This window comes from Clostridium sp. (assembly GCF_036781005.1).
GTDB lineage: Bacteria > Bacillota > Clostridia > Clostridiales > Clostridiaceae > Clostridium_B.
In genome coordinates this window covers 4,567-62,237 of the sequence record NZ_DAIQBT010000004.1, presented here as the reverse complement: position 1 = coordinate 62,237, position 57,671 = coordinate 4,567, and the positions used below count along the sequence as shown (strand labels likewise).

Below are 57,671 nucleotides of genomic sequence, written 5' to 3'. Positions count from 1 at the left end.
TTTTTGAAACAAAACTACGACAATTTTTTTGTGAATTTAACAATGGGTAAAAGTAATCTAACTTTACTAAAATCAAATCAACTAAGCCAAGAATACTATAAAAAAATTAAATTTATACTAACTTTTAGTACTATATTGTTGATAATTTTATATTTATTAATGATATATATTTTTAAATTAGATTATGATATTTTTAAGATAGGCATACTTATTTTAATATATCTAGTTATATTTATTTCAAATAAAGGTATTAAAAAGAATATACATAGGCATTAATATAAGACTCAGAAGGTATAAGTATGGAATTTTTAATACCCTTTTGTTGTGCTTCTGCCAGAGGAAATAAACAAACCTTATCGTGAATACCATGAAGAATCAAGGTAGGAACAGTTATTTTTTTCATATCGGAAAATAATCCTTCCTCACCTAGCCAAGTCTCTGCCACCTTGGCCGTTGCCCATCCCGTTGCCTGAAGCCCCAGTTGAAAAAACAGTCTGAAAAAGGCTCTGTAATATACTTGAAAAAAATATATTCCCAAATCCTCTCAGCATTTTAGGCAGATCATTATATGTCCCTTTAATTATTTCTTCTACAGTTTGCTTGGTTAAGCCATGTGGGAAATACAGCCTCCTAATAAGACTGGACACCGCAGCTGCAAAAAGAGCAAGCTTTGACACTCCATATTCATTATGCCTTGCCATATACCTGACAGCTATAGCTCCTCCTGTGGAGTGACCTGCCAGAGTAAAATTTTTCAATTTAAGCACTTCTACTACATTAAATAGAACTTGTTATACTTTATCTTTAAGTTTATTGAGGTTTATATATGCTCTCCAGTTGACTTATATTATGATCCAGAGTTTCTTCATAGCTAAAATCCCCGTTATAAATTTCAAGCTTTACAGCAGGTATATTATATTTTTTTAATAACACTTCATTATTTTTAACAACAGAATCATCACTATAAAGAACTATTAAATTACCTCTATTTGATTTCTGTTGTAAATTTTCACGCTGAGATGAATTTAATGTAATTATATTATTTTCTCCCAATCCTACATCTACCATTTTCAAATTATTATATTTCACAAAATAATTCAACTCATCTTCAACTATGATAAACTCATAATTACTTAATTGATTATCCACTGATTTCAGTTTTTCTTTGTAAGTCTCCAATACTTTTAAAGTTTGTGAAAAATTTTTTTCATAGAAGTCTCTATTTTTTGGATCCTTATCCTGAACTGCATTTCTTATATTCATAAGAACTGTTACATAATTATCTATATTAGTAAAATAGTAGGGATTATCCCTTAATATGCTGTCATTATACTTTACTATTTTATTATAGGATAATAGTCCTACCCCCCTTGAAACATTTATAACACCAACTTTACTTTTATCTAATTTATCCACAAAAGTGTCTATCCATGGCTCAAATCCTGCTCCCACATAAAAAAACAAATCTTTTGTGGATACATTGTTCACACTATCTTCTGTAAATTTAAAGCTTATTTCACTTTGCCTATTGTTAAACATATATTCTACTATATGTCTATCCTCTGCTATGGATTTTATCATATTGTATAGAAGTTTATCTGTAGTTTCTATATTTAATTGGACATCCTTTCTTGCTTCCAATTTACTAGTATAAGTTGAATCTTTTTGTTCTTTGTTATATCCACAGGCAGTAAAAAATATTATAAAAGAAAGTATAACTAAAGTTAATATTTTCTTCAATCCTTCCACCTCCATATGTAAAATAATATATATTTATCACATTATGCTCACATTTATTACATATTAATTGATAACACATATATTTTACATAATGTAATTTAACAATGCAAACACTGATTTATTATATTTTTACATATACTTAAAATATAATAGTTTATCAGTTTATTTTATTGTGTTAAAATTAGGTATAAAGTATAAATACAAGGCGTTTTTGAAATAACTAATAAATTTTTCTTTTAAGATACACACCCAATATTAAAGGGAGGTTTAGCCATGAAAATTAGTATGGATAAAACTATAAGAGCTATGTCAATAGCTCTGGACTTAGCTCAGACAAGTTCCAGATACAACAATTGTAGTCATAATGATGTAATTGAGGATATAACTAATGTAAATTATTCAGACCATGCATTTATGCATCACTCACTACGAACTACCTATATAGCACTGGAGATTTCCAACCAACTAGACTTAAATGAAAATAGTAAAAAACAAATCTATATATCGGCTTTATTACATGATATAGGTGCTACAGCTTGTCTCTCTAAGAGTCATTCTGCCAATTCATTTATAAAAAGTCATTGTGAAACTGGTACTAATATAACTAAATCCTTTCCCTATTTTTGTGATTTATCAAATATAATATTATATCATCATGAAAATTTTGACGGCAGCGGTGCTATGAATTTAGAAAAAAATAATATTCCTATAGAAAGTCAAGTAATAAGAATAGCTGATTTAATAGAAGTATTATATGATGAAAATATACCAAACTTTAAACAAAGAGATAGAATTATAAAGTGGGTTAAACTCAACTGCAATAAAATTTTCTCTGAAAAAATTGTAACTGCTTTTTTAAAAAATGCTTCTAAAGATATTTTCTGGCTCAATATTGAAAATATCTCTTTTGCTGAATTTATACTAGATAAAATTCGGCCTGAATTGAATATATTTATGGATATAAAAGAATTTGAACAAATATCCGAGATATTTGCAAATATAATAGATAATAAAAGTAAATTTACTGCAATTCACTCTAAAGGTATAGCAAATCTAGCTTATACAGTTTCAAATTTTCGGGGATATACAGAGGAAAAATGCTATAAAATGAAAGTGGCAGGATTATTGCATGACATCGGAAAATTAGCCATTCCCCTCAATATACTTGATAAAAATGGTTCTTTGACTTCACAGGAATTTGGTATAATAAAATCCCATGCCTACTATACTAAAATTATTTTAGATAAAATAGAGGATATACCTGATATAAGTGAATGGGCATCCAATCATCATGAAAAATTAAATGGTCAAGGATATCCGCGGGGATTAAAAGCAAATACTCTCTCTGAAGAATCCCGAATTATGGCAGTATGTGATATATACCAGGCACTTACAGAAGATAGACCTTACCGCAAGGGATTGCATATTGATAATGTATTTAATATAATGGATGAGATGGTATCCGGCGGTTTTATATGTGCCGTTGCTTTTGGATATTTAAAGGAAACAATATATTCTTTAAATTCTCCAAAGGAATACACTACAGCTTCCAATACCCATAAAAATATAGTGTAATAATGTGTTTTACAGAAAATATTTCGAGGTGAATTAATGTGGAATTTACTTTAAACAGTGTTGAAGACACTGTGAAACTGGGTGAAAAATTAGGAAACCTATTAAATCCCGGTGATGTAATTTGTCTTGATGGTGATTTAGGTACAGGAAAGACTTATTTTACCAAAGGAATAGCAAAAGGACTTCATATAAAAGAACCTATAACAAGTCCTACTTTTACAATAGTAAATGAATATGAAGGCAGGCTAAAACTCTATCATTTTGATGTATATAGAGTTAATGATATAGAAGAACTCCTCTCTTTAGGATTTGACGAGTATATTTATAGTAACGCTGTAAGTATTATAGAATGGGCTAACTATATTCATGAACTAATACCTGATGAACATATATATATATATATACATAAATTACCCGGTCAAAATCTTAATGGGAGAAAAATAATCTTAGAGTATTATGGTAAAAGATATGATTATATAAAGGAGTTAAAATAAAAAATGAAAATATTAAGCTTAGATTCTTCCACTGAATCAGCAACTTGTGCCCTATTAGATGATTATAAATTGATAGGGGAAATCACTCTAAATTCTAAAAAACAACATTCAACCATTCTTATGCCTACAATAGACATACTTTTAAAGAACTCAAACATAAATATTAATTCTCTTGACGGTTTTGTAGTTTCTAAAGGGCCCGGTTCCTTTACCGGTCTCAGAATTGGAGCCGCTGTTATTAAAGGACTAAGCCAGGGTACTGGTAAACCTTTTGTGGGAGTCTCTTCTCTGGATGCTCTTGCATACAACTTATGCTATACTCCGGGAATTATATGTCCCATATTAGATGCATTGAGAGAAAATGTATATACTGCACTTTATAGATTTGTGGATAATAAATTGGATATTCTAACTGATTATATGGCTATATCCATCAATGATTTAATTGAACTTGTAAACGAGTATTCCCAGCCTGTATGCTTTATAGGAGATGCTGTTCCAAAGTTTAAGGAAATACTCCTATCAAAGGTAAAAAATCCAAGCTTTGCACCTGTAAGTCTAAATGTAGTAAAAGCTTCCTCACTTGGTGAACTGGGTCTAAATATGCTAAACTCGGGTATAGAAGATAACATATATAATTTTGCACCTTTCTACTTGAGAAAGTCACAAGCTGAAAGGGAATATGAAAAGAAATTGGAGTCTTGTAGAAATGAATGACATAGAAATATCCTCTTTAAAAACAGAACATATCGACACAATTCTCTTGATAGATACTCTATGTTTTCCTGTACCCTGGAGCCGGGAATCTTTTAAAAGAGAAATTGAAGGCAATACCCTTGCCAGATATGTTATAGCTAAAAGTTCTGAGACAATTGTGGGCTATGCAGGTATGTGGCTCATACTGGATGAAGCTCATATAACCACCATAGCTGTTCACCCTAAATACAGGAGAATAGGTGCGGGAAATCTTCTCCTTGAATCCCTAATAGAAATCTGTAAGATTGAATCTATAAACAGTATGACCCTAGAAGTCAGAAAATCCAATATAACGGCCCAAAAACTTTACAAAAAGCATGGCTTTATAGAATCTGGTATAAGAAAGGCATATTACGGTGATAACAAAGAAGATGCCATAATAATGTGGAAATATCATATTTAACCTGAACAATCACATAATTTATAAAAACATTTCATTAACTGTTCTAAGGTTCAAATGGAGTTTGATATAAAAAATATTTTTTCTCCACCTGAATCTTATTAACAGTATTATTAGTGTCTTTAGCACCTAACCCACATTATACCTTAGGGGAAAAACACATAAAGTGCTTACATGCCCCTAAAGGAGGAGATAGGTACATAAGCTAAACTCAACTTTAAAATTACCTTTACTTATTTAAGTACAATTCTTGTATAATTTTTCTTACCTCTTCTTACAAGCAATTCTCCATTTTTAAAATAATTCTCTGTAACTTTTAGTTCTGAATCCGTTATCTTTTCACCATTTATAGTAAGCCCATTCTGCTTTATAAGCCTTCTTGCCTCACTTTTTGACGGTAATATATGCATATCAGCCAATAACTCAATTACGGAGCAACCTAAGCTGCTTTTATTTAATTCCATGGTTGGTACATTATTTAGGTTTTCTCCTCCGGAAAACAAGGCTTCTGCGGCTTCTTTAGCTATTTTGGCCTCTTCCTCACCATGTATAATTTTAGTAACCTCATAGGCAAGTACTTTTTTAGCCTCATTTATTTTTTCCCCTGGAAGGGAGGATAACCTACTTACCTCATCCATAGGCAGAAAAGTTAAAAGCAAAAGACATTTTCTTACATCTGCATCATCTATATTTCTCCAGTACTGATAAAAATCATAAGGGGATGTTTTTTCCTTATCCAGCCATATGGCTCCTCCTTCAGTTTTTCCCATCTTTTTGCCATCACTTTTAGTTAAAAGAGTAAAAGTCATTCCAAAAGCAGATTTTCTCTCTTTTTTCCTAATTAGATTTACCCCTGCTATTATATTGGCCCATTGGTCGTCTCCTCCAAGTTGAAGGGTACATCCGTATTTTCTGTTTAATTCTAAAAAGTCATATCCCTGCATTAACATATAATTGAACTCAAGAAAAGTTAATCCTTTTTCCATCCTTTGCTTAAAGCACTCTGCTGTAAGCATTTTATTCACAGAAAAATGCACTCCTATTTCTCTCAAAAAATCAACATAATTTAAATTCATAAGCCAATCAGCATTGTTTACCATTATAGCTTTTTCATCTTCAAAATTTATGAACCTGGAGAACTGTTTTTTAAAGCACTCAGCATTGTGCTGTATTTGCTCTTTTGATAACATTTTTCTCATATCGGTTTTTCCTGTGGGATCACCAATCATTGCAGTACCGCCTCCAAGCAAAGCTATAGGTCTATGTCCTGCTTTTTGCATATAGGACATGACCATCATCTGAAGAAAATGTCCTATATGCAAACTGTCTGCTGTAGGATCGAATCCTATATAAAATGTTATCTTTTCTTTTCTCAATAATTCTCTCACTTCATCTTCATGAGTAATTTGCTTTATGTAACCACGTTCTAATAATATGTCATAAACGTTATCCAACTTGTATCCCTACCTTTCAAATAACCAGCAAAGTTGTTATACGTTATAGTATATATTTAAACCTTCTTTTTATCAACTATAATCGGCTTTACCAGAATCTCCTACTAAGTAAAATTTTAAGACTGGAAAGGTTTCCAGTCTTAAATATATAAAATCACCATTATTTTCTAATTAATAACATAACCAACTATGCCAGCATCAATTATGCTGCCACATACTTCATTATAAACTGAGGCATTTTTCCTTCATCTTCATTTACACTTATATAAAAATCTACATTATATTCCTCGGCCAATTTTTCAATATTATAAAACAAATGCGACACATTTTCAAGATTTTCATCTATAATATTGAGTAATCCATCCACAAAAATTGTATCAATATCATAATCTTTTGAAAGTATGCCACACAAAAAACCGTAAAAACTTTCCATTTTTCTCAATTTAAAATCACTTGTTACTATAAACCTAATTTCTCTGTTCAATTGACACATAGGTCCTTTATCATCGTCTATATATACAACATGCCCCCTCCCTATCATTGCCTTTTCATTGGCCAAATTAATTAACTCCTTGGTCTTTCCTGAGCCTCTTTTACTGCAGAATACATTAATCATTTTTACCACCCCTTTAATTTAATACAATAGGTGCCATTCTCATAATCAAATTATATTTAAATTATATAATGTTCAGAATATTTTTTCAATACATAAATGAGAAATTCTTTTTTAAAAAATTATATATTTTTACATTTTTTATAGTCCATCTCTTTATTCAAATTTTTTAATTCCAGGGTAAATAATTTTGAAGTCATTGTTTTTTATAGAGTTTATAAATTTAACTGTATTTTTGAAGACCTTTTTCATTTTATTGAATCCTGTGGGAGTTCTTACAAGCCTTTTTTTCGTATCCAATGCAATTATCTTTTCATATACCCACATATTTCTTTTAACATAATTATATTCATTTCTGTTCCTTTTATGCTCTAAAATACCTGGTCCTGTAACTATTATACTGTTAAAATCTATTATAACTTCTATAATTCTATAAAAGTCCGAATAATCTCTATATATTATGGCATCTCTTATTCCCTCCTTTACAAATTCTAAAGGATAGGATTTGGCAGTTACAATTTTTTCTATGATATTCTCCGTTTTATCCATTATAGATATAAGATCTCCTTGAATTATACTAATTGGAATAAAATTTTTATTAACCTTATTAACTATTTTTATCATATTATGAGGTATGTATACATTATTGTTCCTAGAAAAAATTAATAATCCCCCTAGCGTAGCCATATATTTTCCTGAATCCTTATCCAGATATATTATTGAAGTATTCTCCATCAATTCTAATTTATTTTCATCTGTAACATCTATTCCTTGAAAAGAAAAATATTTATTTACCAGTTCACTGTCTATGCAATTCAAATTACTGCGAGGTATTGGACATAATTCTATACTTATACTCAAATTTTTTTCAAGTGCAGAAACTATTTCCTGCTTACGCATAGTGTCATTTGTGGATCCTCTTCTTATATAAAAAGAACCATTATCCCTCATTTGATATGGCTTCTGAGGACCATCATATATAGTTATAATAGCTATTTTTTTACCTTCATATTTAAATGTTTCCAGTGAAATCGGTATGGGTGGATCTATTCTGGAACTTATTATCTGTTGTATTTTTTCCTCATCAAAATTCACTTCCCCTATGCCAAGTATTCTTTTAGTTTTATCTTCAACACCTATTATAAGGTAGCCTCTTCCTCCCCTAGAATTGGCTATAGCACATACATCTTTAGCCAGTTCCTTCTTTCCACTATCACTATCTATATTTATATATTGCTTAAAATCCAGCTTAGGTCCTTCTATCTTTTTTAATAAATTAAGAAATTTTTTAATATCCATGAAAATAACCTCAATATTTATATGTATATTTTTAATTATACTCTATAAAAGTTAATTTAATTATAATCTATTGTTATTATTTTATAGATTTTTCATAGAATTTTAATTTACATAGATAATATTATATTTATTTAAAGGCCTTTCAAAAGTCTTAAATTATGTAAACTAAAAATGTTCCAAATTCCTCCCTTACCAGCTATATCAGGCTATTGCAAAAAACAATATTTTTCTAAAACATTGTTTTTTTATTAGAATATGGTATAATGAGCATAGAGTTTTACTCTAACTATAAATATTTTTTATATAATGTTAGGTCAAATTTTTTCAAGGTACTATATTCTCCTTAATCCTGGAGGTAGATTATCAAGAATAAAATTAGTCCTAGGTTTAAGGAGGTTTTTATGACGGATAAAACAATTGTATGTAAAGATTGTGGAAAAGAATTTATATTTACAGAAGGTGAACAGGAATTCTACAAAGAAAAAGGATTTGAAAATGATCCTGTAAGATGTATAGATTGTAGAAGAAAAAGAAAAGCTGAAAAAAATAGAATGAGACCTAGGTAATAATTTTAGGAGGGCTGAAGTCCCTCCTACTTATTATTTGTAAACAAATCTAAATTAAATTTTCCCTTTTAATATCCTGCTTAAAGGCAATGCTATAGCCATACCCACTAAACTTTGAGCTATATTTCCAGGAATTTCTCCCGCAGATACTACAAATGCTTTGACTAAACTTAAATTAGCTACAAAATGCATCATTAAAGCACCCACCACATAATAAGCTGATATCATCCATATACATGCTATGATAAATGCAAATAAATTATTTAAAAACTTCTCTCCATTATTTCCTTTTCTATAGGCAATAGCTGCAGCAATCCACGCCATGATTCCTTTTATGAAAAAGGTAAACGGAGCCCAAACAACATAGGGTGAAAGAATATCAAATAAGCACATTCCCACCGCAGCTGAAAAAAATCCTTTTCTTTTTCCAAGTATTATGGCTCCCAAAAGTACCATGCTGTCTCCAAGATGTACAACTCCTTTAAATATAATGCCCGGTGTAGGTATATTGATTATAGCTGTAGAAATATAAACTATCGCAGCCATAAGTGCCACTTGTACCATATCTTTTACCTTAAGACTGTTAAGTTCTAATTTTTTTTGTTCTATCAAAATATATTCACCCTCTCTTTATAAACTAATACTATTATATTTTTTTTTATAAAAAAATCAAATGTACCCATACAATTTAAAAAACTAATTTTTACTTTAATAACTTTATAGATTAAAGGCAATAATATAATATATACAGTTTATTGAAAGAACTAATTCAAATACATTTGAATTATAGAATGTAAAATACTAAAACTATCAAGGAGTACTTAATATGACATTTTTCAAATGGCTCTGCAGCCTTATACTAATATTCCTATTTGTAGGCATAATACTAAAAATAGGAGCTATATTTATAAATATACTGCTTTTAATATGTACTTTCATTTTTACTATAGATATATTATTTATTAAAAAAAAGGGCTTTAAATAATTAAAAAATATACCCTTTTTACTTAAAATATTTTCATATACTTTCCTTTTTGCTAGTGATATAATTTATTCTGTGTATGAGAGGGAGGTATATTTTTATGTGCAAATTTATGGGAAAAGCATCCACTATAGCCATATATAAATTTCATAACTCACTAAACTGGATAAAAAATTATTATTTTATACTTATAGGTTCATGTCTTTTTTTATTATCCATATATGATACTTTTTGTCCGTCTATTGTTCATGGACAAACTATACATATGTTCATACTGGCACTAATATGTTTTTCTGCTTATTCAGATATACGAAGGGATATAAATAAAATTCCATTTTTAATACTATGTACCTTATTTTTTATGTTTATATTTTATATAAATAAAAATGGCTATAATTTTTGGGGAAAAATGCTAAAATGGCAAATAAGCAGAACTATAGTAGTAAATTTAAATCCTATATTTGCCTACATACCTTTTAATAATGGTAGTTTTACAAGAATTTATAAATCTGAAACTTTAACCTGGTTTTTCAGAATAGTCTATAATAACGGATTCGTACTGCCCGTATTACTTGCCCTATACAGATCTGCCATAATAATGGATTTAAAAAAGATGATAAGATATGTCTTATCCGCACATATACTGCAAGTATTTCTAATAACCCCTTTTTACCTTACTTTTCATCTCCAAGAGGTTTGGTATGTACTTAAACATCCTGATGGATTAGCCAGGCATTTGAGTGCTAATGCCGCTGCCGGCGTCACTCTTAACTGTTTTCCATCCATGCATACATCAATATCTTTTGCCATGTTTTTACTTGCACTAAGAGAAGAAAATAAATTATTTAAATTTTTATTTGGTTTTTTCTGCCTTAGTATAATATACTCAACTCTATACCTGGAAATCCACTGGGTACTGGATGTTATTGCTGGAATGGCATTAGGCTACATAGCTGTGAAACTGACAGATTTTATATTATACAAAATTAAAATTCTTCTAAAAAAGCCCTTAGATGTATTTTACTATAAAAATAAGGATTCTATATACATAGATAGTATTTATGTAAGTAATATTAAAGATTAAATAGATAGAACTTACACAAAAAAATTTCACTATAATTGCCAAACCTACTATAATGAATACGATTCATTGACATATTATTTATATATAAGTAATATGTAAAGTGAGGATACTTATATTTATGAAAGGATGATTGAAATGAGTAAGATTTTAGACAATACTCTTCCTGCTGAAGTTATAGATTTATTTAATAAAGAACTAACTACAGCTATAATATCAACAGTTACGGAAGATGGTTTTCCCCATGCTATGCCTGTACATTTAATGTTTGCACCAGATCATTCCACTATTAGACTTGCTTTAATGTGTGTACATAAAACCGTAGCAAATATTAAAAATAATTCAAAGGCATTTATAACAATTTTAGAAGGACATGATATAGCACTTGGAATAAAGGGAAGTGCCAAGGTAATAAGAGAGCCTATGAATAATAGTTCTGCTATGTGTATGGTTGAATTTAAGGTAGAAGAAATAAAAAGTGATACAACTCCTACAGTAATAGTTGTAGAAGGTATTCGCAACGTTCATAGAACTGAAAAGACTAAACCTTTCTTCAGGGGAATGTTTGATGAATTATACAAAGGTTAAAGTTTAATTGTAAAAACACCAGGTATTTAAAACAATACCTGGTGTTTTAAATTGAATCTTAAGGTATTTAAAATTCATAAGAACAACTTGATACTGCTTGGAATATCATAAGTTGACATTAACATATAATAAAGTTAAAATCAGTGATGAAACTAATAAAAAAAGGAGCGAAAAGGTAGTGGCAGACTTAAAGAAAGAGATAGAGAGAAGAAGAACATTTGCAATAATATCTCATCCTGATGCTGGTAAAACAACTCTTACTGAAAAATTGTTATTATACGGTGGTGCCATACGACTTGCCGGTTCAGTTAAAGCTAGAAGAGCATCCAAACATGCAGTATCAGATTGGATGGATATAGAAAAACAAAGAGGTATTTCCGTAACTTCATCAGTAATGCAATTTAACTATAACAATTATTGTATAAATATCTTGGATACACCAGGTCACCAGGATTTCAGTGAGGATACATATAGAACTTTAATGGCAGCAGATAGTGCTGTTATGGTAATAGATGCGGCAAAGGGAGTAGAATCACAAACAAAAAAACTTTTTAATGTATGCAGCCTAAGAGGAATTCCCATATTTACATTTATAAATAAAATGGATAGAGAAAGTAAAGATCCTTTTGAATTAATGGAAGATTTAGAGGACGTACTAGGCATAAAATCATACCCTATGAATTGGCCCATAGGCTCTGGAAAAGATTTCAAAGGAGTATATGACAGGAAAAAAAGTTTAATAGAAATATTTAATGGTGGCAATCATGGTCAAACAGCTGTAGAATCTATGGAAGGCAATGTAGAAGATACTGTATTTAAAGATCTACTTGGAGAAAATCTCCATAAAAAACTTATGGAGGACATAGAACTTTTAGATATAGCTGGAGACGAATTTGATTTGGATAAAGTTAAAAAAGGTTCTCTTACTCCTGTATTTTTCGGCAGCGCTCTAACTAACTTTGGAGTTGAACCCTTTCTTAAAGAGTTTTTGAACTTAACTACAGCTCCCCTGTCAAGAGAATCCGATAGTGGAGAAATCGATGCTTTTGATTCTAACTTTTCAGCTTTTGTATTTAAAATACAGGCTAATATGAATCCATCTCACAGAGACAGGATTGCATTTATGAGAATATGTTCTGGTAAGTTCAAAAAAGGAATGGAAGTATATCATGTACAGGGAGGAAACAAGGTTAAACTGTCTCAGCCTCAACAATTTTTAGCTCAGGACAGAGAGATTATTGAAGAAGCCTATGCAGGAGATATAATAGGTGTATTTGATCCTGGTATTTACAGCATAGGAGATACTTTATGTTCTCCCACTAAAAAATTTAAATTTGAGAGCATTCCTTCATTTGCTCCAGAGCACTTTGCAAGAGTTAAAACCATAGATACCATGCGCAGAAAACAATTTATAAAGGGTATCAGTGAGATCTCTCAGGAAGGTGCTATCCAAGTATTTAAAGAACTCCATATAGGCATTGAAGAAATTATTGTAGGGGTAGTTGGTATACTTCAACTGGAAGTACTGGAATACAGAATGAAAAATGAATACAATACAGATATAAAAATAGATATATTACCATATAGATTTATAAGGTGGATAGAACATTCTGACACAAATTTGGAAAATTTGATTTTAACAAGTGATACTAGAAAAGTAACCGATTTAAAAGATAGAAATATATTGATCTTTCAAAGCGAATGGTCCATCAGCTGGGCTTTAGAACACAATAAAGGTATAAAATTATCGGATATAGGTATAATGGAATAATAAATTGTCTTATTGCTTTGGAAAATGTTGCTGTAAATTAAAATTATCTTCCATATAGAACATTTACATCTTACATATAAATCACAGAAATTATATTTAAATATAATTTTCAATATAAATAAAAAATTTTTTAAAATATGTTTAGAAATATTTAAATACTACGATAAGATAACTAGAGTTTTTGTGAATTATTAGTGCAATTAATTGTAATGAGGTGAAACACGTGTTGTGGAAGAAAAAATTATTACAAGTTAGTGAATTGAAACCAGGAATGATATTGGCAAATGATGTAGTTTTTGAAAACAAGGTTCTTCTTGGAAAGGATATGACTATTACAGAATCCTCCTTAATCCATCTAAAACACAATTATATTATAGATAAAGTAGAAGTGTACTTGGAAGATGACTCTATTGAACCATTAACCTTCAAAACAAAAACCGTAGAAGAAATTGAAAATACCTTTAATGAATTTTCTTCTAATTTAGAGGATATATTCGATAAAATATCTCACTTAAAAGTTAGTGAAATAGACGAAATAAGAATTTTTTCAAAAAAAATACAAGATGAATTTAACTCCACAGGTATCGTTATTAGAAATATAATCTTCTATGGCAGCGGAAAAAATAATATTTACAGACATAGCGTAAATGTGGCAGCTATAAGCTTTATACTAGGTAAATGGCTTGGACTTAATGAAAGAGAAATAAATCTATTAACTTACTCTGCAGTACTGCATGACTTTGGCAAAATGAAATTGGATAAAAAAATATTGCTTAAAAAGACCAAACTTACCTCTTCAGAATGTGAGCTTTTAAAGACTCACTCTGTAATAGGTTATAATTTTGTTAAAGAAATACCTTATTTAGACAGTTCTGTATCAAGAGGGATATTGATGCACCATGAAAGAATGGATGGTTCTGGATATCCTCTAGGTATTAAAGGTGATAAAATCCACAAGTTTGCTAAGATAATAGCTATTGCAGATTTATTTGATAGAGTGAATTCAAATACCTACTCAAAAAAAATCAATGGTCCCTTTGATGCATTAAAAGTAATCCAGGAGGAGAGTTTTCAAAAATTTGACCATGCATATTGTAGTATGTTTTTAAATCATATAATAAATTACTTTATGGGTGAAAATGTGATGTTAAATAATAAGCATTCCTGCAAAGTTATCCAAGTTCATATAAACGATTTGACAAACCCCCTCTTACTTGGGAAAAATGGATTTTTAGATTTAAAAAAAGAGAAGGATCTATATGTTACAAAACTTACCCTATAATAAAATAAATAGAGTTAAAGAATAAATTTAATTATCTTTAACTCTATATTTTTACTTGAGACAAAATTACTGAAATTTTAAACTTATATCTAAAGCTCTTACAGAATGAGTAAGACTTCCCATAGATATTATATCCACTCCAGTAGATGCAATATGCTCTACATTGTCCTCATTTACATTTCCAGAAGCTTCTAAAAGCACCCTTTTATCTACAAATTCTACTGCCTTTCTCATATGATTTATATCCATGTTATCCAGCATAATTACATCCACTTTGGCATCAAGAGCTTCTTGAAGCTGGTCAAAATTTTCTACTTCCACTTCAATTTTAGTAGTAAAAGGAATGTTACTTTTTACTCTTTCTACTGCTTCTTTTATAGAACCTGCTGCTTTTATATGATTATCCTTAATCATTACAAAATCCGATAAATTCATTCTATGGTTGTATCCTCCACCCATCCTCACAGAATATTTATCTAAAATTCTGAATCCAGGAAGAGTTTTTCTTGTATCTACTATCTTAACGTTATAACCTTTTACCAGTTGAACTATTTTAAAAGTTTTAGTAGCAATGCCGCACATTCTCTGCATTATATTCAAAGCAACTCTTTCTCCCTTTAATATATTACTAGAACTGCCTTCTATATAAGCTATAGTATCTCCCTTTTTCACTTCATGTCCATCTTTTAGATATTTTTCAAATACTATACTCTTGTCTAAAATTTGGAATACCCTCTCCGCTACCTCTATACCAGCTACAATTCCATTTTCTTTTGCAATGAACTTTCCTTTTGAAATCTCCTGTCCACAGAATAAATTATCCGTAGTAACATCTCCATAATTTATATCTTCTATAAGACTATTTTTAATTAATTTATCAATTACCAAATAATTCAAATATATCACCTCAAATTTGCCCTGCTAGACTGCGTTTAGAATACTCCTGAACATAATTGCTCCCTATAGACGCTTTACTGTCTAAGATGGACTTCACAATAGCACCTGATACCTGATACATATTATAGACCTCCATAGAATATACATCATTAAAATTACAATTGTCAATTTCATATAAAACACTATTTATATACTTTAACACTTTTTTAAGTTTATCTACACTTCTAACTATACCTGCGGTATCTTCCATAAAATTTTTCAAATTTCCTCTTAATGTAGAAAAATCGAATTTCGTATGTTCAGATTTTACCCCATTAAAAGAAGATCTTATACTGATATTATTTATATCCTCATAATCTAAATACTTTTTCTGTGTAATTCTGTAGGAAATATCCATTGCTGCTCTCTTTCCAAAAACCAGTGCTTCCATAAGAGAATTACTCGCCAGACGATTAGCTCCATGTACTCCTGTACAGGCACATTCTCCTACTGCATAAAAATTTTCAATATTAGTTCTTCCACATAAGTCTGCTTTTATTCCTCCCATAAAATAATGTGCTGCAGGAGTTACAGGTATATAATCCTTATTCATTTCTATTCCTTTACTTTCACACTCAGAATAAATAGTGTTAAATCTACCTTTGAGAAAATTCTTATCGTACATGGTTATATCCAGATAAACATATTCAGTTTTAGTTTTATCCATCTGATCTTTAATAGCTCTGGCCACAACATCTCTAGGTGCCAATTCCATTCTGTCATCATATTCGCTCATAAATCTTTCCTTATTTACATTTCTAAGTACAGCTCCTTCTCCCCTTACTGCTTCTGATATTAAAAACAATTTATCTTTTACATCCTTAGAATAAAAAGCTGTTGGATGGAACTGTATGTACTCCATATTGTCCAAATTTACACCTGCTCTAAGTGCCATAGCAATTCCATCCCCTGTAAGTATATCTACATTTGTAGTTTTTGAAAATAATTGTCCAATTCCTCCTGATGCCACTACACAAAACTTAGTATTAAAATAAAAGAATTTGTTATTATAGTAGGCAGTTATACCTTTATATACTTTTTTACTATCAACCATATCTATAGCAAAAATATCAGTTATAACAGTTATATTGGAAGCCTCTTTCACGTTTTTTATAAGTACATCCATTACTCCTTTTCCTGTAGAATCTCCATGAACATGAAGTATTCTCGGTATAGAATGATTTCCTTCTAAAGATCTATAGAAATCGCCTAATGAATTTCTGTCAAAATCCACTCCCAACTCCACTAGACTGTCAATTGCCTCCTGGGACTCATTTATAAGCACATTAACTGCATCTAAATTATTTACATAACACCCTGCATTTATGGTATCTTTTACATGAAGTTCCCTATTGTCATTTTTTATACTGGCAGCAATTCCTCCCTGCGCCAAATAAGAATCACAATCCTCCATATTTTTCTTACTTAAAACTACTATTTTTAAATCCTTTGGCAGCATCAATGCCGTATATAATCCTGCTATTCCTGCCCCAATTATTGCTACATCAAAACTTTGGTCAATAACAAAATTTTCATTATAATCAACTAGATATCTTTTCAATTTATATCCCTACCTTATTAATATAAATTTATTCAATACTTATCATTTTTTCAAGAGAACCTAGTGCCTTTATTCTTACATTTTCAGGAACAGAAACTTCATACTGCATATTCATCAAAGAATTATATACATCCACAAGTCTTGTCATTTTCATATTCTCACATACAAGTCTTGGACTGAGCAAATAAAATTGCTTCCCAGGATTATCCTTTTTCATCTTGTGCAACACGCCTACTTCAGTACCTATAATAAATTCCTTTCCATCAGAATTTTTTGCATAATTTATTATAGCGGAAGTACTTCCCACAAAATCTGCATTTTCCCTTATTTCCTCTGAGACCTCTGGATGTACCAGCATTTCAGCCTCTGGATGTTCTTCCTGTGCTTTTATCACATCATCTATAGTTATTCTGGCATGGGTAATACAATGTCCTGCCCAAGGTATAATCTCTTTATCAGGAACCTGTTCCGATACATATCCTGCTAGATTTTCATCTGGTACAAATAATATTTTATTGGATTTTGAATTCTCAACTACTTTCACTGCATTTGAGGAAGTACAGCTCACATCACTTACAGACTTAACCTCTGCAGAAGAATTTACATAACATACAACCTCTGCATCTGGATATTTTTTCTTTTCCACTTCCAACTGTTCCTTGGTTATAGAATCTGCCAAAGGGCATCCTGCATATTTTGAAGGAATTAAAACTGTTTTATCTGGTGACAAAATTTTAGCACTTTCTGCCATAAATTTTACCCCGCAAAAAACTATAACCTTATTGTTAGTGTTTGCTGCCGCTCTGCTAAGTGCAAGAGAATCTCCAACAATATCTGCTATATCCTGAACTTCTGGAAGTTGATAATTATGTGCCAATATACAGGCATCTCTTTCTATTTTTAGTCTGTTTATTTCCTTTACCAAAAATAAATCATCCATAGTTTACACCTCTGAATCCATATTTTATACATGTAACTAAGTAGCGAGCTCTTAAAATAATTAAACATTTTAATTATAAGATTTACCGCTTCTCTGTATATACATCAGTATATACTATTTTTTCTCTTTTAACAATACATACGTCAAACATAAAAATGATAATATTATTATCCCTTGTATTCTCATATGTATACGAAAAAATTATGCTGGATTCAATTGTAGATTCAGCCATTTAGAAGAGCTACTTTATGAATAAAAAATAAGCACCTAAATAAAGGTACTCATTTTTAATATATACAATAATTTTGGGATTAGGTATTGTACTAAAATTATATCATACTTTTGTAACATTTTCCATAAACTTTAGAATAGAGTCTATTTTTAAGCCATTTTGTAAAAACTTAACTAATTATTTTTATTTCTTGCTTTGTATATTATATTCTTTTTAAGAATTTCAAGGGAATCAAAATATCTGTTAGACTTAATATGAGGAAATGCCTTAATAAGTCTTGTATAGAATTTATTCTTTTTTATAAGATTTATATACCTTTTTTTAAGTTCAATTGTCCCTCTGGAAAAATTTTCATATTTCTTTTTAAGTTCAAGAGCCTCTTCTGATATATCCTCTCCTAATTCATCTGAGGTTTCCCTTATTTTAATCCCCAGCTCTTGAATTTTTCTTAATGTGATATTAAATTTTAGTATGGTATTCACAGAAGCTATTAAATCAATAATAAATAAAATTATAATAATTACAGCACAAATTTGCACTAGAATATATGGAAGCAAGTTAACAACACCTGAAATAACAGGATGAACGATTCTAATAAGAAAGATACATGCAACACCCCAAGCAAGTGAAAATTTCAAACATATATAACCTTTAATATTAAAAGGCATATGAGAATAATCCCACCATTTATTATAAAATACCTTTTCAAGTACAAGTCCTGTTATATATTCAAGCAAGGAGGTTATAAAAACAGACCCTACAAATAACAAAAATAAATTATTTTTAAAAGGAGCAAAACAAACTATAATTATTACGGCTCCAAAGCCATATATGGGACACACAGGTCCATTAACAAACCCTCTATTTACAAATTTTCCTGCGTTTACTGCTGCATAAACTACTTCAAGACACCATCCTAAAAATCCATATATAGCAATATAAAGTACTATATCATAAAATAAAAATCCAAAAATCATGCATAAATACTCCTTAAATATGATAGATTAAAATATACTATAGTAAATATTATCTATAGTATATTTTAAATTAATTTTTATAGATTATACGCACTCTCAAATCCCGTTTCCATGGCATTTCGTATTCTTCCAGGATTTCTGGCATCTCCTATTACTCTCACTGTATAAAATTTTGACTTTATCTCATCTATAAGTTCTTTATTAGACCTTGTACCTAATGATATGACTATATAATCAAAATTATATTCTTTCAATTCTCCATAAGGAAGTACCTTAAATACAGCTGTATTATTTTTTATACTGATTAATTTGTGTGTAGTACTCATTTCTACATTATATTCTTTTAGCCTTCCTTGAATATCCATTAAATTTTGAAAGAATACACCGGCTCCTATGGTATCTCCCATCTCAAATACAGTTACATTATTATTCTTTGATGCTAAAAATTCCGCAGTTTCAAGACCTGTCATTCCAGAACCTATTACTGCAACTTTTTTATTATAAATTTCTATTTTCCCAGATAATACATCCACAATAGTAAATACATTTTCCCCACGAATGCCGCTTATTGACTCTGGTATTATAGGACTTGAGCCCTCTGCTATAAATACTGCATAAGGATTTAATTTTTTAATTTCATCAATATTAGGTGCTTTGTTAAGTCTTATTTCTACCCCTAACTTATGGACTTGTGATTGTAAATAATTTATAAGCCATGATATTTTTTCTTTTTTAGGAGGTTTATTTGCCAAATTAAGTTGGCCTCCTACCCTATCTGATTTTTCAAATATTACAGGTTTAAAATTTCTCATGGCAAGCACTCTTGCAGCTTCAAGTCCTGAAGGACCAGCTCCTAATATAACTACCACTCTTCCATCACCATTTTTCTTCATATTACAATATTGAAGTTCTTTTCCTGCTTGAATGTTTATACTGCATTCTATAGGATTTCCTGTATCCATTCCACTAAATAAAGTTTCTATACAATGAAGACAAGATATACAAAGTCTTGATTCATAAGCCCTGTTTTCTTTTGCTTTGTTGGCCCAATTTGGATCTGCAAAATGAAGTCTCGCAGACCCTACAAAATCTGTACGACCTTCCCCTATTATCTTATCTGCATAGGCTGCTTCTCTTATCACTGCCGCTGATATTACAGGAATATTAATTGATTTTTTTATTTCTTCTGCAAGATATAACTTCCATCCTTGAGGAAAAGATATAGGCTCCCAGGATACATTCATGGTTTCATAAATACCAGCGCTTACATCTATTGCATCAACCCCTATTTTCTCTAAATATTTTGCAATTTCAACCCCATCTTTCAAAAGTATTCCATCTCCAAGTCCATTTCTCCTTAAAAATTCGTCTACAGACAACCTAGCTATAACCGGATAGTCTTGTCCACATTTTTCTCTTATTCCTATAATTATTTCTTCAATAAATTTCATTCTGTTTTCAAAATTTCCGCCATATTTATCAGTTCTTTTATTTGTATAAGGACTTAAAAATTGATTAATCAAATATCCATGAGCACCATGTATTTCAACCCCATCAATACCTGCTGCTTTCACCCTACAGGCAGCATTTATAAAATTCTGTACTAATTCCTCCACCTCTTTTGTAGTCATTTCCCTTGTTTCTTGATGTACTACATCACATTCAGTTCTGCTTGGTGCCATCATAGGTTTGTTACCGTTTACTTGACAAAAACCCTGCCTCCCTGGATGATGGAGTTGAATAAATATTCTACCCCCATTTTTATGTACAGCATCAGCTAACTTCTTAAGACCAAGGATATATTTGTCATCAGCAGCAGATAATTGCTGTCTGTCAGCTACTCCATTTTCATCATTTACTCTTGTTACCTCTGTAATTATAAGACCAATACCACCCTTTGCCCTCTCTGCATAAAAAGCAATCATCTCATCTGATACAGTGGCATCTTTATTATTTAAACAATTCTCCATGGGAGTCATTACTATTCTGTTCTTTAATTCCAAATTCCCAATTTTTCCTTTAGAAAATAAATTTTTATATATACTTTTTTCTTGAGAATTTTCCATATCTTTCATTATGTTTTTTACCATATCCTGAATTTTATTCATATAAAAATTACCCATAAAAATATCTCCTTTATTTAAATTAAATGATTTAATTTAAAAAATATTTTAACTAATTACATTCTACTATTTTGTCACGCTTCTGTCTATATACAGACTTTATATAAAAAATTATAAAATACTATTTTAATTAAAATAAGAATATTAATAAAAAAGCAAGTATTTATGAAGAGGAGTTTATGAGAAAAAATAATTTTTATAGGATTCCACTCAATAAACACTTAAAATCCAGAATAATTATAACAATAATTATGATTATTGTTATATGGTTTCTAATAACAATTCTTCCACACTTTTTTAGAAACACCTATGTAGTAACCATCGCAAGTAAACAAATAAAAAATCAGAATACCAAAGATATAAAATATATTATATACACTCAAATGGAAGATGGCACTATCAAGGCCTTTAAAAATGATAACAGCATACTGGAATTTAAATTTAATTCCGAAGATATATATAGGGGACTTATGATAAGAAGAAAATATGAAATTAAAACTTATGGATTTAGAATAATCCCTTTAGCATCTTACGAAAATATTACAACAGTCAAACGAATCAATTAATTCTAACTTTATTATATGATTCATAGAAAAAAGACGCCTCCAAGGGCACCTTTTTTCTTGTCTAAATTTAATACCTAAATACATATCATATATCATTTATAGGAGATTCATATTTTTATAGGTTTATTTAAAACCATCTCTTGCACATATTATATTACTATTTTGATAAAAAATCAATATATTTTATAATAATTTAATAAAAATATTATATTAAAATTTAAAAATTAGAATAAGCTGTGTTTTTAGGGTATACTTATAATTATTCGTGTGAATTTATCCTATCCAAATTCTCTTATATTTTAACAATTAAGGGCAACTTCATTTGCACTCCAAATTGCATTCATTATATCTGCGCTCTCATTTGCATCACCTACAAGATACAAGTCTGCTGTTTTATCTCTCAGTTTATTATAAAGTTCTCTGTCTGCTTTAAATCCAATGGCAATTACAATGGTATCTGCATCTATATTTTGCTTTTTAAATTTATTATCAATTACAATAGCTCCTCTGTCAGTTACTTCAAGTAAAGAAGTTTCTGTAATAACTTTTACTCCACTATTTTTAAGGAGATCAATAAGCATAATCTTATTCATATGTGGAACTGGTTTGCCAGCATTTAATATGGTACCTCTTGCTTCAATAATTGTAACCTTTTTGCCCTGTTTTGCAAGATAAAGAGCCGTTTCACATCCTGCCAGTCCGCCACCTACCATAAGTACATTTTCTCCTACTTGCTTACTGCCCTTTAAGACCTCAACCACTGTTGCAACCTTATCTTTTTCTATTCCAGGCAAATTCAATTTGATTTCCTTGGCACCTGTGGCTATAATAACTACATCTGGTTTTTCTTTTTCTACCACTTCTTCTGTTACCTTTATATCTAAAACCAGCTTAACCTCAAGTTCCTTCATTTCATTTCTATACCAATCAAGCAATCTTCTATCGTCTATCTTGAAATCAGGAACTGAAGCTGGAATAACCTGCCCTCCAAGTTCCTTTGTACCTTCATATAATGTAACTTTATGCCCTCTTATAGCTGTAATCCTTGCAGCCTCCATTCCTGCAACTCCTCCACCTATAATCATGACTTTTTTAGATACAGCTGCTGGTTTTACTTCATAATATCTCTCTCTTCCTGCTGCAGGGTTTACTGCACAACTCAGTGGTCTTCCTTCAAATCCTCTTCCCATACATCCAGTATGGCATCCAATACAAGGCCTTATTCTATCAGTCTGCCCTGTAAAGACTTTCTTAGGCCAATAAGCATCGCATAAGAGAGGCCTTCCAAGTGTTACCATATCTGCAGCTTCATCCTCAAGAGCTCCTTTTGCAATGTCAGGCATACCCATTTTCCCTGCAACCATAACAGGTATTTTCACAACTTTTTTAAGTTCTTTGGTATATGGAAGATATAATCCATCTTTTTGGTAAAGAGGTGGATGTGCCCAATACCATGCATCATAGGTTCCTAAATCCGCATTAAAGGCATCATATCCTGCTGCTTCAAGAATTTTTGCCGCTTCAAGACCTTCTTCCAAATCACGTCCCTTTTCTACATAGTCTTCTTCCGCAAGTCCCCCCTGTCCCCAGTCTTTTATACAACTTTTAACACTATATCTAAGTCCTACAGGAAAATCACTTCCTACTTCGTCTTTTATTGCCTGAACTATTTCTATAGGAAGTTGAAGTCTTCCCCTTAAATCTCCTCCATATTTATCTGTTCTTCTATTAAATATTGACAATGTAAATTGATCAAGAAGATATCCTTCATGTACCGCATGTATTTCGACACCATCAAACCCTGCCTTATGGGCAATCTTAGCACCCTGAGCAAACTTTTCAACTATCCATTCTACCTCTGAAGTTGTAAGTTCTCTGCAGGTAACAGTTGGATCCCAATAATTTGGAACAGCCGATGCTGAAACAGGTTGTGAAGTTAGAAGTCCTCCTGGAGCACCACTTCTCCCGAATCCCATTGACAATTGAAGAAATATCTTTGAACCATAAGCATGAACTCTCTCCGTCATTTCAGAGGATGTCATAATAAATTTTGCGGGATTTATTGAAGTAATAGGCAGTACTCCTGTGATAACCTTATCTAATTCATTTTCAACTTTCACTACACTAGTTATAATAAGTCCTGTGCCACCTTTAGCCCTTTCCACATAATAGTCAACGGCCCTTTGATTGAAACAACATTCATTATCTACAAGACCGAAAGCACCCATAGGAGCCATTGCTATTTTGTTTTTTACTTCCATCTTACCTATTTTAATAGGCTCAAATAAAGATTTGTTTTTCATAATAATTACCTCCTGTATATCTTGATTTAAAATAATCGTAAAGCTTTACAGTTGTTCTTTCATTTGTGTCTAAATATTATCAATATTTTTCCTCTATCTAGCTTAAATATACTTCAGTATATTATTTGTAAAACTATTTGTATTATTAATAAAAAATGGCCATGGAAATTATATCCTAAGTCTTAACTTTATTATATATCGTATATTTACCTATGTCAACTATTTTTCTGAATATTTGAAATAAATTTTATATTTCAAATAATCCAAACAACTATTCTCATTTAAGACTTAAAAACCCAAAAGATAAAAGGTCTCTACATTTAACAAACAAATAGAAACCTTTTATTTATATAAAGTTTTTTATTAGATTCAATATATAATAATTGAATTTTATAAATTTATTAATAGAATACCATTATTTCTTATATAAAATCTAGTATTCTATTTTGTATATACACTAAATTTTTCTTCAAGCTCTTTATTAATCTTTTTTGTTTGTTTTCTAAGCTTATTATTTTCAAACTTTAGATTAACTAATCTTTCCTCTGCCATTATTAGTGCATGTTCATATGTAGTTTTCTCCGGGTGAAGCTTTATCTTACTGCAAAGGTCTTTAATATTTTTCTTTATTCTAGCATCTATACAATGCTTAACTCTATTCCACTTTTCATCTATAGATAAATAAATTTTATTTTCACTTTCAAGAACCCATTCTTCATAGCTGGATATTACTCCACCAGAATTTGCAATGATTCCTGGAATTGATAAGATGCCTTTGTTATTTACAAGCTTTCTTGCTAATTCCGAAGAATATGCTATATTTGCACCTTCAGCTATTAATTTAACTTGAAGCTTTTCAACATTTTCTTCATTTAAACTTCTACCAGGTCCTGCAAGCACTAATATATCTGCCTTTTTCACAAGCATTGTAGACGGATCTATATTAAACTCAGCATCTTTAAATTCTTTCGTCATATCATTTATACTTTTCTTTTCTTTAATAAATCCTTTAAGCTTGTCTGAGTCTAATCCATTTTTATTATATATGGAACCAGTAATATCACTTATCCCACAAACCTTTATTCCTATATCAATAAGAAGTTTAATGACATTTCCACCAACTTCACCTATACCTTCTATAATGGCAGTTGATTCTTTAAATTTTATATTCATATCCGTATTTTTTACTAACTCAGTTATACAAAGAACTACTCCATATGCAGTGCTTCCAAGTTCATGAGGTATTCCCGTACTTTTCCCTGTAGCTGCTAATCTGGCTTTTCTCCATCCCTTGACTGAAGCACAGCCAGCAACGTAAGCATCTACTGCTTTACTGTCAGTATTTACATCCGGTGCTGCACACCATTTATATGGTATAAACTCAATTTTTGCAAGTTCTCGTCCAAATGCGTACATAGCTTGCTCAACTTGATCAAGATTCTTAAGTCTTATTCCACCCTTTGCCCCTCCAAAAGGTAAATCTGCAAGTAAACACTTCTTAGTCATTTCAGTGGAAAGGGCAGCTATTTCTTCCTCTGTAACATTAGTCCTAATCCTAATACCACCTTTAGCTGGAGCACTCCTCTCCACTGTATCAATAACAAGTATTGCTTCACCATCAATATTGTATTTATCAAGGTTTATCTTTATCACTGTTTCACTCATTATTGCATTTACCTCCAATTTAATCATTTTGAATCTAGTGAAAATTCTAACATAAATTCATGCTTCTATATAAAATATAACTATAATATCGCTTTTAATCCAACAACAGCATCCATCTCTACTTCAATTAGCTGTGTAGAACGGTTAAGCATAGAAATACCTACAAGTGTGAAAAGTGGCTTTATATCATAAAAAATTTCCGAATAAGCTTTAGCAATTTCCGGTGCATATTTCATATCAGTAACATATCCCTTTATCTTTATAACTTCTTCTTTTTTAGAACCTGCTTTTTCTAATAATTTTACCAGCTTTTGAAGAATGTATTTTGTTTGTTCATAAGCACTTTTTTCCCCGTAAACTGCACCATCTGGCTGAACAGCTGTAGTTCCTCCAATATAAATAAAAGGACCGACTTTAACCATACGAGAATATCCTGTTTTCTCCTCTAGCGGGGCACCTGATGAATAATTTGTTCTAATTAGTTCCATATAAATTCTCCTCTTTTAGAAATATTATATTTTTGCTTTAAATCTATCATACCGGAAAGCAGATAAATCAATAGATGTTTTACCATCTACCACCATCTCAGATAAAAGCATACCTACAGTTGGAGATATTCCAAATCCATGACCTGTAAATGCACAGGCAAGTATTAGTCCTGGAATCTCTTCAACAAAGCTTATAACAGGTATGTGATCCACACAATCATCTATCCATCCCCCCCAGGTACGTATAATTTTAATATTTCCCAATACAGGAAAATATTTTATAATACCACGACAGATAGCTGATGCTGTAATACTAGATGTACTTGGAGTCCCATTATCTTTATTAAAAGCCTCATACCCTGATGAACCACCAAAAACAAAGGATCCATGCTTACTTTGATGTCCATAAAAGTCAGCTGCTGCAGTACCTAACATTTGATAAAACATAGGAGACTGTACCTCTGTAACAAGTACCTCCAATAAAACCTTATTCATTGGGATATCAATTCCAAAACTAGAAGCTATTTTACGACTTCCATAACCTGCAGCTAAAATAATGTTTTCTCCTTCATATACATTATTACAAGTTACTACCTGTCTTGCTTTACCTTTTATCTTTCTTATCTCGATAACCGCTTCGCCAGTTATGAAACGAACCCCCAACTGCCTTGCTTTACGGTAATAGCCTAGTGTTGTGAGCAACGGATTGGCATGTCCATCAGTAGGACACCAACTTGCACCAATAACTTCTTCTGAAAGATAAGGGCAAATCTTTCTTGCTTCTTCCCCTGAAATCATTGTTACATCAAGCCCACAGTCATTGGCGTTCTTACTAAGATTATTCAAAATTTTAATGTGCTCTTCTGTCTTGCCTAATCTTAAATTACCCTGTTGATAATATTCAACATCTATGCCAAGCTCTTCTGACAACATGGGCCATAAATTTTTTACCCCATACATAGCAAGGGGAAGTTCTCTTTTATCACGTCCTGACTGGCGAACTCCACCACCGTTTCTTGTTGAACCTCCGTTACCAATATTATCGCTTTTCTCGAGGACAATAACAGAACAGCCTTTTTTAGCCAGATAATATGCTGCAGCATTTCCAATTACACCGCTTCCTATAATTATTACATCAGCACAATTTCCCATGTTATTTCCCCCTTTCATTTCCAAAAACTTTCATTTCTATAGGCCTCATAGGTGTACGTGACATTGATGATTCCAATCTTGACGGAGAAATATTTAATTCCCTTGCCACAATACCTTTTACTAATTTGCCACATGTCTGACCCTGACAAAGCCCCATACCTGTTCTTAAATATCTTCTTATCTCCGTAATGGTAAACATTCCGTCATGAACTGCTTTTCTAATTTCACCCTTTGTAATTTCCTCACAACGACAAATTATCATATTATCATCACTTTGCGGAATAAATTCACATATATCTCTCGATCTATCATTTACTTTGTTCATATTCCCACCTCCTGCTGCTTAAAAAATCGGGCTTTCATTCCCTTTTCTTTAGGAACCCTTATGGTCAATAAATTAGTGTGGTCAAATACAGGGAGTGCTTTAACTTCTACGACTTCTGCTCCACATACCTCCCGCCCACTTCTGTCTAAAGCAACACCTTTCATTCCTTTTGCAGGTAATGGTAAAAACTCATAAGGAAGCGTTACAGTTGCATATCCTTCTTTATAATCTTCATTTACAAGGAATATTGCCTGTCCTGAACAGGATGCCACACATAATCCGCATCCAATACAAGTTGCTTTTTCATCAACAACAGGAAGGGATGTGATTTTTTCTCCGATCTTAATGCATTTTTGAGGACAGGCATCCTGACATGGATTACATGGAATATTTTGAGAGCATTCTATTACAGGATGAATTCCTTTAATGGATTTTACCCCCGGATATTTCATTACTTCCTCATCCGAAAGATACCCTTTCTTCAAAAGACTTGTTGAAATATCATACCCTTCCTCTGTTTTAGAAATATCCTTTCCCTTATTCTCAGCTCCAAACATTCCCTGTCTCAAACTAAGCAGTGCCTTTTCCAATTCTCCTATTTTTACTTTTAATTCTTCTTTGTTAATAAATCCTAATTTATAAGCAACTGCTACCCCTGAAATTCTCCCCTCAATCATAGCTGAACTTGCCTCTTCTATTCCCGAAACATCTCCCGCTACAAATATTCCCGGGATTGAAGTTTCACCATACTCATTACAAAGTGGAACAGACCCTCCCTTTTTAGGATTTTCCTCCATAGTACACCCTGCCATTTTGAGGAGCTGTGACATAGGAGAAAGGCCTACAGCAATACATATGGTATCAACATCAAAGTGTTTCTCTGTTTCAGGTATTATTTGAAACTTACTGTCAACTTCACCAATAGTAACCCCTGTTACATATTGGTCTCCTTCGGCCTTAATTATAGTATGTGATAAATAAAAGGGGACTCCACATCTAGCCACCTTTGCAGCATGAACACCATAACCACCAATTTTAGGTGCTATATCCACAATAGCGGTCACTTCACAACCTGATTGTAAGAGTTGATAACTAACAACCACTCCAACATTTCCACTTCCAACCATAAGTATTTTCTTTCCCGGCTTTACCTTATGAAGATTCATCATAGTCTGTGCTGCACCTGCACCTATGACTCCTGGAAGAGTCCATCCGTCAAATGTAACCATATTTTCGGATGCACCTGTTGCAACTATGATTGCATCTCCTTTACAATGAACTACTTCATCATTTACATTCACAGTGATTTCTTTATCTAAAAACATTCCAATTACTATAGCATTTAATACAACTTCTACTCCTGCTTCTTCCGCTTCCTTTAAAAGCTCCTCACCTATTTTGAAACCTCTGATTTTAGCTCTATGCTCTTTAGAACCAAAAAACTTATGAATCTGTTTAAATAATTGTCCGCCCGGTTTAGAATTTTCATCAAATACAACAACCTTTAGCCCTCTTTTTGCTGCTTCAACAGCTGCTGAAAGTCCTGCAGGTCCTGCCCCCACTACTATTAAATCATATCTTTTCATACAACTACCTATCCTTTCATAAAACTACTTTAAAATCTATTCCCGTTTTTTTGCAGAAACACCATACTGAGTCTGGACTTTCATGCCTTCAACAAGGGGAGTTACACAAGTTCTTACATTTGGCTTACCATCTACCACCATAACGCAGTCTGTACATCTCCCAATAGCACAAAATACACCTCTTGGTGAATTTTCTTTTTTTGTATATCTATGCACCATTACACCTGCCGCCTTTAATGAAGCAGCTATTGGCTCTCCTTCATATCCTTTTAGTATTTTTCCATCAAAATTAAAAGTTACTAAACGTCCTTTATCACTTTCACCTAAAATTGGATGTTGTGTAATTCTCATCCGAATCATCTCCTTATAAACTTTATCCTGTAAAATTATGCAAGCTCTGGCATATCCCATAAGTTTAATTTAACGCCGATTCCTTTTTTAATTGCGTTTCTATATACAATTGTTCCCCACGCAACATCTTCAATTGGCATACCGCCAACAGAGTAAATAACAATTTCGTCTTCTTTACGTTTTATTGGAATTTTTCCGATTAATATATCCCCTAAATCATCAATCTGACTTCTATCCATCTTTCCTTCTTTTATAAGATCCATGCAATGGACAGCTGGAATTGGAATTGTATTATATGCGGGATAAAGCATTTCTTCAGCCCAAGCTTCATATAATCCAATATTATCTGTTACAGTTCTTGCTCTGTTTAATATAAAGTCATCATCAAATCTTGCAGCAGCCGGGCAGCATAAAAGTGACCCTGATTTAATCCATGTTTCACTAATATATGGATACTTGCCTGGATCTCCTGTTGGACTTGAAGTTGCAATATGGACAATATCACTGTCTCTTACTGTCTCTTCAATTGTTTGAACTACTCTAATATCTTTTATCTTTGGATACTCTTCATTTAAATATTTAATAAAAGCCTCTATTGAACGTTTCCCTCTACCTTTGATTTTAACAGTTTCAATTCCCGCTCTTACTGCCATGGTAGATGCAAATGCAGTTTTACCCATAACACCTGGTCCAATAATACCCACAACTTTTGAATTTTCTTTTGAAAAATATTTTACACCAACACCTGGAACAGCTCCTGTTCTATAAGCACTTAAAATATTTGCTGACATATATGCAAGGGGTGCTCCTGTATCTTTATCATTCAGTGTAAGCATAAGAATTGATCTTGGAAGACCCTTCTTCTTATTTTCAACATTTGAACCATACCATTTCATACCTGTCATATCAAATTTTCCCCCAAGATATGCCGGCATAGCCATAAACCTTCTATCCGGACCATCTTTGGGCATATTTGCAAATTTAGGATACTCGGGGAAACAAAGCATTATACCATGCGAATTTCCATTAGATCCACCCATTCGGTAATCACCAATTTTTAATAATTTAAACATTTCCTCCATCGCATCAACGCAACCTGCCATATTTTTCACGCCTGCTTTGATCATGTCCTTTTCACTTAGATAAATAAAATCTATTTTTGTCTCTTCCATTTGCGTTTACCTCCAAATAATTATAAATTTTACTAATAAAATATCATGATGCTTCTTTAAAAATGACCTTTGAGATATTATTTTTAAACTCATCCGATAAACCGCATCTTATCATAAGGTATAATATACCTAATCCCATCCATGTAAATCCTACAATTTTTGAAATAGTAGAAAGTCCCAACAATATATATACACATACGCACATCCCCAGCACAGGCACAATTAAATGTTTTATCACTTTTCGGCTTTTATTTTTAAAATAATAATGAACCATAACTGATAAATTTACACATGTAAATCCAAATAGTCCTCCAAATGCAGTTAACTCCGATACCGTTCCTACGCTTAAAAACAGTGCCCCAGTAGTACCCACTACTGACATAAATAATATACTGTTACAGGGTGTTTTAAATTTAGGATGAAGATATGAAAATATCTTTTCAGGAATAACCTTATCTCTGCCCATACCATACAATAAACGGCTAGCTGCCGATTGTCCTGCCAACGATGTCCCCACTCCTGCAATCATAATTACAATAGATATAAAAATTTGCAAAAAGCTGCCTCCAACTTTTAAAGCTATGCCAAAGAAAGCTGTATCTGGATTAACCACTTTTGTATAATCCGGAACTATAACTGTTGCCAAAAATGCAACTATAACATAAATAAACGTTTGAATAAGACAAGCTAGCATAATTGCCAATCCTATTTTCCTGCCACCAATGTCAGTTTCTTCTGATAAGGTTGATATAGCATCAAATCCTAAATAAGATACAACTGCTATTGCAGAACCTCCAACCAAATATTTAAAAGCAAATGTATCTTTGTTGTATAATGCTTCTATAGAAATTCCACTACTTACATGTCCTGTAATAATATATTTTAATGCTAAAACTACAAAAGCTATAACAGCAGCAAACATAACAGCTGCTATAATAAAGTTTGCCTTAGCTGCAACTTCTATTCCCATCAGGTTTATTATTGTAATAGGGATAGCATACATTAATACCCATGCCCATATAGGTATTTGTGGAATCATTGCATTCGCAAAACTTGAACTAATTAAATAGAGCAACATAGGAATCAAGACATAATCTAATATCATCACCCAACCAGATATAAAACCAAGTTTAGGGTTAACAGCTCTTTGAGTGTAACTATATGTAGACCCTGCTATAGGAAATGCCGTTACCATTTCACCATAACTATATGCTGTAAAAAGCATAGCCACAAAAGCAATTATATAAGCTAGAACAGAGTGTCCTTTCGATGTAACATGCATTATACCAAATAGTGTCATGACAGATACAGGACCCATAAATACTATTCCAAAAATTACCAAATCTTTTAATCCCAATACCTTTTTCAATTCTTGTTTATAGCCAAAAGATTCTAATTTTATATCATTATCCAATTTTTACTCCTCCCTTAAGCTAAAAATAATTTTTAAGACTTTTTGATTATATTATCAATATATAACTAATATTTTTAACTGTATTGTAAAAAACGGAACTTATTAATGATAAATTGTAAAATTTAAAAATAAAAAGCCTCTATGTTTAAAATCCATAAAGACTCCCTAGCTTAAAATTTTTTTAATTTTATTTGATTAGGCGTAAGGTAAATAAATTTTTTAAATTCATTAATGAAATGAGATTGATCATAATATCCACATTCTAATATTATATCCATTAGTTCGTAGTCATCTTCATTTATAATCATATATAAACAGTTTTGAAATCTTACAATCTGACTTAATAATTTAGGCGATATTCCCACAAAAGTTTCAAATGTTTTCCTCAAATATCTGGTAGAATACCCTGTATACTCTGCCAATTCATTTATACTTACTATCCCCTTATTTTGACATATTTTTTTTATTGATTTTTCAATTATAAGAGGAATATGTGTGTCCAGAAAAAAACTTGTAATAAAGTTTTTAAATATGGCTACTCTATCATAAAAATTTCGTGCTTTAGATATTTTTTCACTAATAAACAAATCCTTTTTAACTATATCCATTAGAGGTACTTCATTATTGATAAATTCTTTTATTGAACACTTCAAAACTCTAATGGCCTCTCCCGGAAAGAATCTGACCCCAAAATATTCACATCCCTTTATTAAAGATATTTTTTTACTCTTAATAACGCTGCCGCAAATATTTGAAAAAAAATCACCCTGGCTACCATAAAATATAATATCAATACATCCATCTGGAATTACTGGAATAAAATTTTCTACATTTTCAGTAATTTTAAATTGATAAAATACAGATATAATTTTGCTTAATGCATCAGTTCTGCTTAATTTCATCTCTACATAGTTTTCACACTTATTCTCAAATCCAGGCTGTAAAGGTATGTAACTATATTCAAGTGATTTTACAATTCTGTTCATACTCTCTTTCATAACCACGTACACTCCCCCTATACATAAATTTTCATATGGGCGTTTAAATATGATAAAAATGATATTTTATTAATAAAATATCATTTTAAATAACTAATTGTCAATAAATTGGGGTAAAATTTATATTTATCTAAGCACCACTATTGATAACACTCATTCTTCGAAGTGGAGGATAAGGACAAATAACGCTCCTCGATAAGTAATTCTTATAATATTATTATAAGAAAATAAAAATACTCATAGATTATATAAATCTATGAGTAATATAATTACTTTACATCTAACTTACAAATATCATAAGCCCATTTTTTAGCTTTTTCCACATTTTCCTCTCTATGATTTTTAAGTGGATCTTTAAACTCAATTTGCCCTAAAAATTCATTTCCCTGAAGTTCTTCTTTCATATTTTCAAAAGTTTTTCCATTAGATCCTGCATTGCAACTAAATATTGCTATCTTTTTACCCTTTAAATTCACACCATCAATAAAGCTTCTTATAGCAGGGGCAAATGTCCACGCCCAGACAGGAGTTCCAATAAATAAAGTATTATAGTCTTCAACATTCACATCATAAGGTACAAGTTCCGGTTTCTCTTTAGTTACGGCTTGTTTTCCTCCCACTAAATACTTCATCCTACTCTTGGAATCTATGTCCTTTTTAGGCCTTATCCTTAAAATATCTGCCGATAATTTTTCTGAAATAGCCTCAGCTATTAGTTTTGTATTTCCTTCAAGAGAATAGTATACAACTAAAATTTTATTTCCCATAGACAGCTCACCTCATATTTTAAATTTTATTCTATATTTACATCTTTTACATAAGGTATTTTTGAAATATTTACCATGATATCTTTTGTTTGATTATGATTTACCCCATATATTCTAAAAACAATTTTACTTTCAGATTGCTTATTATTTTTATTATGATGTCTATTCACTTGAATATTAGATATCTTCACTTTGGAATTTTTTAATATGTCAAGCACCGGATTAATTCCTTCTAAGGATAGGATTACTTTACCTAGACAATGAACAGAATTTTTTTGTATTCTGTTAAATATTTCAAGTCCTATAACTATAAATACGGTAGCCCCTATCCCTGGTATATACATACCTGCACCAATAGCTATACCAATTCCGGCAGTAGCCCATAATCCGGCAGCCGTAGTTAAGCCTCTTACAAACTGATGTTCCACAATTATAGTACCCGCCCCAAGAAAACCTACTCCACTTACAACCTGAGCCGCTATTCTGCTTGGATCAATAGAAACAGAAGGAATTTCTAAAAAATCCTGAAATCCATATTTAGATACCAGCATAATAAGTGCACTTCCCACTGCTACAACAAAATGAGTTCTAAGTCCTGCCTGCTTAGAACGACTTCTTCTTTCAAATCCGATTAAAGCTCCAAGCACTCCAGAAAGAACTAGCTTTAGCATCATTTCCCACTGTTCCATAGTTATCCTCCTTATCATAATGTTATAAATTTTATTATAATATATATTTTCATTAAAATACATATGTATATGGAAAGAATTTGATATTTTCTTTTATCTTCTTGCAATATTTTAATAATTGTATGCAAAAAAACCATCAACAAATTGTTATGACAGATATTATATTCCGTTTTTTAAAGAACTATTATATAATATGGTATTCTTCTCCTTTATAGATTTTGATGCTATTTCCATATCCGCAGAGGAAGCAGTGGATCCTAAAAGGGATGTATCCAGAGGAATAATATCATGTCTTATAGTGGTTTGTATACTTTATGTTATGATAGTTGTAGTTCTTACAGGAATAGTTCCTTATAAAGAAATAGTTTCAGATAATGTGGTGCCTGATGCCCTTTGTAGAATAGGAATCAATGGGGTTCAGCATTAGTAGGAGTTGGTGCCATTATAGGCATAGTTTCTGTAATACTTACAATGCTTTATGGTTAGGTTAGGATATTTATGGTTATGGCAAGAGATGGATTAATACCTAAAATCTTTTGTAAGATCAACAGAATTTCCATGCCAAATATTGAAAGAAAATTGAAATGTCCGGGTATACCATTTACCCCTATAATAACAGTATTATGCTGTCTGGTGCTTTTAACATCAACGCGTAAAATAACTTGGATTGGCTTTCTTATCTGGTTATGTATAGGACTTTTTTCACTCTAAACTTATATTACACATACGCCCCCTATATATATTAAATTTCCTATATAAATTGAAAAAATTAAGTGTTATAAAATAAGTTCAAATATCTAATTAATATTGTAATTTATCATATGATATGTTAATATATTAGCAACATTTTCTTAATTATTTGTTAACTTGCAAATAATTAAGTGTTTTTATTTTATACAAACTTCTTCTAAATACCAAGGAAAAAAGATTTTAAAAAAGGAGTTTTGCTTATGAAAAGCTTAAAGTCAAAATTTACAGCAGCCATATGCGGTACCTGTATTATAGTTTTATTTTTCTCTATAGTTATATCCTATGCTATAACATATAATGCTTTAAACAAACAGATTACAGATAAAACACTTATAACATCTCAAAAATACTCTGAAATGATAAATAGCTGGTTAAGTGTTCAAGGACAATTTTTAGAAGATATTTCAGACGACTTAGAAACAAATTCAAACTTCAATAAAGAAGATATAATTTCATATATGACTCATAAAGCTAAAACCAATTCCTATGTTACAGATGTATATATAGGTTTTTCCAATGAAGAATTTTGGGATGGTTCAGGTTGGATACCCCCTGCAGGATATGCCTGTACAAAGAGAGACTGGTACAAAAAAACTATAAAAAACAATAAATTAACTTATTCTGCTCCTTATCTTGATGCAATAACAAACAAAATGATAATAACCATTGGAAAACCCTTATCCAGAAATGGACAAGTCCTTGGAGTGGTGGGAACTGACATATACATAGATACAATTACAAAAATCGTGGAAAAAGCCAAGCCTGTCGCCAACAGCTATGCTTATTTGTTTGATGATGAAAATAATATTATAGTACATCCAAATAAATCATTTAAACCTACCGAAAAAGAGCTGAAAAATATCAATAAAGTTATGGATGGCAGCTACAAACAAGTACTTACTAACAACAAAGGATCTTCAGGAATAACTCTAACAGACTATGATAAAATAAAAAGATATTTTACTTCAGCTGAAATATCATCTTCAAAATGGACAGTAGGCCTTGCCATTCCAACTGTTGAGTTTAAGAAACCTTTGAATAACTTAATATATGCATATATAATAATAGCTTTAATTTTCACAATTATATCTGCAATATTTTCCCTAGCTTTTGGAAATAAAATAACAAAACCACTAATAGAGTTATCAAAAATAGTAAATAAGACCAGAGATCTTGATTTATCTCCTAGTGGCATTGATTATAATTATGTTTTAAAATATAAAGACGAAGTTGGTACAATAGGAACTTCTATAAGAAAATTAAGAGAACAACTCAAGACTATAATTATAACTTTAAATAATAATTCTGATGAAGTTCATAGTCAATCGGATAAGGTATCTTCTTCCATGAATAAAACATTTAGGACAATGAAGGAGATTACTAATTCCATGGAGGCAGTAGCCAAGGGTTCTACAGACCAGGCAGAAGAAATATCTACAGGACTTGATAAATTAAATGTATTATCAAATAAAATAAATAAGGTTACAAAAAACTCTGCAGAAGTTATCAAATACTCTAAAACTACAGAAAAAATTAATAAGAATGTATCTTCTTCAGTACGAGAACTCTATTTAAGGCTCAATGAAAGAAGTAATGCAGCAAAAAAGGTTTCAGAAAATATATCCATTTTATCAGATAAATCAGACTCTATTGGAAACATAGTGCAAACTATAGAATCCATAGCAAAGCAAACCAATTTACTTGCATTAAATGCAGCCATTGAAGCTGCTAGTGCCGGAGCATATGGAAAAGGCTTTGCCGTTGTTGCAGAAGAAATACGAAAATTAGCAGAACAAACTTCCAACTCAACCCAGGAAATAAGTGCTATGGTAAATGAAATTCAACTTCAAATTAATAATACTAAAATTACTATGGATAGAACTAGAGAGTTAAGCAAAACTGCCAATATGTCTATGACTCAGTCAGAAAAACACTTTGAAACCATAAATACCTCTATAAGCAATATGATATCTATAATAACTGAACTAAATAGTGAAATTACCGAAATAAATAAAGATAAAAACAGCATTATAACCTCCATTGAAAATATATCTGCCATATCACAAGAATCCGCTGCGGCATCTGAAGAAGTTTCTGCTTCAATTAAAGAACAGGAAATATCTTTTGAAGTAATAAATACCAGTGCTCAAAGACTTAAATCCATTGTAACTGAGTTAAATAATTTGGTTCACAGATTTAAAATTTCCTAACAAAACACAAAGTAGTTTAACCCTTATTTTAACAGGATTACACTACTTTGTGTTATTTGCTTGCATCATTTCGTGACACCTTTGACAGGGAAATTTATTTAATATACAGATATCCATATTGCAGTTATTTACCTTTTCAATATATTCTGCACCCCATTCTATAATCTGAATCATTATAGGAATAAAACTTTTACCTATTTCCGTCAGAGAATACTCCACTTTTGGAGGTACTTCTCTATATACCTTCCTATTTATAATTTTATCCCTTTCAAGTTCCCTCAACTGTTGTGTAAGTACCCCTCTAGAAATTGTAGTTATCAATTTTTGTAGTTCATTAAAACGTCTTGTTTTATCTTTTAAAGTCCATAAAATTGATAGTTTCCACTTTCCCATCAGTATATTTTGAGCTACAGATACAGGACAAAATTTGATTTCATTATCCACTAACACCTCTCCTTTCACAATAGTCTATTTTATATGACTATGTAATATAAATATGCGTACTTGTATTATATACCGTATACTATTATACTAATGGTAAATAAAAAAATCAAGGAGGTATACATAATGGACGAGGTAATAAAAATCTTTAAGGAAATAGGTTATGGATTTCTAGCCACAGTGGAAAATGGAGAACCTAGAGTAAGACCTTTTGGGTTTATGTTTTATGAAGATGGCAAACTTTATTTTTGTACCAGCGATACAAAAAAAGTGTATAATCAATTAGTCAAAACCCCTTATATAGAATACAGTTCCACCTCTAAAGATATGGTTACAGCAAGGATAAGCGGTAAAATTATATTCTCAGAAGATATTGATAAAAAACAAAAAGCATTAGACTCATCAGAACTTGTAAAAAGTCTCTATAAATCAGCTGATAATCCCATATTTAAAGTGTTTTATATAGAACACGGCACAGCATCAATATCATATTTAACAGGGGAACTGCCTAAAGAATCAACATTCTAAATCAGGTAATCTTTAAACAAAAACAATTATCCTCTTAAACAATGTAATTAAATTGTTAAGAGGATAATAAATTTTTTAATTATCCATTTAACTCTGTTAATACGGCATACCCCTCTATTATTTGAATTTTGGTTATACCGCAATTATCTATGCAAAACCGCCAAGCTCCCATTCCGCCCATACCCAGCAGATATGCTATGATATTTCTTATCAGCCCCCCATGGGTAACAATCAAAACATTACCCCATTTTTGTTTTTTCATTATTTTATCAATAACACTGACAGATCTTTTTTGTACATCTCTTATGCTCTCTCCTTCAGGGAACATGAATTCCTCATTTTCATTTTTTATCCATACATTATATTCATCAGGATACTTTTCTTCAATTTCCTTCAGAGATAGATTGTCCCATAATCCAAAATTAATTTCTTTAAGTCCTTCATCATAAATTATATTTTTACTAATAATCTGGGCAGTTTTTTTTGTTCTTTTAAGTGGGCTGGCTACTACAAGATCAAAGTTTATGTGTTTTAGTCTATCTCTTGCCCTTTCTGCTTGACTGATTCCATATTCATTAAGTTCTACATCTGTCCACCCGCAATATACTCCCTGCCTATTGCTATTGGTTTCTCCATGTCTCACTAAAATCAACTGTAACATTTACACTCCCCTTTTCATGCTTTAAAATAATATATAAATTTTCTATTATTTAATTCTCACAGGTATGCCGGAAATACAAAAATACACTTCCTCAGCTTCCCCAGCTATAATTTGATTTATACTTCCTGCAAGTTCCCTAAATATCCTTCCCAGTTTATATTCAGGAACCAGAGACATCCCAACTTCATTGGTAACTGCAATAAAAGGTATGGATGAGCTTTTTGAAATATCTATAAATTCTCTTATCTCTTCTTTCACATATTGTTCAATCTCCAATATTTCAAAATCCTTAATCTTTTCAATATCACTGCATTTTTCAAGAAGTAAATTGGAAACTAAATTTGTAACACAATCTAAAAGCACCACAGACTTTCCAGAAAGCATAGGTAGCAATTTACTGTTAAAGTCCTTGTAAGCTTCCAGTGTATACCAATTAGGAGGTCTTTGCTCAATATGCTTCTTTACTTTAATCTTCATTTCATCATCAAAGGGAACAGCTGTTGCTACATATAAAATATCACCCTTAATTTCCTTTGCCAGTTTTTCTGCATAGGAACTCTTACCACTTTTTGCCCCACCTGTTACAACAATCAATTTTCCCATTAGCTATCTCCTTTCAAAACTGTAATTGTGCATTGCTATAACATATATCCCCTGGGAGTTATTATGTTTTTACCTTTTATAAAAGTATTGCTATTTCCCACAATAACCACAGAGAACATATCCACTTCATCTTCACATAAAGTATCCAAAGTATATACTCTTACACTTTCATTATTCCTTAAGGCATTCCTAACCACACCCACTGGTGTAGTTCCCTGTCTGTACTTTCTTATTAAATCAATACACTCCTTTAAATAATGGGGCCTTCCCGTACTTTTAGGGTTATAAAAAGATATTACAAAATCTCCTAAAGTTGCAAGTTCCACCCTCTTTTTTATCACATCATAAGGAGTCATCAAATCGCTTAAACTTATATAACAGCTGTCATGCATAAGAGGTGCTCCAAGTAATGCTGCCCCTGCTGAAGCAGCAGTTACTCCAGGCACAATTTCTACAACATCACTTTTTTCTTTTATCTCTAAAATCAATCCCGCCATGCCATATATACCGGCATCACCTGTACTTATTATAGAAACTACTTTACTGCGAGATAGTTCTAACGCTTTTTTACAACGCTGTACTTCCCCCCTCATGCCTGTTTCAAATATTTCCTTACTCCCAATTAAAGCTTCAACTAACTTTATATATTTATCATAGCCCACAATAACTTCACTTTCTTCTATAGCCTGTTTGGCTCTTAGTGTCATATGTTCTATGCTTCCAGGCCCTATGCCAACTACATATAATTTACCCAAATTTTTCACCTCTTCAAAAAATCCCCTTGTCCTTTATATACTTAACCAACTTCTCCTGATCATAAAATACATTTTTATATGCCTTTTTTTTTCTTTCAATTATAAATATATATATACCTTTATGCAAAGCTGCTTTTATCTTTTCTTCTGTACCTCCTTGAATTCCACTATCCTTCAGCACTATACCCTCTGCATTATACTGTTCTATAAACCCCAGATTAAGTTCATAGCCTATGGGACCTTTTATGGCTATAATATCTTCTGTATTTACCCCTAACTGAAAACACTTTTTTATTACTTCTATTGAAGGCAAAACCCTATGGACAATCCTATTTGAAATATCCGCTGAAATAAATTTATCTATATTTTTACTGCCTGTGGTATTTAAAATGGTTCCTTTAAGTTCTTTAATACTTCTTATTTTATTTATTAACTCCTCATAATCACAAGTAAAAATTATTTTATCTTTATTTCTATATTTATCACACACAGAAGGTCTTTCATATCTTAAATAGAGTATATTAAGTTCCTTGCACAGTTTTTCACAATTACAAGATATATCCAATGCATAGGGATGAGAGGCATCTACCAGAACCTTTATATTATTTTTCAAAAACATTTCTTTAAGCTGACTAAGATTCAATGCCCTTGCATTTAGAAATTTATATTTATAATCCTTAAATAATTCCCCTCCATAAGCCGTAGCCGTGGAAATCAAAATATTATCTGTAAATTTATTAAGTCCTTCCACTATATCCTTTCCCTCTGAGGTGCCGAGTATAAGACCAATCATCTCTGCTCACCTTTTCTAAACATATGGGTAAAATTTTTGTCATAAAGTAGACTTTTCTTATAACTACAGTCTATAAAATCTCCAACAAGTATTTGTGCACATTTTGTAATATCAAATTTTTTTACCTTTTCACTTATATCCTCCAAGGTTCCAATTATGATTCTTTCATCTTCCCAGGAAGCTTTTTCAACTACAGCAATTGGTACATTTCTCCCATACCCTTTTTTTAGTTTTTCTACCACTTTATCAATCATGGCCACTGATAGAAATATAGCCATGGATGCCCCTATGGCTGCTAAAGTTTCTATATCTTCCTTTTCAGGTACCGGTGTTTTACCCTCTATCCTTGTGAGAATTACAGTCTGGGTTACCTCCGGAAGAGTAAATTCTTTTTTAATGGCCGCTGCTGCTGCTGTAAAAGAACTTACTCCGGGAATAATGTCATATTTTATATGTATTTTATCCAATTCATCCATTTGTTCTTTAATAGCTCCATAAATAGAAGGATCTCCTGTGTGAAGTCTCACTGTCAACTTGTTTTCATTTTCAGCTCTTTCTATTATCTTAATTACCTGTTCTAAATTCATAGAAGCAGAATTATGGATTTCTGCTCCATCTTTACAAAAATCCATATGGGCACTGCTAACTAGCGATCCTGTATATATTATTACATCTGCTTTTTTTAAAATTTCTCTTCCCTTTACTGTAATTAAGTCCACATCACCGGGACCTGCTCCAATAAAATAAACCATTTTAAAAAATTCACCTTACTTTCTATGGGCTATTATTATAGACATATATTCCCTATCCTCAAGTATCTCCCTTTTATCTCGCGTAACCTTTTGTCCTTCCCTTCCAGCTCTTTTTACGCATATATAACTAAAACCCTTCTCTTCAAGATAATTTATTATCTTCTCTTCTTTTTTATAGACTTTCATTATCACTACATTTTTCTCATCCTTTATAGAATCCAGCCTGTTTCCAGGAACTATTAAAAGTGATTCATCTCCCACCACCAAAGCTTCTTTTGCTAAACTTGCACAAGCACAAAAAGATGTAATTCCAGGTACTGTCTCTGAAAGATATCCTCTCTCTTCAATGTACCTTAACAGATGTATATAAGTGCTATATATAAAGGGATCTCCTATGGTTAAAAAAGCTACATTTTTTCCCTGTTTCAATTTTTCTTCTATAACCTGAAATGCCTCATATGCCTTCTCTTCACTTTTTTCCCCTCCCATTTGAAAATGTTTTATTATTATCTCAGATTCTTTTCTTATAAACTGTTTTGCTGTATCAAGTGCTATACTTCTACCACCTTCTGTGGAACTGGGTGCTACTATAACCTCACATTTTTGTAGTACTTTCAATGCCTTTAATGTCAATAATTCACTATCCCCTGGTCCTACCCCTATCCCATATAATTTAGCCATGCTGTATCCTCCATTATTTTTTTCCACTTAATATGTAAATTGAATTATTTGAAAATAGCATATAGCCCCTATTCTTTGTTTTACTTATAGCCACTTGAGTACATTCTGTTTCAAATTTCAGTTTCTTTAATCTCTCCATAGCTTTATAGAGATTATCAATAGTTATAAAATTCATTACAAATTTCCCACCTTTTTTTAACTTTGCGGAGTATTTAATAATTATATCTTCAATATCCCCACCACTTCCACCTATAAAAATACCATCAAATATTTGTTTCATAGAGGATTCTACTAAAAGTGCATCTCCTTCCACTATGGTCATATTATAAGCTTTAAATTTTTCTCGGTTCTTTTCCAGTATTTTGAGAGCTTCCCCTTCTCTTTCCACAGCCGTTACACTCCCCAATGGACTGCATTTACTCATTTGTATACTGATGGAACCTGTTCCTGCCCCAATATCAAGCAATGTATCTCCATCTCTAATTTCCATTTTAGCCATACTTAATATTCTGACCTCTTCCTTTGTCATGGGACAATTTCCTCTTATAAATTCCTCATCTTTTATATATATCATTTAATGCCCTCTCTATTTTCTACTACTACTACACATAAACTGCTATAATTGCCACTGCACATTTCTTCTGCAGTGCCTTTTGATATTTTTTCATCCCCATAGGATAAATTTTCACCCACATATACCAATGCCCTTATTCCTTTTTTTACTAGTTCCCTGCAGATATAATTAGGAGTATTATTCTTACCTGTAAACCATATAGTCAATTTATTATTTGCAACCTCTCGAGCCACCTCTTGATTTCTTCCATGAAGACTGCATAACCTAGCGTTTTGCCAGGACTTACTCAGTTTTGACATAAAATATTGAAAAGAACTTATGCCCGGTATCACTTTAAATTCTCCAGCAAAATTTTTATTGAAATATTCTGTAATACCATAAAAGCAGGGGTCACCTGAAGCTGCTATAGAAATATGGTTCTCTTTGTTATCTTCTATAAATTGAAATATTTTTGCAAAAGAATTAACTATAATCTTCTTCTGTTTTATATAATTCAAACTTTTTATGGCACGCTCAAAGCCAATAATAATATCACAATTCTCCATAATTTTTTCCGCTTTAGGTAAAATATACTCTTTTGCCCCAGGTCCAATCCCTACAATATAAACCATAATTTTCATTTTCTCCCCTTAAATTTACTTAACTTATAAGCTAACTTTAAATTCTATTCCTTCCATCCCACAGCACTCCGCTCTCCATACAATACATAATTATCTCAGCCTCTAAGGCTCCATAAGTAAATTTTTCTATTCTTTCTTTTATTTTTTTACCTATTCTCCTATATATATCCTTATGCTTACTACCTATAATTTTAACTGCACTTTCTGTGGTCTTTTCATTATACACAGCTTCCACAATTTTTCTATCTGCTCCCATAAGAGCAAGTTCAAGAGCCATAACTTCCAGCCTTACATCACACACCCTGCTGTGGGTATTAAAACACCCTGCAGAAATTTTTGATATTTTTCCTATATGTCCCACCATAAGTATTTTCTCTATTTTATATTCTACACAACAGTCCAAAGCAAATCCCACATAATTGGACATTATAACAGCTTTTTTTATATTCAATCCAAGCTCCCTTGCTTTATTTTCCCCCATATTTCCAAATAAAAGTATCAAATCCTTATATCCACTGGCCGCTTTTTGAGAAATTTCCAGTTTTATAGACTCTTTCAAAGCTTCCTGGGACATAGGCACTACTATTCCTGTAGTCCCTAAAATAGATATGCCCCCTACTATGTTTAGTCTTGGATTAAAGGTTTTATGTGCAATTTTCTCTCCTTCTGGAACAAATATGGTTATCACAACGCCCTTTCCCCGAGGCAGAACTTTTTTAACTTCTCTTTCTATCATGACTCTTGGCACAGGATTTATAGCAAAATCACCTTTTTTTACATATAATCCTTCCCCTTTAACTATCCCTACACCTACACCTGCCCTCAGCATATATTCTTCTTTACTTTTCTCAGCCCTTGCCCATATTTCAATTCCATTTGTTACATCCGGGTCATCTCCACTATCCTTTATTACACAACACTCCACATAGTCTACACATCTTTTTACGCTTTTAATATGCAAATCCAGTTCTATATTTTTAGGAGTATCTATACTTATATGTTCTAAAACTTCTTTTGAATAGAGCATTCTGGTTGCAGCCTTTGCTGCAGCCGCTGCACATGAACCTGTGGTATAACCACATCTTAAATTTTTCCCTCCACAATTCACATATAAATCCATATTTATTACTCCTTATTACCTATTTACCAACATATATAAAAGAGAATTTATAATTGCTGCCGCTACGGTGCTGCCTCCTTTTCTCCCTCTTACTGTAATCACAGGCAGTTTAAGTTCTTCAAAATCTTTTTTGGACTGTGCTGCACCTACAAACCCCACAGGAACAGCTATTACAAAGGATGGACTGCACTTCCCCTCTTCGATCAATTCTTTTAATTTATATAGTGCGGTGGGAGCATTTCCAATTACAAAGAAATTTATCCCCTCCCCTGCAGCCTTTTCCATAGCTGCCATAGAACGAGTTATCCCCCTATCCTTTGAAATTTTGGCTACCTCATTATCTGCTACATAACATATTGCACTGCAATTTAAAGTTTTTAATGCTTTTTTATTTATGCCTGCCAAAATCATATTTGTATCCGTATAAATTTTAGTTCCTTTTTTCAAAAGCTGAAGGGCACTTTCTATAGCCCCCTGTCTGATATACACTAAATTCTTATATTCAAAATCCGCAGTGGTATGTATTACTCTCTTTATTATAAGCAGTTCTCTATGGGTAAAATTGTTATCTCCCATTTCTTCTTCAATAATTTGAAAACTTTTTTCTTCAATTGCTCTGGGGTTTTTAATATAATCCATAAAAATTTCACTTCCCTTTTGTAGTAACCAAATATTTGAAAAAACTCATATTCCCAAAAAAATGCACATGGGCATAAGCTGCTAGGGTGTTATTCTTCAAATAACCGCATCTCCACTTTTTTTCCTTTCCATCATAGGTATTTTTAATCAATGTATATATGGTATCCTCTTCTGTTTTTAAATAGGACTTATGAAATTCATGGCAATTTACTTTTATACCTTTTGGAAATATATGATTGGAATTTTCAATTTTAATTTGTGCATATCCAAAATTACAGAGTTTTGTACCCATATAGGCATTCCCTTTTAAAAATCCCACTACACCGGTATCTTCTATACTTTCCATAAGATATATAAGTCCCCCACATTCTGCATAGCATCTTGTGCCCTTAGTTAATACAGCGTTTATATTAGATAACAACATTTTATTGGCACTTAACTCTTCTTTAAATACTTCAGGATAACCCCCTCCAAGGTACAAAAAATCTATATTCTCCGGTATCTTTTTATCTTTTAAAGGACTGAAATATTCTACTTCCCCCAACTCCTCCATAAGTTCAAGATTTTCCTTATAGTAAAAATTAAAAGCCTTATCCTTTGCCACCGCAATCTTAAAATCTTTTCTTTTTACATGATAAGTATCCTTAAATTCATAGGTTTTTGAAAAATATTTCAATAATTCATCTACATTAATATATTTTTCAATCATCTGGCTGCATATTTCAATTTTATCCTTCAGTCCTGTCACTTCACTGCTTTGTACAAGTCCCAAATATCTGCTTTTTAAAGTCAGTTCATCATCTTTAGGAAGGCAACCAAAAACTTTGATTTTTTCCTTAAAATTTTTTTCAATTATGGTTTTTAAAAGTTTATAGTAATGTTCATTTATGTTATTTAAAATAATCCCTGCTATGTCTATATCTTCAAAATTCAAAATACCGCTTATTTCAGCACATAGGGTAACACTTTGGGCCTTGGGGGTAAGCACTAGTACTACAGGTATATTTAAAACTTTACTTACAGAAGCCGTAGAATAATCTGAAGTTATACCTTTTCCATCATAAAGTCCCATTACTCCTTCAATTATGCCATAATCTCCACTACCTCTTTTATAGGAAGCTTTAACCCCTTCTTCCCCCATTAAATATAAATCTAGATTTCTTGAAGCTTTTCTTGTTATATATTCATGAAATGCTCCATCTATGTAATCAGGACCTACTTTATACCCTTGCACCGAAAATCCCCTTTTTATAAGTGTTCTCATAAGTCCCAAAGTCACTGTAGTCTTCCCTCCCCCGCTGCTATTGGAGGATATAATTATACTCTTCATATTCTTACTCCACAAACTCACTTTTTAATATCAAGTATATTGTACATATTTTTCATGTCCAAACTATTTCTTACTATATCAGCTAATTTGTCAATTTCTTTTTCCCTTAAATTCTCATAGACTAGTGACTTTTTTTCTTTTATTCCTTTTTTAATTCTTAATTTATTCATTATGTGCTGTCTCAGTTCAGTTCCATCAAAAATCCCATGAATATAAGTACCCATGACATTTCCTTCTAAATTAACGGCTCCTTCTTTAAAATCACAGCTGCGGCCATTTTTACAAGTTATCTCTATTAGAGGTTTTGCCCTCTTTCCATAATTACATATGCCCATATGGATTTCATACCCATAAATACTAATATCTTTACATAATCCAGCTATCCTGCCCTTAACTCGGGTGGTCACCTTTTCCTTTTCAAATACAGTACTTATATCTAGAATATTCATTCCATTTACAGCTTTAAATTTTGTTTCCACCCCTAAAGGATCTTCTATATATGTGCCCAACATCTGATATCCTCCGCATATCCCAAATATAAAACCCCCTCTATTTGAATACTCTTTGATTTTGTCTTCTATTCCCACCTTTCTTATATAAACTAAATCCTCTATGGTATTTTTGCTTCCTGGTATTACGAGAAAATCCGGATTCCCAAAATCATCTTCACTTGTTATGTAGCGCAGTGAACTATCCTCTTCAACTTTTAGGGGTTCTACATCTGTAAAATTTGAAATGTGAGGCAGCTTTATTACTGCTATATCAACAGGTGCATTAATTTTTGTATTAAAATCCACTGCACTGTCCTCATCCTCTAAAACCAACTTAAAATATGGAACCACCCCTATACAAGGCACTTTTATTTTCTTTTCTATCATCCATAAACCAGGCTTTAGTATTTCCACATCCCCTCTAAATTTATTAATAATAGTTCCTTTTACTCTTTTCCTCTCTTCTTCAGTGAGAAGCATCATGGTGCCTAAAAGTGAAGCAAATACCCCTCCCTTATCTATATCCCCCACCAAAATCACAGGAGAATTCACAAGTTTTGCCAATCCCATATTTACAATGTCGTTATCTCTCAGGTTTATTTCAGCAGGACTTCCTGCCCCTTCAATCACCATTATGTCAAATTCACTTTCCAGCATTTCAAAATCCTTTTTTAACATGGGTACAAATTTTTTTTTCATGTTGTAATATTCTCTGGCACTTGCATTACAATAAACCTCTCCCTTTATAATAACCTGACAGTTTTTATCTGTGGTAGGTTTTAAAAGTATGGGGTTCATATACACTTCCGGTTCAAGGCCCGAAGCATAAGCCTGAAGCACCTGTGCTCTTCCCATCTCCCCGCCATCTAAGGTAATATAGGAATTTAAGGACATATTTTGAGACTTATAGGGACATACTTTAAATCCATCTTGCTTGAAGATTCTGCATAAAGCTGCAGCAATTATACTCTTGCCTACAGAGGAAGCGGTACCCTGAATCATAATTTTTGGCATTCATATTCCTTCTTTCCCTGAAGTATATAATCATACTTTGAATCTATAACGTCTTGTATATGGGATATATAAATATTTTGAAATTTTCCAATCTCTCCTAATCCATGAATATAGGCTTCCACATCAAATCCTTGCCTTACTAAAATGTTTTTCCATGAGTCTTCTTCCTCGCCAGCCATATCTATTCTGGCATGATTTCCGGCTACCAGCATAAGAGGAATTAATTTAATCTTTTTACGTTCTCTTCTAGAAAAAGTACAACTTCTGTTTATATTACTGACTATAGTACCAAAATCAGGATATCCCTCTACATTGGCAATAAAACAGTTGTTAAACCCTTTTTCCCTTAAAACAAGCTGAAAACAGGAGTAACAAGCATTGGCCCAGTGGGTACTGCCATGCCCCATTAATATGCTCAAATTATCCTTTGGAATTATATCTTTAATTGCCTCTGCCATGATATCATAGTCATCTGGAATCTCTCCATCTATCCCCTTATAAAACAACACCGGTCTTCCAACTTTTATTTCTTTAAAACTTCTGTTATATCTCTCAACCACTCTTAAAATAAAATCGTATTCTCCTCCTGGAATTATATGAAGCGGCTGTACAATTACCTGTTCAAAACCATCATTTTTTAACTTTTCCAGGGCATCTTCAGGTGTGTCTATCATTATTTTATCCCTAGACTTTAATGTACTTATTATTTTATAAGCTGTAAAAGCCCTTCTTATCTCATAATCTTTAAATTCTTTCCTTATTTTATTTTCAATGACATCAATGGTAAGTCTTCTTGTATTTTCATAAGTAGTTCCAAAGCTGATTACTAAAATTGCCTTTTTCATATGATCACTTCCTAATCCCTATGTTTTTTAATCTGTAAAAGCTTTTCAATCATACCCTCTGTTGTAAATTCATCACTAATAAAACTAGATATACCATACTTCTTTAATTCTTTAAAAGTAAGGGGACCTATGGATATATTCATCTTTTCTCGTAGCTTATCTGTGCCAAAAATATTTATCATACTTCTTACTATAGAAGGGCTGGTAAAAAATACAACATCTACTTCATCTAAGGATTTTAGGTTAAATACCTCCCCCTGCACTGGTTCATAAATATGTACCTCATCCACCAAACATCCAAAATCAATTAAAGCCTGTGCCACATTTCTTCGTGAGAGCCTGGAACATGGTATCAATATTTTCTGAGATTTTTTAACTTCTTTTATAAGTATTTCCCTTAAGCTTTCACTTACAAATTTTTCAGACTTTATATCTGCACATATACCCTTTTCCATTAAAGCTCTTTCCGTAGCAGAACCTATTACTGCAAACTTCCCTTTTATATTTCTTATATCATATCTTTTTTCTTTTAAATAATTAAAAAATATATTTACACTATTTACACTTGTCATAACTATAAAGTCATACTCTGGGAGTTTATGTATATACCCTTTCATATTTTCTGAGGTATTCCAAATTTTTATTGCATTGATTTCCGTTACTTCCGCCCCTAATTTGATTAATTTATCTTTAATTTTATAAGACTGTTTCCTGCTTCTTGTGATGCACACATTGGTGTCATATAACTCCATGTTATTGTACCAGTTTAAATATTTATTAAGAGAAACTACTTCTCCAACTACAATAATACAGGGGGCTTTAAGTTCCTCCTCCTTAGCTTTTTTTACTATATTTGTCAAATCCCCTGTAACCATCCTTTGTTTTGAGGTTGTTCCTCTCATTATCACTGCTGCAGGAGTATTCTTGTCTTTACCATTTTCTATAAGTTTTTTAAATATTTCTTCTATATGCTCCATTCCCATAAGAAAAACCAGTGTTCCAGAAAGCTTTGAAATATATTCCCACTCAAGACCTTCCCCATCCCTGGTCATAGCTGTAAAAACATGAAAACTTCTTGAAATTCCCCTATGGGTAATAGGTATTCCACTATAACTTAAAACAGCTATGGCAGATGTAATTCCCGGAATAACCTCAAAGGGAATATTTTCCTTACTTAATATTATGCCTTCTTCTCCTCCTCTTCCAAATACATAAGGATCTCCTCCTTTTATTCTTCCCACTATATGTCCTTCTTTTGCAAGTTTAACAAGCATATTATTTATTTCTTCCTGAGTTCTATAGTGACAACCTGACTCTTTTCCGCAGTAAAATATCTTGCAGTTTTTATCCAGATATTTAAGCAGTCCCTCTCCCGTCAACCTGTCATATAATACTGAAGTACATTCTCTTAAAACTCTTAAAGCCTTTAAAGTAATCAATTCTTCATTTCCAGGTCCTGCCCCTATCAAATACACTTTTCCCATAGAAACATTTACTTCCTTTCAATTATAATTAACCTCTTAGGACTTTTTTCCCCAAACTTTCTCCTAATCTGATATAGTCCCACTTATTACCACATACATCTTTTTTTACAAGTCTACTGCCAACTTGAAAGATACCTGTTATGTTGAGAATTTCACCTTCAATTACAGAATATGCTCCTACAGGAATATGACAATCTCCTTGAAGTTTCTTTAAAAAACTTCTTTCTGCCTCTACACCTATTCTTACATCTTTATTGTCTATCTTGCTTAAAATACTTGAATATTCACTATTTTTTAGAATCTCTACTCCTATAGCTCCTTGTCCCACTGCAGGAATAAATTTGAGAGGATCGAAATATTCTGTTATAACTTCTGACATGCCAAGCCTTTTAATCCCCGCTGCAGCAAGAACTATACCATCTAATTTTTCTTCTTTCATTTTTCTTATCCTTGTTTCTATATTTCCTCTCATAGGAACTATTTCTATATCATTCCTTAAACTTCTTATCTGCACTGCCCTTCTTATACTGCTGGTGCCTATCAATGCTCCTTTTGGAAGCTGTGAAAAACTTATACCTTCAGGAGATATAAAAACATCCCTTACATCTTCTCTTACAGGCATTGCAATTATTTCAAAGAAATCCAATAGCTCATTTGGCATATCCTTCATACTGTGTACCGCTGCATGGGCATGTTTTTTCATTAATACCTTCTCAATATCCTTTACAAAAACTCCCTTTCCCCCAATTTTGTTTAAAGATACATCCAGCTTTCTATCTCCCTCAGTTTTTATAGAGACTTTTTCGCACTGCATCTTAAACTTTGAAGTCAATAAATTTATTACATAATCTGTTTGTGCCAATGCCAGCTTGCTTTTTCTTGTAGCAATTTTAAAACTCAAAATAATACCTCCATAAGTTCCTCTTTATCAATGGTTTCAAGTTTATATACCTTATAACCCGAGATAAATCCGATACCGCCCCTTGCTTTATCCAAATCTTTTAAACTTTCATAAATTATAGCAAGACAATCTCCTGTATGGGCACCTATAATACCGAGCCCCCCCGTGGAATCCTTAATATTCACAACTTGAGGCAGTATGTTATATTTAAGTCTGTTTTCATTTCTCAATATGCTCTCTGTGGATGCCAAAGCCACCTCCTTTAAACTTTTTCTCATAAAACCCCTTTTAAATATATTTATCAAATCTTCTACATCATTTAAGGGTTCATCTGCCTTATTGTTGAATTCTACAGTGTCTACCATTTTACTCCCTTCAAATACCAAAAGATAAAATTTAAAATATTCCCCTATACTTTCCTTAAAAGTTCCTTTCTTATAATCAAATAAAGTAATACCGTGAAATATTATACTGTCTGTAGGTTCAATTTCAATACAACAGTCTATTAATTCCTTTTCATTAAATGTTCTGTGAAAAAGCTTTAAAAGTGCATAATAAGTAGCACATAGATCCGCAGTACTGCTGGCAAATCCCTTTCCTTTTGGAATTTGAGAAATTATGGTCATATCCAAATTTTTTTCATAAAAATCATAATTCCATCTTTTCAAAATGATTTTCATAAACTGCATGCTTTTGGGATAATTATATTTAAAAATGGGAAAATATCTTTCAAATAAAGTTACCTTGGTAAAAAAATTTATAGGACAAGATATCAATACGTCTTTTCCTCTAAAATTGCCCTGTATCATTTCACCTATGCTGCCCGGATAACTGGCAGTAGCTTTCATGTTTTCCCTCTCCCCCTTATATATCCAAAAATTATAATTGTGAATTGTTCATCGTGCATTATATATTTCTTTCCCTATACATAAAGTCATTCCTGATAAATTAAGTTTATTAACTAGAATTTTACCTCTTGCCAGTTCCACACAGGGCTCACATACTGCCTTCACTCCTACACGCTCCTCCACAAAATTACTTCCCTTATATTTATGTTCAACAGATTTTATATCTTCTTTAGTGAAAGTTTTGAATTGTGCCTTTAAAAATTTTGCAAGTTCTATAATAGCCTTTTCTTCTCTTTTAATATCATAGGATGTAACTATTTTAACAGCTCTTTCATCTATATTGTATTCTCTAAGCTTTTCTCTTACTGTATTTTTCATATTCTGAACGGAATAATCCTTCCTGCATCCAATCCCAATAATTATATTTTTTCTTATAAGTTTAAGAGAGACTATTTTATCAAAAGACTTAAAATAGTTTAACTTATTTGTCACATATACAACTCCACAGGACTCTTCCAGATTATATCTGTAACCCTTTGGTGTACCAATAATATTTTCCTCATCTTCAAAAGCAATATTCTCTCCTTCTACCATAAGAGCTGAAATACATTTTACATCTCCAATGTTATCTATTATAAGGTCATTTTCCTTTGCAATAATGTCTGGTGCCTTTAAATCCAGATTATCTGTTGCAGTGGTAATCACAGCCTCTGCATTTATTATTTCAGCTATTTTTCTAGAGAGTTCATTGGCACCACCTAAATGGCCGCTCAAAAGACTTATAACATATTTTCCCATTATATCCACTACAATGACTGCCGAATCTTCACATTTATTTTTTATAAAAGGTGAAATGGCCCTAACTGCTATACCTGTAGAACACACAAAAATTATTGCCTCATAAACTTTCATAAGCTTTTGTGAAATTTTTACAATGTTAAAGTTTTCAATTTTACTTTTAGAAAATACATCTATAGGTATACTAGCTTCTATTTTTTTGCCAATTATATCTCCATGTTTATTTAAACTAACGAGTGCTATATCCATATTAAAATCTCCCTTAAAAATCCTTAACTTTAATATTCTATACCTTCCCTTGCAAATATACCTTTATCTATATAATGTTTTATGCTTTTCATTTCTGTTACAAGGTCTGCTTTTTCTACAATTTGCTGTGGTGCATCCCTTCCAGTGAATATAAGCTCCATATTATCTGGTCTTTTATCTATGAGTTCAGTTATTTTCTCTATGGATATAATTCCATTTGAAATTACAGCCATAATCTCATCCATTATTAAAATATCACAGGTATTATTCTCAACGGTTTTCAAACAAAATTTATAAGCCTTTTCCACTTCTTTTTTTAATTCTTCTTTTTTACTATCATTTAATGTCCAGAAAAAACCTTTTTTCTTTTCAAACCTATATATATTAAAATTACTTCCTAATTTTTTTACACTTTCAATTTCCCCTGTTTTAGAAGTCTTGAGAAACTGAACCATATATACCTTATAGTTATTTCCCACAGCCCTTAATGCCAATCCTAAAGCTGCTGTAGTCTTCCCTTTTCCATCTCCTGTATATATCTGGACAAACCCTTTTTTCAACTTACCCATTCCTTATTCCATCCCCTTTTTAAATGGAAATTTTACTTTCATTCTTCCCTGAAAATCTAGCATACAGGATAACTGTTCCTCTGAAAATGTCTTAAAACAGTTAATAGTTTTTCATTGGAGCTTCTGTCTTTTATTGCAAGCCTTATAAACCTTTTATCAAGTCCCCTGAAATTGCTGGCTTTTCTTATGATTATTGCCCTATTTATACAATAATCATACACTTGCTCTTCACTCACATTTCTTATTTTACATAATATAAAATTTGCATGGGTTTCAAATACCTTTTCAATAAAATACAATTTTCCAAGTTCTTCTGTCATAAACTGCCTTTCCTTGTTAGCTACTACCCTAGCTTTATGAATATAATTTAAATCCTTTAAACAATACTTGGCAGCCACTTCCGCAAAACAATTTATATTCCAGGGATTTTGTCTGCTCTTTATCCCCTGTAAAATACTTTTATTTTTAGTTATACCATACCCAAACCTTATACCGGGCAGGGCAAAAAATTTAGTCATTGCCCTTATTATAAAAATGCTTTCATATTGATCTATCTCATCTATAAAACTAAATTCAGTTTTTCCTGTAAACTCAATAAAGGTTTCATCTAAAATAATAACTTTATCATTATTTTCACAGAAATCCAATATAGGTTGAAATTTCACCTTATCAATTACTCCTCCATTTGGATTATTGGGATTTCCAATTATAATTGAATTCAACTCCACCATTTTATCCATTATATCATCATAATCAATTTCCATATTAGAAGATAAATAAGAAAACTCAATTCTGCAGTTCCATCTTTTTGCATCTATCTCATATTCCCCATAGGAAGGAACCACAATAAGTATGCTTTTAAATAAGCCTATGGACAGATCAATAAGTTCAGATGCACCATTTCCTAGTAAAATATCTGCTCCCCTGCATCCAATATACTCTTCTATATATTTTATCAAATTCCTATATTGAATATCAGGATAAACAGCCATATTTTTTATAGCTTCTTTTATATTCTCCAAGAAAACTTCAGGAACTCCCAAGGGATTAATATTGGAACTATAATCCAATAACTTTTTCCCTTTAAGCACTCCCTCCGTGTAAATATCCCCTCCATGAATCATAAACCTATACCTCCTTTTTAGCCAATACTAAACAATCAAACCCTTCTAATCCACTTTGCCGCATCTATTGCATGATAGGTTATTATTATGTCTGCTCCTGCCCTTTTAATAGACGTGAGGGTTTCAAGTACTATAGATTTTTCATCTATACTTCCCACAGCTGATGCAGCTTTAATCATGGCAAATTCTCCGCTTACACTATATGCTGCTATAACATTATTAAATTTTTCTCTTGTCATTTTTATTATATCCAGGTAAGGCAAGGCTGGTTTTATCATAACTATGTCCGCGCCTTCTTCAATATCTTCCTGAATTTCAAGCATAGCTTCTCTGCTATTTCCAGGATCCATCTGATAGCCTTTTCTATCTCCAAATTCAGGACAGCAATCTACAGCTTCCCTGAAAGGTCCATAGAAAGCAGAAGAATACTTGGCACTATAAGCCATAATGCCTACATCTTTGTAGCCATTTTCATCTAAAATATTTCTGATTGCTCCTACTCTTCCATCCATCATATCAGAAGGTGCCACCATATCTGCCCCTGCCTTTACATGGGAAAGTGCTATTTTAGCTATATATTTTAATGTTTCATCATTATCTACAAAGCCATCTACTACTATGCCGCAGTGGCCGTGGCTGGTATACTCGCACATACACACATCTGTAATAACCCAAATATCCGGTGCAATTCTTTTTATTTCACCTACTGCCCTTTGAACTATACCTCTATCATCATATGCCCCACTGCCTACTTCATCCTTATGATCCGGGATTCCAAAAATTATTACCCCTCTTATCCCTGAAGTTACTATATCCTCCATTAATTCGTTAAGTCTATCCAAAGACCAGTGAAAATTTCCTGGAAGAGATTTTATCTCTCTTTTTATATTTTCTCCTTCTACCACAAATAAAGGATAAATCAAATCTTCCCCATTCAATACGGTTTCCCTTACCATACTCCTTATTGCATTATTTTTTCTAAGTCTTCTATATCTTTTGAACATATTTTTCCCTCCATAATCAACATATTACTTCATCACGACATAATTTATCCGAACACTACCATTGCTAACACCCCCAGCTTCTTTAAAGTGGGGGGATAAGCACTGCTACGTGCCTGGATAAGTTCTTCCCCTAAAGAATAACTTATTCTAAGTGCTAAAGACATCAAGAATACTGTTAATAAGGTTCAGATGGAGAATAGTATTTCTCTTAAGCAAACTCCACCTGAACCTAAGAATCACTTGATATTTCATACATAGTAACACAAACTAATATTTTTATACACATATTTATATAACAATTTTACTTTTAGAAGCTAAAATTTCTAAATTTAAAATATGTGTATAAATAATGTTTCACATATTTTTCACATAAACACTTGACATTTACACAACAATTTTGGGTTATAGTTAAGTTAATAAGAAATTAATAGAAGGAGTGAATTATATGAAAACTAAAAGTATTAAGAGTAAAGTTATTGCAGGTCTTGTTGCCGCTGGTATAACACTATCTAGTGGTAACATAGCATTTGCTGCCCATATGACAGGTACAAATAATAATATAAAAACACAATTAGATACCTTAGTAACTGCTGGTACAATAAGCTCTGATGAAGAAACTGCAGTATTAGAAGCTTTAACGCTTTCAGATAAAGGTGGCGACAATAATCAAGGCAATGGTGATAAACACAATAATACCAATTTTATAAAATCTGTGCTAGATGCTCTAGTAACCGCTGGTGCAATAACTTCTGATCAGGAAACTGCTATAGAAGAAGCTCTTGCTTCAGCAAAAGACCCTTCCACTATAAAAACACAGCTAGATGCCCTGGTAACTGCTGGTACAATAACTTCTGATGAAGAAACTGCTATAGAAGAAGCTTTAACGCCTTCAGATAAAGGTGGCAGCAATAATCAAAGCAATGGTGATAAACAAGATAATACTGATTTTATAAAATCTGCACTGGATGCTCTAGTAACCGCTGGTACAATAACTTCTGATCAGGAAACTGCTATAGAAGAAGCTCTTGCTTCAGCAAAAGA

55 protein-coding genes and 3 pseudogenes are annotated in these 57,671 nt (G+C 31.8%); 14 read left to right on the top strand and 44 right to left on the bottom strand.

All coding sequences use genetic code 11. The annotated features are described in order from the left end of the window. Nucleotides 1–283: 283 nt before the first annotated feature. A pseudogene (locus tag V7Q02_RS02525) lies at nt 284–776 on the bottom strand (alpha/beta fold hydrolase); the annotation flags it as partial. Between the two features lie 34 nt (nt 777–810). After that, the gene (locus tag V7Q02_RS02520; protein WP_333859452.1) at nt 811–1,749 is read right to left on the bottom strand and encodes a metal ABC transporter substrate-binding protein; all 939 of its coding nucleotides are present in this window, start codon (nt 1,747–1,749) and stop codon (nt 811–813) included. A gap of 264 nt (nt 1,750–2,013) precedes the next feature. On the opposite strand from V7Q02_RS02520, the gene V7Q02_RS02515 reads away from it, so the two are divergent. The 4 genes from V7Q02_RS02515 to rimI are packed head-to-tail and all read left to right on the top strand — an operon-like array spanning nt 2,014 to nt 4,968. After that, nucleotides 2,014–3,315 carry an HD-GYP domain-containing protein gene (locus V7Q02_RS02515; RefSeq protein ID WP_333859387.1) on the top strand — a complete coding sequence of 434 codons (1,302 nt, stop codon included), beginning with the start codon at nt 2,014–2,016 and terminating at the stop codon, nt 3,313–3,315. 38 nt (nt 3,316–3,353) lie between these two features. Continuing rightward, nucleotides 3,354–3,809, top strand: a complete 456-nt coding sequence (gene tsaE, locus V7Q02_RS02510) for a tRNA (adenosine(37)-N6)-threonylcarbamoyltransferase complex ATPase subunit type 1 TsaE (RefSeq protein ID WP_333859386.1) — start codon at nt 3,354–3,356, stop codon at nt 3,807–3,809. A gap of 3 nt (nt 3,810–3,812) precedes the next feature. Then, entirely contained in the window at nt 3,813–4,526 is a 714-nt protein-coding gene (gene tsaB, locus V7Q02_RS02505) for a tRNA (adenosine(37)-N6)-threonylcarbamoyltransferase complex dimerization subunit type 1 TsaB (protein ID WP_333859385.1), read from the top strand. After that, nucleotides 4,519–4,968, top strand: a complete 450-nt coding sequence (gene rimI / locus V7Q02_RS02500; protein ID WP_333859451.1) for a ribosomal protein S18-alanine N-acetyltransferase — start codon at nt 4,519–4,521, stop codon at nt 4,966–4,968. Before tsaB ends, rimI begins: the two co-directional genes overlap by 8 nt. Before the next feature lie 230 nt (nt 4,969–5,198). Here rimI and tyrS read toward each other — a convergent pair whose 3' ends face one another. From tyrS to V7Q02_RS02485, 3 genes are all read right to left on the bottom strand, one after another. After that, on the bottom strand, nt 5,199–6,419 hold the full coding sequence (gene tyrS, locus V7Q02_RS02495; RefSeq protein ID WP_333859384.1) for a tyrosine--tRNA ligase: 1,221 nt from the start codon (nt 6,417–6,419) through the stop codon (nt 5,199–5,201). Between the two features lie 202 nt (nt 6,420–6,621). Next, nucleotides 6,622–7,035: a hypothetical protein gene (locus tag V7Q02_RS02490; protein WP_333859383.1), complete on the bottom strand. Its 414-nt coding sequence runs from the start codon at nt 7,033–7,035 to the stop codon at nt 6,622–6,624. A 153-nt stretch (nt 7,036–7,188) separates the two neighbouring features. Continuing rightward, on the bottom strand, nt 7,189–8,331 hold the full coding sequence (locus tag V7Q02_RS02485) for an AlbA family DNA-binding domain-containing protein (RefSeq protein ID WP_333859382.1): 1,143 nt from the start codon (nt 8,329–8,331) through the stop codon (nt 7,189–7,191). A gap of 401 nt (nt 8,332–8,732) precedes the next feature. On the opposite strand from V7Q02_RS02485, the gene V7Q02_RS02480 reads away from it, so the two are divergent. After that, entirely contained in the window at nt 8,733–8,897 is a 165-nt protein-coding gene (locus V7Q02_RS02480; protein ID WP_333859381.1) for a zinc-ribbon domain-containing protein, read from the top strand. 54 nt (nt 8,898–8,951) lie between these two features. Here the strand turns inward: V7Q02_RS02480 and V7Q02_RS02475 are convergent, their stop codons facing one another. Then, the gene (locus V7Q02_RS02475; RefSeq protein WP_333859450.1) at nt 8,952–9,506 is read right to left on the bottom strand and encodes an ECF transporter S component; all 555 of its coding nucleotides are present in this window, start codon (nt 9,504–9,506) and stop codon (nt 8,952–8,954) included. A 473-nt stretch (nt 9,507–9,979) separates the two neighbouring features. On the opposite strand from V7Q02_RS02475, the gene V7Q02_RS02470 reads away from it, so the two are divergent. The 4 genes from V7Q02_RS02470 (at nt 9,980) to V7Q02_RS02455 (ending at nt 14,601) form a co-directional block, all read left to right on the top strand. Next, a complete protein-coding gene (locus tag V7Q02_RS02470; RefSeq protein WP_333859380.1) occupies nt 9,980–10,963 on the top strand; it encodes a phosphatase PAP2 family protein in 984 nt (327 codons plus the stop codon). A gap of 135 nt (nt 10,964–11,098) precedes the next feature. Then, a complete protein-coding gene (locus tag V7Q02_RS02465; protein ID WP_333859379.1) occupies nt 11,099–11,548 on the top strand; it encodes a pyridoxamine 5'-phosphate oxidase family protein in 450 nt (149 codons plus the stop codon). A 178-nt stretch (nt 11,549–11,726) separates the two neighbouring features. Then, nucleotides 11,727–13,319: a peptide chain release factor 3 gene (locus tag V7Q02_RS02460; RefSeq protein ID WP_333859378.1), complete on the top strand. Its 1,593-nt coding sequence runs from the start codon at nt 11,727–11,729 to the stop codon at nt 13,317–13,319. A gap of 223 nt (nt 13,320–13,542) precedes the next feature. Continuing rightward, on the top strand, nt 13,543–14,601 hold the full coding sequence (locus tag V7Q02_RS02455) for an HD-GYP domain-containing protein (RefSeq protein ID WP_333859377.1): 1,059 nt from the start codon (nt 13,543–13,545) through the stop codon (nt 14,599–14,601). 66 nt (nt 14,602–14,667) lie between these two features. Here V7Q02_RS02455 and nadC read toward each other — a convergent pair whose 3' ends face one another. The 5 genes from nadC to V7Q02_RS02430 all read right to left on the bottom strand — a co-directional run bounded on the left by nadC (nt 14,668) and on the right by V7Q02_RS02430 (nt 21,370). Further along, complete coding sequence (gene nadC / locus V7Q02_RS02450) at nt 14,668–15,498, bottom strand: carboxylating nicotinate-nucleotide diphosphorylase (protein ID WP_333859376.1); 831 nt, start codon at nt 15,496–15,498, stop codon at nt 14,668–14,670. 10 nt (nt 15,499–15,508) lie between these two features. Then, nucleotides 15,509–17,098: an L-aspartate oxidase gene (gene nadB / locus V7Q02_RS02445; protein ID WP_333859375.1), complete on the bottom strand. Its 1,590-nt coding sequence runs from the start codon at nt 17,096–17,098 to the stop codon at nt 15,509–15,511. Between the two features lie 28 nt (nt 17,099–17,126). Continuing rightward, nucleotides 17,127–18,038: a quinolinate synthase NadA gene (gene nadA, locus V7Q02_RS02440; protein ID WP_333859374.1), complete on the bottom strand. Its 912-nt coding sequence runs from the start codon at nt 18,036–18,038 to the stop codon at nt 17,127–17,129. A gap of 405 nt (nt 18,039–18,443) precedes the next feature. Continuing rightward, entirely contained in the window at nt 18,444–19,247 is an 804-nt protein-coding gene (locus V7Q02_RS02435) for a putative ABC transporter permease (protein WP_333859373.1), read from the bottom strand. A gap of 77 nt (nt 19,248–19,324) precedes the next feature. After that, entirely contained in the window at nt 19,325–21,370 is a 2,046-nt protein-coding gene (locus V7Q02_RS02430; RefSeq protein ID WP_333859372.1) for an oxidoreductase, read from the bottom strand. A gap of 179 nt (nt 21,371–21,549) precedes the next feature. Between V7Q02_RS02430 and V7Q02_RS02425 the strand changes: the two genes are divergently transcribed. Continuing rightward, nucleotides 21,550–21,936, top strand: coding sequence for a DUF1523 family protein (locus V7Q02_RS02425; RefSeq protein ID WP_333859371.1), 387 nt, complete (start codon nt 21,550–21,552; stop codon nt 21,934–21,936). Nucleotides 21,937–22,235: 299 nt separating this feature from the next. Here the strand turns inward: V7Q02_RS02425 and V7Q02_RS02420 are convergent, their stop codons facing one another. From V7Q02_RS02420 to V7Q02_RS02365, 12 genes are all read right to left on the bottom strand, one after another. Next, nucleotides 22,236–24,239 (bottom strand): oxidoreductase, encoded by a 2,004-nt coding sequence (locus V7Q02_RS02420; RefSeq protein WP_333859370.1) that lies wholly within the window; start codon nt 24,237–24,239, stop codon nt 22,236–22,238. Nucleotides 24,240–24,680: 441 nt separating this feature from the next. Continuing rightward, a complete protein-coding gene (locus tag V7Q02_RS02415; RefSeq protein ID WP_333859369.1) occupies nt 24,681–25,904 on the bottom strand; it encodes a Glu/Leu/Phe/Val family dehydrogenase in 1,224 nt (407 codons plus the stop codon). 80 nt (nt 25,905–25,984) lie between these two features. Then, nucleotides 25,985–26,392, bottom strand: coding sequence for a Rid family hydrolase (locus V7Q02_RS02410; protein WP_333859368.1), 408 nt, complete (start codon nt 26,390–26,392; stop codon nt 25,985–25,987). Nucleotides 26,393–26,416: 24 nt separating this feature from the next. Then, a complete protein-coding gene (locus V7Q02_RS02405; RefSeq protein ID WP_333859367.1) occupies nt 26,417–27,544 on the bottom strand; it encodes an NAD(P)/FAD-dependent oxidoreductase in 1,128 nt (375 codons plus the stop codon). 1 nt (nt 27,545) lies between these two features. Beyond that, entirely contained in the window at nt 27,546–27,869 is a 324-nt protein-coding gene (locus V7Q02_RS02400; RefSeq protein ID WP_333859366.1) for a (2Fe-2S)-binding protein, read from the bottom strand. Next, a complete protein-coding gene (locus tag V7Q02_RS02395; RefSeq protein WP_333859365.1) occupies nt 27,866–29,455 on the bottom strand; it encodes an FAD-dependent oxidoreductase in 1,590 nt (529 codons plus the stop codon). Before V7Q02_RS02395 ends, V7Q02_RS02400 begins: the two co-directional genes overlap by 4 nt. Nucleotides 29,456–29,491: 36 nt before the next feature. Continuing rightward, nucleotides 29,492–29,806 (bottom strand): (2Fe-2S)-binding protein, encoded by a 315-nt coding sequence (locus V7Q02_RS02390; protein ID WP_333859364.1) that lies wholly within the window; start codon nt 29,804–29,806, stop codon nt 29,492–29,494. A 35-nt stretch (nt 29,807–29,841) separates the two neighbouring features. Further along, nucleotides 29,842–30,978 (bottom strand): tyramine oxidase subunit B, encoded by a 1,137-nt coding sequence (locus V7Q02_RS02385; RefSeq protein WP_333859363.1) that lies wholly within the window; start codon nt 30,976–30,978, stop codon nt 29,842–29,844. Between the two features lie 43 nt (nt 30,979–31,021). Continuing rightward, nucleotides 31,022–32,392: an APC family permease gene (locus V7Q02_RS02380; RefSeq protein ID WP_333859362.1), complete on the bottom strand. Its 1,371-nt coding sequence runs from the start codon at nt 32,390–32,392 to the stop codon at nt 31,022–31,024. Between the two features lie 170 nt (nt 32,393–32,562). After that, nucleotides 32,563–33,390, bottom strand: coding sequence for a helix-turn-helix domain-containing protein (locus tag V7Q02_RS02375; protein ID WP_333859361.1), 828 nt, complete (start codon nt 33,388–33,390; stop codon nt 32,563–32,565). 269 nt (nt 33,391–33,659) lie between these two features. Next, nucleotides 33,660–34,157, bottom strand: a complete 498-nt coding sequence (locus V7Q02_RS02370; protein WP_333859360.1) for a flavodoxin family protein — start codon at nt 34,155–34,157, stop codon at nt 33,660–33,662. A 26-nt stretch (nt 34,158–34,183) separates the two neighbouring features. Continuing rightward, complete coding sequence (locus V7Q02_RS02365; RefSeq protein ID WP_333859359.1) at nt 34,184–34,846, bottom strand: MgtC/SapB family protein; 663 nt, start codon at nt 34,844–34,846, stop codon at nt 34,184–34,186. A 196-nt stretch (nt 34,847–35,042) separates the two neighbouring features. On the opposite strand from V7Q02_RS02365, the pseudogene V7Q02_RS02360 reads away from it, so the two are divergent. Both V7Q02_RS02360 and V7Q02_RS02355 read left to right on the top strand, forming a co-directional pair. Then, nucleotides 35,043–35,557 (top strand): annotated as a pseudogene (locus tag V7Q02_RS02360) (APC family permease); the annotation flags it as partial. A gap of 239 nt (nt 35,558–35,796) precedes the next feature. Further along, nucleotides 35,797–37,806, top strand: coding sequence for a methyl-accepting chemotaxis protein (locus tag V7Q02_RS02355; protein WP_333859358.1), 2,010 nt, complete (start codon nt 35,797–35,799; stop codon nt 37,804–37,806). Between the two features lie 42 nt (nt 37,807–37,848). On the opposite strand, the gene V7Q02_RS02350 is transcribed toward V7Q02_RS02355, so the two are convergent. Beyond that, nucleotides 37,849–38,250 carry a winged helix-turn-helix transcriptional regulator gene (locus tag V7Q02_RS02350; RefSeq protein ID WP_333859357.1) on the bottom strand — a complete coding sequence of 134 codons (402 nt, stop codon included), beginning with the start codon at nt 38,248–38,250 and terminating at the stop codon, nt 37,849–37,851. 123 nt (nt 38,251–38,373) lie between these two features. Between V7Q02_RS02350 and V7Q02_RS02345 the strand changes: the two genes are divergently transcribed. Continuing rightward, nucleotides 38,374–38,775 (top strand): pyridoxamine 5'-phosphate oxidase family protein, encoded by a 402-nt coding sequence (locus tag V7Q02_RS02345; protein ID WP_333859356.1) that lies wholly within the window; start codon nt 38,374–38,376, stop codon nt 38,773–38,775. Nucleotides 38,776–38,854: 79 nt separating this feature from the next. Here the strand turns inward: V7Q02_RS02345 and cobC are convergent, their stop codons facing one another. From cobC to hemB, 20 genes are read right to left on the bottom strand one after another with little or no spacing between them, the layout of a single operon-like run. Then, nucleotides 38,855–39,436: an alpha-ribazole phosphatase gene (gene cobC / locus V7Q02_RS02340; RefSeq protein WP_333859355.1), complete on the bottom strand. Its 582-nt coding sequence runs from the start codon at nt 39,434–39,436 to the stop codon at nt 38,855–38,857. Nucleotides 39,437–39,481: 45 nt separating this feature from the next. Continuing rightward, entirely contained in the window at nt 39,482–40,039 is a 558-nt protein-coding gene (gene cobU / locus V7Q02_RS02335) for a bifunctional adenosylcobinamide kinase/adenosylcobinamide-phosphate guanylyltransferase (RefSeq protein WP_333859354.1), read from the bottom strand. Between the two features lie 35 nt (nt 40,040–40,074). After that, nucleotides 40,075–40,794, bottom strand: coding sequence for a precorrin-3B C(17)-methyltransferase (gene cobJ, locus V7Q02_RS02330; RefSeq protein WP_333859353.1), 720 nt, complete (start codon nt 40,792–40,794; stop codon nt 40,075–40,077). Between the two features lie 13 nt (nt 40,795–40,807). Further along, nucleotides 40,808–41,587: a cobalt-precorrin-6A reductase gene (locus tag V7Q02_RS02325; protein ID WP_333859352.1), complete on the bottom strand. Its 780-nt coding sequence runs from the start codon at nt 41,585–41,587 to the stop codon at nt 40,808–40,810. After that, the gene (cobM, locus tag V7Q02_RS02320; RefSeq protein WP_333859351.1) at nt 41,584–42,339 is read right to left on the bottom strand and encodes a precorrin-4 C(11)-methyltransferase; all 756 of its coding nucleotides are present in this window, start codon (nt 42,337–42,339) and stop codon (nt 41,584–41,586) included. Before cobM ends, V7Q02_RS02325 begins: the two co-directional genes overlap by 4 nt. Nucleotides 42,340–42,354: 15 nt before the next feature. Continuing rightward, nucleotides 42,355–43,020: a cobalt-factor II C(20)-methyltransferase gene (locus V7Q02_RS02315; protein ID WP_333859350.1), complete on the bottom strand. Its 666-nt coding sequence runs from the start codon at nt 43,018–43,020 to the stop codon at nt 42,355–42,357. A 13-nt stretch (nt 43,021–43,033) separates the two neighbouring features. Next, nucleotides 43,034–43,594 (bottom strand): precorrin-6Y C5,15-methyltransferase (decarboxylating) subunit CbiT, encoded by a 561-nt coding sequence (gene cbiT, locus V7Q02_RS02310; RefSeq protein WP_333859349.1) that lies wholly within the window; start codon nt 43,592–43,594, stop codon nt 43,034–43,036. Further along, nucleotides 43,591–44,205, bottom strand: coding sequence for a precorrin-6y C5,15-methyltransferase (decarboxylating) subunit CbiE (gene cbiE / locus V7Q02_RS02305; protein WP_333859449.1), 615 nt, complete (start codon nt 44,203–44,205; stop codon nt 43,591–43,593). The genes cbiT and cbiE overlap by 4 nt, the downstream gene beginning before the upstream one ends. Before the next feature lie 46 nt (nt 44,206–44,251). Continuing rightward, complete coding sequence (cbiD, locus tag V7Q02_RS02300) at nt 44,252–45,334, bottom strand: cobalt-precorrin-5B (C(1))-methyltransferase CbiD (protein WP_333859348.1); 1,083 nt, start codon at nt 45,332–45,334, stop codon at nt 44,252–44,254. Between the two features lie 15 nt (nt 45,335–45,349). After that, nucleotides 45,350–45,973 carry a precorrin-8X methylmutase gene (locus V7Q02_RS02295; protein ID WP_333859347.1) on the bottom strand — a complete coding sequence of 208 codons (624 nt, stop codon included), beginning with the start codon at nt 45,971–45,973 and terminating at the stop codon, nt 45,350–45,352. Nucleotides 45,974–45,980: 7 nt separating this feature from the next. After that, a complete protein-coding gene (locus V7Q02_RS02290; protein WP_333859346.1) occupies nt 45,981–47,303 on the bottom strand; it encodes a cobyrinate a,c-diamide synthase in 1,323 nt (440 codons plus the stop codon). Between the two features lie 17 nt (nt 47,304–47,320). Beyond that, a complete protein-coding gene (locus tag V7Q02_RS02285) occupies nt 47,321–48,808 on the bottom strand; it encodes a cobyric acid synthase (protein ID WP_333859345.1) in 1,488 nt (495 codons plus the stop codon). Further along, nucleotides 48,793–49,653, bottom strand: a complete 861-nt coding sequence (locus V7Q02_RS02280) for a sirohydrochlorin cobaltochelatase (protein WP_333859344.1) — start codon at nt 49,651–49,653, stop codon at nt 48,793–48,795. The genes V7Q02_RS02285 and V7Q02_RS02280 overlap by 16 nt, the downstream gene beginning before the upstream one ends. 11 nt (nt 49,654–49,664) lie before the next feature. Then, nucleotides 49,665–51,137, bottom strand: coding sequence for a uroporphyrinogen-III C-methyltransferase (gene cobA, locus V7Q02_RS02275; RefSeq protein ID WP_333859343.1), 1,473 nt, complete (start codon nt 51,135–51,137; stop codon nt 49,665–49,667). 28 nt (nt 51,138–51,165) lie between these two features. Beyond that, on the bottom strand, nt 51,166–52,038 hold the full coding sequence (gene hemC, locus V7Q02_RS02270) for a hydroxymethylbilane synthase (RefSeq protein ID WP_333859342.1): 873 nt from the start codon (nt 52,036–52,038) through the stop codon (nt 51,166–51,168). Continuing rightward, nucleotides 52,035–52,886, bottom strand: coding sequence for a GHMP family kinase ATP-binding protein (locus V7Q02_RS02265; protein WP_333859341.1), 852 nt, complete (start codon nt 52,884–52,886; stop codon nt 52,035–52,037). Before V7Q02_RS02265 ends, hemC begins: the two co-directional genes overlap by 4 nt. 48 nt (nt 52,887–52,934) lie before the next feature. Further along, nucleotides 52,935–53,933, bottom strand: coding sequence for a cobalt-precorrin 5A hydrolase (gene cbiG / locus V7Q02_RS02260; protein ID WP_333859340.1), 999 nt, complete (start codon nt 53,931–53,933; stop codon nt 52,935–52,937). Nucleotides 53,934–53,962: 29 nt separating this feature from the next. Next, the gene (locus V7Q02_RS02255) at nt 53,963–54,502 is read right to left on the bottom strand and encodes a cob(I)yrinic acid a,c-diamide adenosyltransferase (protein WP_333859339.1); all 540 of its coding nucleotides are present in this window, start codon (nt 54,500–54,502) and stop codon (nt 53,963–53,965) included. A gap of 56 nt (nt 54,503–54,558) precedes the next feature. Continuing rightward, nucleotides 54,559–55,626 (bottom strand): pyridoxal phosphate-dependent aminotransferase, encoded by a 1,068-nt coding sequence (locus tag V7Q02_RS02250; protein WP_333859338.1) that lies wholly within the window; start codon nt 55,624–55,626, stop codon nt 54,559–54,561. Nucleotides 55,627–55,661: 35 nt separating this feature from the next. Then, entirely contained in the window at nt 55,662–56,630 is a 969-nt protein-coding gene (hemB, locus tag V7Q02_RS02245; protein ID WP_333859337.1) for a porphobilinogen synthase, read from the bottom strand. A gap of 445 nt (nt 56,631–57,075) precedes the next feature. Between hemB and V7Q02_RS02240 the strand changes: the two are divergent. After that, nucleotides 57,076–57,671, top strand: a pseudogene (locus tag V7Q02_RS02240) (hypothetical protein); the annotation flags it as partial.

Bases quoted from the DNA above. Each gene is read 5' to 3' on its own strand.
- V7Q02_RS02515 (WP_333859387.1), top strand. From the start codon at position 2,014: ATGAAAATTAGTATGGATAAAACTATAAGAGCTATGTCAATAGCTCTG.
- tsaB (WP_333859385.1), top strand. From the start codon at position 3,813: ATGAAAATATTAAGCTTAGATTCTTCCACTGAATCAGCAACTTGTGCC.
- rimI (WP_333859451.1), top strand. From the start codon at position 4,519: ATGAATGACATAGAAATATCCTCTTTAAAAACAGAACATATCGACACA.
- V7Q02_RS02490 (WP_333859383.1), bottom strand. From the start codon at position 7,035: ATGATTAATGTATTCTGCAGTAAAAGAGGCTCAGGAAAGACCAAGGAG.
- V7Q02_RS02485 (WP_333859382.1), bottom strand. From the start codon at position 8,331: ATGGATATTAAAAAATTTCTTAATTTATTAAAAAAGATAGAAGGACCT.
- V7Q02_RS02480 (WP_333859381.1), top strand. From the start codon at position 8,733: ATGACGGATAAAACAATTGTATGTAAAGATTGTGGAAAAGAATTTATA.
- V7Q02_RS02470 (WP_333859380.1), top strand. From the start codon at position 9,980: ATGTGCAAATTTATGGGAAAAGCATCCACTATAGCCATATATAAATTT.
- V7Q02_RS02465 (WP_333859379.1), top strand. From the start codon at position 11,099: ATGAGTAAGATTTTAGACAATACTCTTCCTGCTGAAGTTATAGATTTA.
- nadA (WP_333859374.1), bottom strand. From the start codon at position 18,038: ATGGATGATTTATTTTTGGTAAAGGAAATAAACAGACTAAAAATAGAA.
- V7Q02_RS02435 (WP_333859373.1), bottom strand. From the start codon at position 19,247: ATGATTTTTGGATTTTTATTTTATGATATAGTACTTTATATTGCTATA.
- V7Q02_RS02430 (WP_333859372.1), bottom strand. From the start codon at position 21,370: ATGGGTAATTTTTATATGAATAAAATTCAGGATATGGTAAAAAACATA.
- V7Q02_RS02425 (WP_333859371.1), top strand. From the start codon at position 21,550: ATGAGAAAAAATAATTTTTATAGGATTCCACTCAATAAACACTTAAAA.
- V7Q02_RS02420 (WP_333859370.1), bottom strand. From the start codon at position 24,239: ATGAAAAACAAATCTTTATTTGAGCCTATTAAAATAGGTAAGATGGAA.
- V7Q02_RS02415 (WP_333859369.1), bottom strand. From the start codon at position 25,904: ATGAGTGAAACAGTGATAAAGATAAACCTTGATAAATACAATATTGAT.
- V7Q02_RS02410 (WP_333859368.1), bottom strand. From the start codon at position 26,392: ATGGAACTAATTAGAACAAATTATTCATCAGGTGCCCCGCTAGAGGAG.
- V7Q02_RS02405 (WP_333859367.1), bottom strand. From the start codon at position 27,544: ATGGGAAATTGTGCTGATGTAATAATTATAGGAAGCGGTGTAATTGGA.
- V7Q02_RS02400 (WP_333859366.1), bottom strand. From the start codon at position 27,869: ATGAACAAAGTAAATGATAGATCGAGAGATATATGTGAATTTATTCCG.
- V7Q02_RS02395 (WP_333859365.1), bottom strand. From the start codon at position 29,455: ATGAAAAGATATGATTTAATAGTAGTGGGGGCAGGACCTGCAGGACTT.
- V7Q02_RS02390 (WP_333859364.1), bottom strand. From the start codon at position 29,806: ATGAGAATTACACAACATCCAATTTTAGGTGAAAGTGATAAAGGACGT.
- V7Q02_RS02385 (WP_333859363.1), bottom strand. From the start codon at position 30,978: ATGGAAGAGACAAAAATAGATTTTATTTATCTAAGTGAAAAGGACATG.
- V7Q02_RS02375 (WP_333859361.1), bottom strand. From the start codon at position 33,390: ATGAAAGAGAGTATGAACAGAATTGTAAAATCACTTGAATATAGTTAC.
- V7Q02_RS02370 (WP_333859360.1), bottom strand. From the start codon at position 34,157: ATGGGAAATAAAATTTTAGTTGTATACTATTCTCTTGAAGGAAATACA.
- V7Q02_RS02365 (WP_333859359.1), bottom strand. From the start codon at position 34,846: ATGGAACAGTGGGAAATGATGCTAAAGCTAGTTCTTTCTGGAGTGCTT.
- V7Q02_RS02355 (WP_333859358.1), top strand. From the start codon at position 35,797: ATGAAAAGCTTAAAGTCAAAATTTACAGCAGCCATATGCGGTACCTGT.
- V7Q02_RS02345 (WP_333859356.1), top strand. From the start codon at position 38,374: ATGGACGAGGTAATAAAAATCTTTAAGGAAATAGGTTATGGATTTCTA.
- cobC (WP_333859355.1), bottom strand. From the start codon at position 39,436: ATGTTACAGTTGATTTTAGTGAGACATGGAGAAACCAATAGCAATAGG.
- cobU (WP_333859354.1), bottom strand. From the start codon at position 40,039: ATGGGAAAATTGATTGTTGTAACAGGTGGGGCAAAAAGTGGTAAGAGT.
- V7Q02_RS02325 (WP_333859352.1), bottom strand. From the start codon at position 41,587: ATGATTGGTCTTATACTCGGCACCTCAGAGGGAAAGGATATAGTGGAA.
- cobM (WP_333859351.1), bottom strand. From the start codon at position 42,339: ATGGTTTATTTTATTGGAGCAGGTCCCGGTGATGTGGACTTAATTACA.
- V7Q02_RS02315 (WP_333859350.1), bottom strand. From the start codon at position 43,020: ATGGCTAAATTATATGGGATAGGGGTAGGACCAGGGGATAGTGAATTA.
- cbiT (WP_333859349.1), bottom strand. From the start codon at position 43,594: ATGATATATATAAAAGATGAGGAATTTATAAGAGGAAATTGTCCCATG.
- cbiE (WP_333859449.1), bottom strand. From the start codon at position 44,205: ATGGTTTATATTGTAGGGATTGGACCTGGGGCAAAAGAGTATATTTTA.
- cbiD (WP_333859348.1), bottom strand. From the start codon at position 45,334: ATGGATTTATATGTGAATTGTGGAGGGAAAAATTTAAGATGTGGTTAT.
- V7Q02_RS02295 (WP_333859347.1), bottom strand. From the start codon at position 45,973: ATGGATTATATTAAAAACCCCAGAGCAATTGAAGAAAAAAGTTTTCAA.
- V7Q02_RS02290 (WP_333859346.1), bottom strand. From the start codon at position 47,303: ATGAAGAGTATAATTATATCCTCCAATAGCAGCGGGGGAGGGAAGACT.
- V7Q02_RS02285 (WP_333859345.1), bottom strand. From the start codon at position 48,808: ATGCCAAAAATTATGATTCAGGGTACCGCTTCCTCTGTAGGCAAGAGT.
- V7Q02_RS02280 (WP_333859344.1), bottom strand. From the start codon at position 49,653: ATGAAAAAGGCAATTTTAGTAATCAGCTTTGGAACTACTTATGAAAAT.
- cobA (WP_333859343.1), bottom strand. From the start codon at position 51,137: ATGGGAAAAGTGTATTTGATAGGGGCAGGACCTGGAAATGAAGAATTG.
- V7Q02_RS02265 (WP_333859341.1), bottom strand. From the start codon at position 52,886: ATGAAAGCTACTGCCAGTTATCCGGGCAGCATAGGTGAAATGATACAG.
- cbiG (WP_333859340.1), bottom strand. From the start codon at position 53,933: ATGGATATAGCACTCGTTAGTTTAAATAAACATGGAGATATAATTGGC.
- V7Q02_RS02255 (WP_333859339.1), bottom strand. From the start codon at position 54,502: ATGGGTAAGTTGAAAAAAGGGTTTGTCCAGATATATACAGGAGATGGA.
- V7Q02_RS02250 (WP_333859338.1), bottom strand. From the start codon at position 55,626: ATGATTCATGGAGGGGATATTTACACGGAGGGAGTGCTTAAAGGGAAA.
- hemB (WP_333859337.1), bottom strand. From the start codon at position 56,630: ATGTTCAAAAGATATAGAAGACTTAGAAAAAATAATGCAATAAGGAGT.